We start from the raw sequence: 57,671 nt of genomic DNA, 5'->3' as shown, positions 1-57,671 counted from the left end.
CGCGAGCTGGTGCGCCGCGGCGTCAGCGATTACGTGCTCGCGCCAGTCGGCGCGATCGACGTCGTACGCTCGATCTGCAACCTGTTCTCGGCCCCCGAAGCCAAGGCAGTCGGCCGCATCATCGCCGTGGTCGGAGCCAAGGGTGGCGTCGGGGCTTCGACAATCTCGCACAACGTCGCGTGGGCGATCGCGCGAGACCTCGCGATGGACGCCGTCGTCGCCGATCTCGACCTCGCCTTCGGCACGGCCGGGCTCGACTACAACCAGGATCCGCCGCAGGGTATCGCCGACGCCGTGTTCTCGCCTGACCGCGTCGACACCGCGTTCATCGACCGCCTGCTGTCGAAATGCACCGACCATCTCAGCCTGCTGGCGGCGCCTGCGACGCTCGACCGGGTCTATGATTTCGGCACTGACGCTTTCGATGCCGTATTCGACACGCTGCGCTCCACCATGCCCTGCATCGTGCTCGACGTTCCGCATCAATGGTCGGGCTGGACCAAGCGCGCCTTGATCGGGGCGGACGACATCCTGATCGTGGCCGCCCCGGACCTCGCCAATCTGCGCAATACCAAGAACCTGTTCGATCTATTGAAGGCCGCCCGCCCCAATGACCGGCCGCCGCTCTACTGCCTGAACCAGGTCGGCGTGCCGAAACGGCCCGAGATCGCCGCCGCGGAGTTCGCCAAGGCAATCGAGAGCCAGCCGGTCGTCTCGATCCCGTTCGAACCGCAGATCTTCGGCTCGGCGGCCAACAACGGCCAGATGATCGCGGAGATCTCCGCCAACCACAAGTCGATCGAGATGTTCCTGCAGATCGCCCAGCGCCTGACCGGCCGCAGCGAGACCAAGAAGCAAAAGTCGTCCCTGCTTTCACCTCTGATTGAGAAGTTGCGGGGAAGATAAGCCGCCGCATGGAGTTGTTAAGTGTTCGGTAAGCGTAGCGGAACAGACACCGACCTTCGGGCGCCCAAGCCCGGCGCCGTGTCGCTCGAGCCTGCCCCGGCTCAGGCGCCGACGGTGTCGCGCGCTCCGCCTCCGCCGGCCGTCGCCTCGCCGCCGCTTGCGCCCGCCAAGGCTCCGCCGCCTCCGACCATGGAGAGCCGGCGTTCGGACAATTATTACGAGGTCAAGGCGACCATCTTCGGCGCGCTGATCGAGGCCATCGACCTCGCCCAGCTCGCCAAGCTCGATTCGGAGTCCGCGCGCGAGGAAATCCGCGACATCGTCAACGAGATCATCGCGATCAAGAACATCGTGATGTCGATCGCCGAGCAGGAGGAGCTGCTCGACGACATCTGCAACGACGTCCTCGGTTACGGCCCGCTCGAGCCGCTATTGTCGCGCGACGACATCGCCGACATCATGGTCAATGGCGCCAACACCGTCTACATTGAGGTCGGCGGCAAGATCCAGCGTACCGGCATCCGCTTCCGCGACAACCAGCAGCTTCTCAATATCTGCCAGCGCATCGTCAGCCAGGTCGGCCGACGCGTCGACGAATCCTCGCCGATCTGCGACGCGCGCCTCGCCGACGGCTCCCGTGTCAACGCCATCGTGCCGCCGCTGTCGATCGACGGCCCCGCGCTCACCATCCGCAAATTCAAGAAAGACAAGCTGACGCTGGATCAGCTCGTCAAGTTCGGCGCGATCACGCCGGAAGGCGCCGAGATCCTTCAGATCATCGGCCGCGTCCGCTGCAACGTGCTGATTTCCGGCGGTACCGGCTCGGGCAAGACGACCCTGCTCAACTGCCTCACCAACTACATCGAGCACGACGAGCGCGTCATCACCTGCGAGGACGCCGCCGAGCTCCAGCTGCAGCAGCCTCACGTGGTGCGGCTGGAAACCCGTCCGCCCAACATCGAGGGCGAGGGCCAGGTCACGATGCGCGAATTGGTGCGCAACTGCCTGCGTATGCGTCCCGAACGCATCATCGTCGGCGAGGTCCGCGGACCCGAAGCCTTCGACCTGCTGCAGGCCATGAACACCGGCCATGACGGCTCGATGGGCACGCTGCACGCCAACAACCCGCGCGAGGCGCTGTCGCGCTGCGAATCCATGATCACGATGGGCGGCTTTTCCCTTCCGTCGCGAACAATTCGCGAGATGATCTGCGCCTCGATCGACGTCATCATCCAGGCCGCGCGCCTGCGCGACGGCTCCCGCCGCATCACCCACATCACCGAGGTGATGGGCATGGAAGGCGACACCATCATCACCCAGGACATCTTCCTCTACGACATGGTCGGCGAGGACGCCAACGGCAAGATCATCGGCCGGCACCGCTCAACCGGCATCGGCCGTCCGAAGTTCTGGGAACGCGCCCGTTATTACGGCGAGGAGAAGCGCCTCGCCGCGGCGCTCGACGCGGCGGAAGTCGCGCCGAAGACGTGAGCAGATTGGCAGCGCCATGAACATGCAGGTCCTCGCCCTCGCCTTCCTCGCCACCGCAGCAGTTGGTGGCATCGCCTGGGTATTCCTCTATCCGGTGCTGTCTGGGGAGCGAAAGGCGGAAAGCCGCCGTGCCTCGGTCGCGCGCGCCGAAGCGCCCACGGCCCGGCAGGCCGAGAAAACCCAGCGCTCTCGCCGCGAGCAGGTCGAGTCCACGCTGAAGGACCTCGAGGCGCGGCGCGCCCAGGAGAAGAGCGCTCCGCTCAGCGTCCGCCTGTCGCAGGCCGGGCTCGACTGGACGCCCCAGAAGTTCTGGACCGTATCCGCCGTGGTGGCCGGCGTTTTTTTCGCGGCCGCTATGTTCGCGGGCGGCGGCCTGATCGGCGCCGCCGGTCTTGCCTTTGCCGGCGGCTTCGGCCTGCCGCGCTGGGCACTCGGCTTCCTCAAGAAGCGTCGCGAAACCAAGTTCCTGGCTGCACTGCCCGACGCGGTCGACGTGATCGTCCGCGGCATCAAGGCAGGCCTGCCCTTGTTCGAATCGATCAAGGTCGTAGCCGCCGATTCGCCCGAGCCGCTGCGCAGCGAGTTTCTGGCCATCATCGAGACGCAGGCGATCGGCATGCCGCTGGGCGAAGCCTGCGCGCGGCTCTACGAGCGCATGCCGCTGCCGGAAGCCAATTTCTTCGGAATCGTGGTGTCGATCCAGCAGAAATCGGGCGGCAACCTCTCCGAAGCGCTCGGTAACCTCTCCAAGGTGCTGCGCGACCGCAAGAAGATGAAGGAAAAGATCCAGGCGATGTCGATGGAAGCCAAGGCCTCGGCCGGCATCATCGGCTCGCTGCCGCCGATCGTGATGTTCCTGGTCTATCTCACGACGCCGCAATACATCTCGGTGCTTTGGACTCATCCCACCGGCCAGCTGATGCTGGTCGGCTGCGTCGTCTGGATGTCGATCGGCATCCTGGTGATGAAGAAGATGATCAACTTCGATTTCTGACGGTGTCGCATGGTCGAATTCCTCGTCTCGAAACTGCACGACGTCCGTTTCATGACCATGCTGCTCGCGGCCATCGCCGCGAGCGCCACCGTCTATACGCTGGTGATGCCGTTGTTCGCCGGCGAGGGCCTCTCCAAGCGCATGAAGGCGGTGGCGAGCGAGCGTGAACGCATCCGGCAGCGCGAGCGTGAGCGTCTCAACAAGAGCGAGAAGGTTTCGCTGCGCCAGACGCCGAAGCAACTCGTCTCCAAGGTGGTTGAGGACTTCAACCTGACCAAATGGCTCGCGCAGGAGGCTGCGCGGGACAAGCTCATCATGGCGGGTTACCGCGGCCAGGCGCCCTACATCACCTTCCTGTTTGCCCGCATGGTCGCCCCGATCGTGTTCTTGATCGGCTCGGCCCTCTACGTGTTCGTGATCGGAAACATGCAACAGGCGATGCCGATCAAGATCGGCATCTGTATCGGCGCCGCCTATCTCGGCCTCCAGGCGCCGATGCTGTTCCTCAGGAATGCGATCTCCAAGCGCCAGCTCTCGATCAAGCGTGCGTTTCCCGACGCGCTCGATTTGCTCCTGATCTGCATCGAATCGGGCATGTCGGTCGAGATGGCATTCCGGAAAGTTGCGACCGAGATCGTGGGCCAGTCGATCGCGCTGTCGGAGGAGTTCACCCTGACCACGGCCGAGCTGTCCTACCTGCAGGATCGCAAGGTCGCCTATGAGAACCTGGCACGGCGCACCGGGCTCGAGGGCGTCAAGTCGGTGTGTCTGGCGCTGCAACAGGCGGAACGATACGGCACTCCGCTCGGCCATTCCCTGCGCGTCATGGCGCAGGAAAATCGCGACATGCGCATGAACGAGGCCGAGAAGAAGGCGGCCGCGCTGCCGCCGAAGCTCACGGTGCCGATGATCCTGTTTTTCCTGCCTGTGCTGTTCGTGGTCATTCTCGGACCCACCGCCATCAAGGTCACCGAGATGCAATGAGCCGGGCTGGACCGTACGGTCCGCCACCAAGGCCAGGAAGTCAGATGATCAGCCGGGCTGGCTCAGCGAAGCGACCGGCGTCCGCTTCGGCGCGCCGCGCGGGGCCTCGCTACGGCTCAGCATCTCCTTGAGATAGGCGACATTGGCCGCAGCTTGGTCCGGCGGCAGGTCCGCCTTGACGATGGTCTCCGCCTCCGCGAAGCGGCCCTGCAGGCCGACGACCAGGCCGAGGTTCTGCCGGACCCGGGCGCTGGCCCGCGGCGAGGCATGCGCCTGCCGCAGCGCCTCTTCCGCCTTCGGCAGCTCTTTCGACAGCATGTAGGACAGGCCGAGGTTGGAGAGCACGCCGGGATCACCCGGTGCGATCTTGAGCGCGCTCGCGTAATAGGATCGCGCCTCCTCATGACGGCCCATCTGGTCGAGCGCGGTGCCCTGCACGGAGAGCAGGCGCCAGTCCGGATTGTCGGGCGAATGCGCCTTCGACAGCACGTCGAAGGCCTGCTGGAAATTGCCGTTGTCGGCGAGTGCGCGGCCGTACTGGGCAAGCAGCGCCTTGTTGCCGGGGTTGGCGATGGTCGCCTGCTCGAGCACGGCGGCGGCCTGGGCGCGCTGGCCGTTGGCGCGCAAGGCCTGTCCATAGGCGAGCGCGGCGTCGGCGTCTTTGGGATTGGCGCGGTAGCGCTCGCCATAGGCTTCGACCGCACGCGCCGGATCGGTGGGCGCGCGATCGGCGGAGGCCGCGTCCGCCCGGGGGCCGACCGAGCCCGTCACCTCCGAGAGTTTCGACATCGCCGTGCAGCCGCCGAGGCTCATCGCCACCGTCGCGACCAGCGACGTCGAAGCAAGTAGCCGGGTAAGCCTGATCCGTTGACGCATGACGCTTTGACTCTCGAGCTGCTCGATCGAGCCGAACGTGTCAGCAGTAGAATGTTAACCCTAACGGCCGGTTAACAGCGCTCAGACGCGCTTCTCTCACGCCGGCGATGGTTGCGGCGGCGCTTTGCCGCCGAGGCCGAGATCGGGGCCGAGCGCCTGCACCTGCTGATCCAGCTCCAGCAGCAGTTGCAGCCTCTGCCGCCCCCGCCGCTGAACGTCGACACCTTCAGAAGGCAGCCGAGGCACCTGACGCAGGAAGTCGTTACAATTGATCAGGCCTCTCCCGTAGAGCTCATCGAGCTGAGCGCGATCGATGCCGAGCACGTCAGCGGATTGCTCGATCAATCGGCCGAGCAACGTCTTCACCGCGGCGAGCGCGTCGCTGTCGAATCCCGGCCGGGATCTCGCGGTCTTACGCTCGAGCTCCGCCCAGGCATGGGCCGAGACCATGTAGGTGTAGAGCGCTATCGCCCAGTTCGGCTCCGCCTCATCGTAAAAGCTGCCACGCATGAACAGCCGGCGGACGATCGCCGCGACCTGGTCGCGTTTCAGTGTGCGGGACGAGGCCGCCTCGATCGCCGACTGGACGGCCGGGTCGCGGGAAAAATCCCGCCCCGCCGGCAGCCTGATGACGCCGCCCGGCAGGTTGGAATCGAGCGGCCTGAAGGCCGCATCGTTGCGGAGCCTCGTATAGCGGGTGATCGCGAAGCGGTGCTCGTTGCGGCCGGCATGGGACGCGGGGCCGAAATGGACGAGGTTGAAACCGGCATCGTCGCCGGCTTGCCCGGTCGAGGACGGACAGGAGAGCACGTAGATCGTGCGCCAGAACGCCTCACCGCTCTCGCTCGACGTCGCACGCGGATCGGGGATGGAATAGCGGGTCAGCCCCTCGACATGGCGATGACCGTGCAGAACCAGATCGACATTGAGCGAGGTGGCGGCCTCGAGGAAGGTCGCGGGTGCGGCGAGATACATCAGCGGCTCGTCCGGCATGCCTAGAAAGCGCTTTCCTTCGCCGGTGGCCTGCGGCAGTGGGTGATGGTGCAGGGCCAGCACACGCACCAGATTTTCCGCCGGCTCGGCGTAGTCGACGCGCCCGGCCGAACCGATGCTTCCCGCGACCTCGGTGCTCAGCCGGGCGGAATCGGCGACCATCGCCTTGTAAGCGCTCTCGTCGATCTTGCCGCTCGCGAGCGCCTTCAAGTTGGCGCGATTGGAATCGAGCAGCACCAGGTCGAGGCCTGCCTGACGGTAATAGACATTCTTCGCCGTCCGCGGCAGGTGCAGGTAATCGTAGGCGTCGTGACGGCCCGCACGCTGGCTCGGCCGCTTGACGTCGTGATTGCCTGCCACGGCTTGGATGTCGGTGAATAGCCCCGTCTGCCGGAAGCATGCGATGACGGCGAGCGCCTCGTCGAGCGCGCGCGGCGTTGGGTCGTCCACCAGATCGCCCGTGATCAGCAGGATGCGATCGGGAACATTCGCGGCAGCCGCCATCTTCTCGCAAATCGCGGCCCTGAGCGTCTCGATGGCCGGAAGCAGCCGGCCCGACCCGTCCAGATGCAGGTCGGAAATCTGCGCAACAACGAACGATCTATCCATTTTGCGCCGCTCATCTGCATATGCTGCGCCGCCCAAACAACGAGAAAAATGCTTCGACGAGCAGATTCAGCCGTATCGACCAACCTGGGCAGGCACCATGCCGCCGCGTGTCTGCGTTCGGGTTCATGCAGAACAAGCGACACAATCTAAAATGTTCGTCGATAATGCCACAACCGAAGCGCTAGTAAAGCCCTGCGGCCGTGGCGTTGCGAACGGCAGCTCTCGGCGTGAGATACGAGATTTGTCCGCGGACGGTTTCGTCGCGCCCGTTCGATACTCGATGGCAAGCCGCTCGCGGATCTCGTCGAGCGCATCGAACCGCATGCCCACCTTGCGGCGAGTAGCGGCTCGCTGAACGGTGACGGCAAAGCCGATTGCAGCGGCGGCCAAACTCTGCGAAGTCTCGTCCGTTCGCATGACTCGCCTGAACTGACGATCCGGACCCGCCAATGCCTTCTGTCTTCGAGACGTCATCCACCGCCACCCCGATCACCTTCGTCACCAAATCGAGCTGGGATCAGGTCGCGGAGACGCTGCCGCCGGCGCAACGTCAGTTCGCGCGTGCCAGCGCCTTCGCCGCCAAGCCGGGCAGCTATCTGGCGCTGCCCGCGACCGACGGCACCATTGCTCAGGTGCTGTTCGGGCTCGAGGAAGAGGATGCAAGATCGCGCGACCTGTTTCGGCCCGGCGCCCTGCCCGGCCTCTTGCCGCCCGGCACCTATCGGTTTGCCAATGCACCGCACGATGCGCGGCTGGCCGCGCTCGCCTTCGCACTGGGTTGCTACCGCTTTGCCCGCTACCGCAAGGCAGATCGCCCCGAGATCCGGCTGGTGCCGCCTGACAGTGTCGACGCGGCCGAGATCGAGCGGATTGCCGATGCGGCAATGCTCGCGCGCGACCTCATCAACACGCCGTCCAACGACATGGGCCCGGATGAGCTCGCCGCAGCCGCGCAAGCGCTCGCCGCCGAGTTCGGCGCGAGCTTTTCCTGCACCGTCGGCGAAGAGCTGGCAAAGAACTTTCCGCTGATCCACGCCGTCGGCATGGCCTCCAGCCGCGCGCCACGGCTGATCGACATCGTCTGGGGCGATCCTGATCATCCCAAGGTGACGCTGGTCGGCAAGGGCGTCTGTTTCGACACCGGCGGGCTCGACCTGAAGCCGTCGAGCGGCATGCTGATCATGAAGAAGGACATGGGCGGCGCCGCCAACGTGCTGGCGCTGGCGCGCATGGTGATGGATGCGAAGCTGAAGGTGCGGCTGCGCGTGCTGATCCCGGCGGTGGAGAACGCCGTCGCGGGCAATGCCTTCCGTCCGCTCGATATCTTCACCTCGCGCAAAGGGATCACCGTCGAGATCGGCAATACCGACGCCGAAGGCCGCCTCGTTCTCGCCGACGCGCTGGCGCTGGCCGACGAGGAGAAGCCCGATCTGCTGATCGACCTGGGCACGCTGACCGGCGCGGCCCGCGTCGCACTGGGGCCGGATCTGCCGCCCTTCTACACCCATGATGAGACGCTGGCTGCCGACCTCGCGCGCTGCGCGATGAGGGAGAACGATCCGTTGTGGCGCATGCCGCTGTGGCCGCCTTACGATGCCTGGCTGGACTCCAAGACCGCCACCATCACCAATGCACCCTCGGGCGGTTTCGCCGGCTCGATCACCTGCGCGCTGTTCCTGCAACGCTTCGTCGAGCACGCCAAGAGCTGGCTCCATGTTGACATCTATGGCTGGACGCCGTCGGCGAAGCCGGCGCGGCCCGAGGGCGGCGAATGCCAGGCCGCACGCGCCATCTACGCATTGCTGAGCGAGCGCTATGCCTGATCCAGGACACGACCCGAGGCTGACGCCGGCGCGGGGCGACCTTGCCGCCAAATATCTCGAAGGCAAGGTCGAGGCGCAGCGCTTCGTCGAGGGTGACGAGTTCGAGGTCGTCGAGCCGATCGCGCCCATGCGCGAGCAGCCGTCCTCCAACGCGACGTTGATGACCGAAGCGCTGCGCGGCGAACGCGTCACCATCTACGACCGCAACGGCGAGGGTTGGGCCTGGGGCCAGCTCAGTAGCGATGGCTATGTCGGCTGGCTCCCGGATGCGGCGCTCGCAAAGCCGTCGGCCGCCCCAACGCACGTGGTCGGCGCACTGCGGACGTTTGCGTTCCCCGGCCCCTCGATCAAGCTGCCGCCGGCCGACACGCTCGTGATGGGATCGAAGCTTGCCGTGGCGCGCGAGGACGGCAGCTTCGCCGTGACGCACGACGGCAGATATCTGCCGAGAACGCATCTCATCCCGCTCGATCATCGCGAGCCGGATTTGGTCGCGGTGGCCGAGCGCTTCGTCGGCACGCCCTATCTCTGGGGCGGCAAGAGCAGCTTTGGCATCGATTGCTCCGGCCTCGTCCAGGTCTCGCTGACATCAGCCGGGATCGGCTGCCCGCGCGACAGCGACATGCAGCTCGCCGGTCTCGGCCGCACGCTGGAGCCGCATGAGCGGAGCAGCTTGCAGCGCGGCGATCTGATCTTCTGGAAAGGTCATGTCGCCATCGTGCGCGACGCCACCACCATGGTTCACGCCAATGCGCATCACATGGCAACGGTGATCGAGCCGATCGAGCCGGCGATCGCGCGGATCAAGGCGGCTGGCAGCGAGGTCGTCGCGATCAAGCGGCTCTGACGGAGCGCTACGTCGCCACCGCCCCGTTCCCGGCCGTCTCCAGCCGGAACGCGGCCGCGAACAGCGCTCGGGTATAATCCGTCTTCGGATTCCTGAACAGCTCGGCCGCCTGCCCCTCCTCGACGACCTTGCCGCCGCGCATCACGATGAGGTGGCTGGCGAGCGAGGCGACGACGCGCAAATCGTGCGAAATGAACATGTAGGTGAGCTCGCGCTTGCGCTGAAGCTCGCGCAACAGATCGACCATCTGCGCCTGGAACAGCATGTCGAGCGCGCTGGTCGGCTCGTCCAGCACGACGAAATCAGGCTCCAGCACGATCGCGCGCGCGATCGAGATGCGCTGACGCTGGCCGCCGGAGAATTCGTGCGGATAGCGGAAGCGCGTCTCCGGATTGAGTCCGACATCCTCGAGTGCCTTGACCACGCGCGCCTCGCGTTCCTCGCGCGAGAGCGCCGGCTGATGCACGGACAGGCCCTCGGCGATGATGTCGGCGACCGACATGCGCGGTGAGAGCGAGCCGAACGGATCCTGAAACACGATCTGCATGTCGCGCCGGAAGGGACGCATCTCCTTGAAGCGCAGGCCCTGGATGTCGTTCCCTAAGAACACGATGCGTCCGTTCGAGGAGATCAGCCGCAGCAGCGCCAGCCCCAGCGTGGTCTTGCCCGAGCCGGATTCGCCGACGACGCCGAGCGTCTCGCCCTTGCGTACGGCGACACTGACCCCATCGACCGCCTTGATGTGACCGACCGTTTTGCGCATCAGGCCGCGCTTGATCGGGAACCAGACTTTTAGGTCATTGGCCGACATCACCACCGGCGCATTCGGCTGCGGCGGCGCCGGATCGGGCTTGGGCTCCGCCGCGAGCAGGTCGCGTGTATAGGGATGTTTCGGGGTCTTGAAGACCTGCTCGACCGGACCCTGCTCGACGATCACGCCCCCCTTCATGACACAGACGGTGTCGGCAATGCGGCGCACGATGCCGAGATCGTGGGTGATGAACAGCAGGCTCATGCCGAGCCGCGCGCGGATCTCGGCGAGCAGCGCCAGGATCTGCGCCTGCACGGTGACGTCGAGCGCCGTGGTCGGCTCGTCCGCGATCAGAAGGTCCGGCTCGTTGGCGAGCGCCATCGCGATCATCACACGCTGGCGCTGGCCGCCGGAGAGCTGGTGCGGATAGCTGTTCAGGCGCGTCTCTGGATCGGGAATGCCGACCTGGGTCAAGAGCTCCAGCGTGCGCTTGCGGGCCTGCGCATTGCTGGTCGGATTGTGCAGCTGGATGATCTCGCCGATCTGCGCCTCGATCGTGTGCAGCGGATTGAGCGAGGTCATCGGCTCCTGGAAGATGATGGAGATGTCGCTGCCCCTGATCTCCCGCATCTGCTGCTCGGACTGGTCGATCAACTCCTGGCCCTTGAAGCGGATGCTGCCGGAGGGATGGGAGGCATTCGGATACGGCAGCAGCTTCAGGATCGAGAGTGCGCTGACCGACTTGCCGGAGCCGGACTCGCCGACCAGCGCGACGCATTCGCCGCGCTTGATCTGGAACGAGACCTTGTCGACCGCAAGCGTGGTGGCGCCGCCCTGGTGAAAGGCCACCGAGAGGTCGCGAACGGCGAGCAGGGGCTGGTTGATCGCATCCATGGCCTTACCTGAACGTCTTGCGCGGGTCGAAGGCGTCGCGCACGGCTTCACCGATGAAGATCAACAGCGAGAGCATGATCGCGACCGAGAAGAAGCCGGAGAAGCCGAGCCACGGTGCCTGCACATTGGCCTTGGCCTGCGAGAGCAATTCGCCGAGCGAGGGCGATCCCGGTGGCAGGCCGAAGCCGAGGAAATCGAGCGCCGTCAGCGTCATCACCGAGCTCGAAACGATGAACGGCAGGAACGTCATGGTCGCGACCATCGCGTTAGGCAGCAGGTGGCGGAACATGATCAGAGGATTGGAGACGCCGAGCGCACGTGCCGCCTGGACGTATTCGAAATTGCGCCCGCGCAGGAATTCGGCCCGCACGAGGCCAACCAGCGAGACCCAGGAGAACAGCAGCAAGATGCCGAGTAGCACGAAGAAACCGGGCACCAGCACCGAGGACAGGATCAGGAGAAGATACAGCGATGGAATCGCGGTCCAGATCTCGATGAAACGCTGGAAGATCAGATCGACCCAACCGCCGAAATAGCCCTGCACCGCACCCGCCGCGATGCCGATGACCGACGAAACGATGGTGAGGCAAAGGCCGAACAGCACCGAGATGCGGAAGCCGTAGATCAGCCGCGCCACCACGTCGCGGCCCTGATCGTCGGTGCCGAGCCAATTGTATTCGAGATCGCGGCAGCTCTTCAGTCCCTTCTTCTCCACCACCGGCTTGCACTGCTTCTCCGTCAGCATCCAGGTCGGCGGCGACGGCGCCGGCGTCGGCAGATCGAGATTGTGGGTATCGTAGGAGTAACGGATCAGCGGCCAGACGATGCTGCCGCCCTTCTCCTTGATCAGCTTCTGCAAGTAGGGGTCACGATAGTCGGCCGCCGTCTCGAAATCGCCGCCGAACGTCGTCTCCGAATAGGTGACGAAAGCCGGCCAATAGAGACGGCCATCGAACTTGATCAGGAAGGGCCGATCGTTCGCGATCAGTTCGGCGAACAGCGAAATCACGAACAGGCCGATGAAGATCCAGAACGACCAGTAGCCGCGGTGGTTCGCCTTGAAGTTCTGCCACCGCCGCCGGTTAAGCGGCGATGGAGCGAACGGCTTGCGCGTGATCGGAACGGCATCGCCGAGCGGCGACTTCGCTGTGGTCTCAATCGGCGTCGGCGCGGTGATCGTCATCAGACCTCCCGCGCTTCGAAATCGATCCGGGGGTCGATCCACATATAGGTCAGGTCGGAGATCAGGTTGATCACGAGGCCGACCAGCGAGAAGATGTAGAGCGTGCCGAACACCACGGGATAATCGCGATTGAGCACGCTCTCGAAGCTGAGCAGTCCGAGCCCGTCCAGCGAGAAGATGGTCTCGATCAGCAGCGAGCCGGAAAAGAAGGCGTGGATGAAAGTGCCGGGGAAGCCGGCGATCACGATCAGCATCGCGTTGCGGAAGACGTGGCCATAGAGCACCCGGTTCTCGCTGCAGCCCTTGGCGCGGGCGGTCATGACGTATTGCTTGCGGATCTCATCCAGGAACGAATTCTTGGTCAGGAACGTCATGGTGGTGAAGGCACCTAGCCCCATGGCGATAAGTGGCAACGTCAGATGCCAGAAATAATCGATGATCTTCCAATACCAGGGAAACTGCGACCAGCCGTCCGAGGTCAGTCCGCGCAGCGGGAACCAGTTGAAGAAGGAGCCGCCGGCAAACAGGATGATGAGGAGAATGGCGAACAGAAAACCGGGGATGGCATAGCCGAGCACGAGCACCGTCGAGGTCCAGGTGTCGAACCGCGCCCCGTCGTTCACGGCCTTGCGAATGCCGAGCGGGATCGAGATCAGGTAGGTCAGAAGTGTTAGCCAGAGGCCAAGCGAGATCGAGACCGGCAGCTTTTCCTTGATGAGCTGCAGAACGCTGACGTCGCGAAAATAGCTCTTGCCGAAATCGAAGCGGGCGAAGTTCCACACCATCAGCAGGAAGCGTTCCGGCGCGGGCTTGTCGAAGCCGAACTGCACTTCCAGCTTCTTGATGAAATCGGGGTCGAGGCCCTGCGCGCCGCGATATTTCGAGTTGACGGAATCGCCGCCCGCACCGACCTGCCCCGGCGCGCGCTGCGCAAAATCGCTGCCGCCCGATATGCGCGAGGTGCCGCCGGTGTCGGCGCCCGAGAGCTGCGCGATCACGCGTTCAACCGGGCCGCCCGGCGCGAATTGCACCACGACGAAGGACACGAAGAGGATCCCAAGCAGGGTCGGAATCATTAGCAGGAGGCGGCGGGCGATATAGGCGCTCATGGCTATTTTGCCTGCTCGAGCTTGGCCGCCTTGGCGGGCTCATACCACCAGATGTCGGGCGCGCCGACGCCGTTGGCATAGCGCGGCAGCTTCGGCGGATGTCCGAACTGATCCCAATAAGCCAGCCGGTGCGTCCTGTTGTACCATTGCGGCACCCAATACCGGCCGGCGCGGAACAGGCGATCGAAGGCGCGGCAGGCGACGGTCAGGTCTTCGCGGCTGTCGGCCGCCATGATCTTCTCGATCATGGCGTCGATCGCCGGACTGGCGACGCCAGCCAGATTGTACGAGCCCTTGGTGTTTGCGACCTGCGAGGAGAAGAACGCGCGCATGGCATCGCCTGGCGTCGCCGACATGCTGAAGCGCTGGATGGTCATGTCGAAATCGAAATCTTCCTGCCGGGCTTTGTGCTGTACGGCATCGACGAGGCGCACGCTCGCTTCGATGCCGAGCGTCGCGAGATTCTTGATGTAAGGCGCGTGGTGCGGCTGGAACGAGGGCTCATCCAGCAGGAACTCGATCTTGAACAATTCGCCGTTCGGCAGCACCCGCTTGCCGTCCTTGATGGGCACGCCGGCCTCGGTCAGCAATTGCTGCGCCTTGCGGAGCAGGCTGCGGTCCTGTCCGGAGCCGTCGGAGGCCGGCGGCGTGAACGGCGCCGCGAACACCTCGTCAGGAACCTGGCCGCGAAACGGCTCCAGCAGCTTCAGCTCTTCCGGCGAAGGCGGCGCATTGCCGGCCATCAGGTCCGAGTTCTGGAACGGCGACACCGTACGAGCGTAAGCGCCGTACATGATTGTCTTGTTGGTCCATTCGAAATCGAAAGCGTTGATCAGGGCCTCGCGCACGCGGGGGTCTTTGAATTTGTCGCGCCGCGTATTGATGAACCAGCCTTGCGCGCCGGAGGGCGTATCGTCGGGCACGACCTCCATCTTGACTCGGCCTTCCTTCACGGCCGGGAAGTCATAGCGCGTCGCCCAGATGCGCGAAGTGAACTCCTCGCGATAAAGATAGCTCTTGCCGGTAAAGCCCTCGAAGGCGACGTCACGATCGCGGTAGAATTCATAGCGGACCACATCGAAATTGTAGCTGCCGCGGCAGGGCGGCAGATCAGCGGCCCACCAGTCCTTCACACGCTCGAACTCGATGTAGCGATTGACCTCGAACCTGCCGACCCTGTACGGGCCCGAGCCGAGCGGAATCTCCAGCGACGATTCTTCGAACGGGCGGGAGGCGTAGTACGCCTTCGAGAAGATCGGCAGGCTGGCGACATAGAGCGGCACGTCGCGTGCACGTCCCTTGGCGAAGGTGACGACGAGCGTCGCATCGTCGAGGGCTTCGGCACTGACCATGTCGCGCATCTGCACGGTGATCAGCGGATGCCCCTTGGTCTTCAGAGTCGTCAGCGAATAGGCTGCATCGTGGGCGGTGAGCCTGGTCCCGTCGTGGAATTTCGCCTCGGGTCGCATCGCGAAGCGGTAGACCAGCTTGTCCGGCGATATCTGCACGGATTTGGCCGCCAACCCGTACATTGCGTCGGGCTCGTCAGCTGCGCGGATCATCAGCGGCGAGAACGTCATACCCATACCTTGTGCGCCGTCGCCTTTCAGGATGAAGGCGTTGAGCGAGTTGAAGGTCTGGTAGGACTGATTGTAGGCCCGCACCGACGGGATTAGCGAGAACGTGCCGCCTTTCGGCGCGTCGACATTGACGTAATCGAAATGACGGAAGTCGGCGGGATATTTGAGATCGCCGAATGCCGACATGCCGTGCGCCTCGGTCGCCGCTTCCGATGCTCGCGCGCTGCGCAGCAGCGGCGCGCCGACGGACGCCCCGAGGGCGCCGCCAACACCCAGGACCAGCACATGGCGGCGTGACATCTGCGTCATGCGGGGATTGTCCTTCACGATTTCTTTGCGATCCGTGCCGCCTTGTCTGCGTCGTACCACCAGATGAACGGGAAGCCGGACAGACCATACCTGGGCAATTCCGTCGGCCGGCCGAAGCGATCCCAGCGCGCGGTGCGCACCTTGTTGTAGGTCCATTGCGGCACGACGTAGTGATTCCACAGCAGCACGCGGTCGAGGGCCTTGGTGGCCGCGACGAGATCGTCGCGATCAGTGGCGTAGATCACCCGCTCGATCAGCTTGTCGATGGCCGGATTCTTGATGCCGGCGATGTTGCGCGACCCGGCGATGTCGGCCGATTTGGAGGACCAGAACTCGCGCTGCTCGTTGCCCGGCGATTGTGACTCGCCCCAGGAGTTCGTCACGATGTCGAAGTCCCACTCGCGCGTCCTGTTCTCATACTGGGTCGGATCGACCGTCCGAACGCTCACCGCAATGCCGAGCCGCTCCAGCGACGGCTTGTAGAACAGCGTAATTCGTTCGAAGCTGGGATCCGAGTTGAGCAATTCCAGCGAGAACTGCGCACCGGTCTTGACATCGACCAGCTTGCGATCTCGCACCTCGTAGCCGGCTTCCTTGAACAGGCGCAGCGCCTCACGCAAATTGTCGCGCACCGCCTCCGGACTACCCCCGACCGGATTGGTGTAGGGCGTCGTGAAGACCTCGGGCGGTACCTGGGCGCGGACGGTCTCGAGAATTTCGAGCTCCTTACCCTGCGGCAATCCCGTTGCCATCAGCTCCTCGATGCCGTCGAAATAGCTGCTGATGCGCTTGTACTGACCGTAGAAGATCTGCTTGTTCATCTCCTCGAAGTCGAACGCGTAGTTGAGCGCACGACGCACGCGCGGATCGCTGAACTTGGCGCGGCGCAGGTTCGGCACGAAGGCCTGCATCACGCCCGAGCTGCGATTGACGAATTCCTCGAGGATCACCCGCTTTTCGGTCACGGCCGGGAAATCATAGGCGGTCGCCCAACTCTTCGCGCTGTTCTCGGTGCGCCAATCGACCTGGTCGGCCTTGAAGGCCTCGATCGCAACGGTGCCGTCGCGAAAATATTCGTAGCGCAGCTCATCGAAATTATTGCGGCCCACATTGATGGGAAGATCGCGGCCCCAATAGTCCTTGACGCGCTCCAGCGCGATCGAGCGTCCTGCGACGAATTCCTTGACCTTGTAGGGGCCCGAGCCAAGCGGCATTTCGAGCGTTGTGGTGGAGATGTCGCGCTTGCGGCCCTGCGCGTCCGTCCCCTCCCACCAATGTTTCGGAAGGACGATCAGCTGTCCCACGATCAGCGGCAGCTCGCGGTTGCCGGGTGCGTCGAACACGAACTTCACGTCACGCTCGCCGACCTTCTCGGCCTTCACCACATGGCTGTAATAGGCCGAGTACATCGGATGGTTCTTCTTGAAGGAATCGAGCGAGAAGATCACGTCCTCCGGCGTAACAGGCTTGCCGTCATGCCATTTCGCCTGCGGGCGCAGGCGATAGGTGACGAAGGAAAAATCGTCGGGATGGCTGACCGCTTCGGCCAGCGCGCCGTATTCGGTCGAGACCTCGTCGAGCGACTGCGTCAGGAGCGATTCATAGATGAACGCGACGGCACCGGCGACCTGGCCCTTCACACCGGAGACGACGATGTTGAAATTGTCGAACGTGCCGACGGCGATCTGGCGCGCGACACCGCCTTTGGGGGCGTCCGGATTGACGTAGTCGAAGCGCTTGAAGTCGGCGGGGTACTTGACCTTTCCGAACAGCGACAGCGCGTGGCGCCAAGGCAACCCGCCGGAAGGCAGCTCAGTTGCTGATTGCGCATGCGCCACGCCGACGGGAACGCCCGCGACGGAGCCAAGGGCTGGAAGCGCTGCGGCTGCAGTGCCGGTGAGCAGGAGATCGCGTCGGGTAATGGCCAAATCAACATCCCTGTCTTGAAGGAGGCTACTCCTTTAAGTTCCCAATATAGGCGAGGTTTCGACCGAATATGTTGCTTTTTCCTCATCTTGGAAGCCCGGCCGGCCTATCGGATGCGGCCAAACGCCCCGATAACGTCGCCGCGAGGCCCGGATAAGGAAACGGCCAGACTTTTCAGCCTGGCCGTATTCGAGCGCCGGTTCTTGGGACCTTATTTTGACGCCGTCGGAAGCGGCTGAGGTTTCTCCGACTGCGAATTCAGATAGGCGATGATATCGGCACGCTCGGAATCCTTGGCAACACCGGCAAAGCCCATCGCGGTGCCCGGAATGAAGCCCTTCGGATTGGCGAGGAACTTGTTGAGGTCGTCGAAGCTCCAGTTGCCACCCTTGGCCTTGATGGCGGCCGAGAAGTTGAAGCCACCACGGCCCTGGCCCTTGGGCTCGCCAACGACGCCATAGAGGTTCGGACCGACTCGGTTCGGGCCGCCCTTCTCGAAGGTGTGGCAGGCGCCACACTTCTTGGCGGCCGCGGAGCCCTTCTCGACGGAGGCGGTTTGGAGCAGCTTTTCGATCGGTTCGGACGATGCGGCGGCAGCGGCGCCCTCCTTGCCGGAGCCGGCATCTTGCTTGACCGCGATCTCGAAGCCCGGCTTTTCCGGCATCTTGGGAGAGAACAGCGCGCTCGCGGTGAAGCTCGTCACCAGCAGGAAGAGACAGGTGCCGAACACGGCGCCGAGAATCTTGTTGAGTTCGAAAGAGTCCATTTCCGGCCAGGCCCCACCGCAAGAAGGAAACAGCGGCCCGGATGGCCGCAGGACGAGCCTCGGAGAATCAAACGTTCCTTATTGTTTCCCCGAGTTTTGCCATTGAGATATCGGTTTGCCCGGGGTCTGGCAACCCGTATAAGCGACCCGGCTTCAGGCCCGTCCCCATCCCATGTCCCGGTGCGGAAAACGCTCCGTTTTCAGGCTCTTGACCTCAGACCTTTGAACCCGATGATCGATCCCCGCATCCTGGTGCTGATCCCGGCTCGCATGGCCGCCACCCGCCTGCCCGGCAAGCCGCTCGCCGATATCGCGGGATTGCCGATGATCGTGCATGTGCTGCGCCGTGCCGAGGCCGCCGCAATCGGCAGGGTCGCGGTGGCCACCGACACCGACGAGATCGCTTCGGTCGTGACCGCCCATGGCGGCGAGGCCGTGATGACCCGCGGCGACCACCCCTCCGGCTCGGACCGTATCCACGAGGCCATGCAGAAGCTCGATCCCGAGGGCAAGGCCGAGATCGTGGTCAATGTCCAGGGGGATTTCCCGACCATCACGATCGACAACATCCGCGAGGTGCTGCCGCCGCTGCAAGACCCGGCCGTGGACATCGCGACGCTGGCCTCGCGGATCCACACCGAGGAAGAGGATCTCGCCCCAAGCGTGGTGAAGGCGATCGGAACCTCGGTTGGCGGCAGGCGGATGCGCGCACTTTATTTCACCCGCGCGACCGCCCCGACCGGCGACGGACCGCGTTATCACCATATCGGCCTCTATGCCTTTCGCCGCGCCGCGCTGGAGCGCTACGTCTCTCTTCCGCCGTCTCCGCTGGAATTGCAGGAGAAGCTCGAGCAGCTCCGGGCGCTTGAGGCCGGAATGCGCATCGATTTCACCATCGTCGACACCGTGCCCCGCGGGGTCGATACGCCGGCGGACCTCGAGACCGCGCGCAGCATCCTTTCCAAATCCTGAGCCGCTGCTACAAGGCCGAGCATGAGCAAGATGAAGATCGCATTCCAGGGCGAGCCTGGCGCCAATTCCCACATCGCCATCGTCGAGGCCTATCCCGACGCCGAACCGATGCCCTGCGCCACATTCGAAGACGCGCTGTCGGCGATCTCGTCGGGCGAGGCCGATCTCGGCATGATCCCGATCGAGAATTCGGTCGCCGGCCGCGTCGCCGACATCCATCACCTCCTGCCGGCGTCCGGCCTCTTCATCGTCGGCGAATGGTTTCTGCCGGTCCGGCATCAGCTGATGGCCGTGAAGGGCACCAAGCTCGAAGACATCAAGAGCGTCGAGAGCCATGTGCATGCGCTCGGCCAGTGCCGGCGCATCATCCGCAAGCTCGGCATCAAGCCGATCGTGCATGCCGATACCGCCGGCAGCGCCCGCGACATCTCGGAGCGCAAGGACAAGACGGTGGCCGCGATCGCCTCGCGCCTTGCTGCAAAGATCTACGGTCTCGACATCCTCGCCGAGGACATCGAGGACGAGGCCCACAACACCACGCGCTTCGTGGTACTGGCGCGCGAGCCGAAATGGGCGCCCCAAGGCACCGGGCCGCTCGTCACGACCTTTGTTTTCCGGGTGCGCAATTTGCCGGCGGCGCTCTACAAGGCGCTCGGCGGCTTCGCCACCAACGGCGTCAACATGACCAAGCTCGAGAGCTACATGGTCGACGGCAATTTCTTCGCCACGCAGTTCTATGCCGACGTCGACGGCCATCCCGATGACAAGGGCCTCGCCTTCGCCATCGAGGAGCTGAAATTCTTCTCGCGCGAATTCCGCATCGTCGGCGTATATCCGGGCCATCCGTTCCGCGCCACGTTCAGCGAAGTGCAGGATTGATCCCTCACCCTCCCCTGGAGGGGTCCGGGACGAGCGCAGCTCGCCCGTGGGTCGCTACGCATGGAGCGCAGCGCAATGCGTAGCGGGGTGGGTGACGGTCTCTCCACGTCGAATACTGCCCGAGTGGAGAGATCACCCCGCTCGCGCTGCGCGCAATCGACCCGCCCCCTCCAGGGGAGGGTAAGCTACCCCGCCGCTCTGAGCCCGAATGCCTCCGCCAGCAGCGAATACGACTTCTTTCGCGCCGCGTGGTCATACACCGCCGTGATCACCATCAGCTCGTCCGGCTTGCTTGCGTAGATCAGCGGCTGCAGCTTCTTCTGCACCGTCGCGGGACTGCCGACGAACAGGCGCGAGCGGTTGCGCAGGATCGAGGTGCGCTCGGCGTCCGTATACGGATAGGCCATCGCCTCCTCGACGCTCGGCAGCGGCAGATATTGACCGCGGTCGCGGCGAAGACGGTTGAGGTCGAAGGACGAGGCGAGCCTTTCGGCCTCCTCGTCGGTATCGGCCGCAATGACGGCGACCGCGAGAATGGCATGTGGGCTCGCACGCCAGGCCGAGGGTTGAAAGCGATTGCGGTAATGCACCATCGCATCGATCGCGTCGTGGGACGCGAAATGATGGGCGAAGGCGAAGCCCATGCCGACCTGGGCGGCCAATTCCGAGGAATAATCGCTGGAGCCGAGCAGCCAGATAGGCGGCAGTCTGGTGTCGTCGGGCATTGCGACGACGTTGTTGTAGGGGTGCCCCGCGGGGAATTCGCGGGTCTCCCACAGGATCAACTCGTGCAGCCGCTCCAGGAAATCGTCGCCCTCGCGGCGGTCGAGCCGGCTCCTGAGCGCGTAAGCCGTCGCACCATCGGTGCCCGGCGCGCGGCCGAGACCGAGATCGATCCGGCCCGGAAATAGCGCCTCCAGCATCTTGAAGCGCTCAGCGACGACCAGCGGCGCATGGTTGGGCAGCATCACCCCGCCGGAACCGACGCGGAGGTGCTTCGTCACCGCCGCGATCTGGCCGATCATCAGGTCGGGCGCGGGGCTCGCGACGGAGGCGAGATTGTGATGCTCGGCGAGCCAGTAGCGGACATAGCCGAGGCCATCGACGTGACGCGCCAAATCGATGCTGTTGCGCAGCGCCGCGGCGGGCTTGGTGCCTGATGTGACGACGGAGAGGTCGAGGACGGAGAGCGGGATCATGGCGGCTTAACCTAATGGAGGCGGTCGCGGCGACAATGGGCAGGCTGCGCAGGCCTGACGTGTACGGACGGGCTGGCACGCCAGCGGCTGGAGTTGGGACAACCGCCGCTACTTTGCAGACGATTCTCATCTGCCCACCAAGAAAATCGTTCATAAAAGATGGCTTACGAAAGATAATATCTGAAAATTCAACACATTATGTCATGCAGCGCGCTTCCCACCCAAAACATGATTCGCAAGAATGACCCATCTAAATGCACCTGAATGGGCAACTTCCCATGCATGATGGGCTGTCGATCAAGGGGCCTTTGCCGTATTTTAGCTCTCCGAGGCTAGACCCCGATTGCCGGCCTGACATTGGAGTGAGTGGCGCCATGACTGACCTGACGACGCCTGCGACAGCCGACCGGCAGGACAGGCACCTGAAGCGGCCCGCGATCTCCTTCGAGTTCTTTCCGCCGAAGACGGAAGAGATGGAGCGCAATCTCTGGGAGACCATCAACCGGCTGGCCCCGCTCGAGCCGAAGTTCGTCTCGGTGACCTATGGCGCCGGCGGCTCGACCCGCGAGCGCACCCATTCGACCATCACGCGCATCCTGAAAGAGACCGCGCTGCTGCCGGCGGCGCATCTGACCTGCGTCGGCGCTTCGCGCGGCGAGATCGACGAGATCGTCGACCGCTATCACGAGGTCGGCGTCCGCCACATCGTGGCCTTGCGCGGCGATCCCGTCGGCGGCATCGGCACGCCCTATTCGAGCCATCCCGAGGGTTATCAGAGCTCGGCCGAGCTCGTCGCCGGCATCAAGAAGCGGCACGGCGACATCGAGGTCTCGGTCTCTGCCTACCCCGAGAAGCACCCCGAAGCGCGCGACTTCGATGCCGATATCGACACGCTCAAGGCGAAGGTCGATGCGGGCGCGACGCGCGCGATCACGCAGGTGTTCTTCGACAACGATCTCTACTTCCGCTATCTCGACCGCGTGCGTGCGCGCGGCATCGACATCCCCGTAGTGCCGGGCATCATGCCCATGCACAACTTCAAGCAGGCGCGCAATTTCGTAACCCGTGCCGGCACCACGGTGCCCGACTGGTTCGCGGCGAAGTTCGAAGGGCTCGATGACGATGCCGAAACGCGCAAGCTGGTGGCCGCGACCGTTGCGGCCGGCCAGGTGCAGAAGCTCGCCAAGCACGGCGTCGACACCTTCCATTTCTACACCATGAACCGCGCCGATCTCGTGTTCGCGATCAGCCATTTGCTCGGCATTCGCGCCAAGAGCGCGCAGAAGGCGGCGTAAGAGAACATGACCGTGACCGTCTCTCCGAAGCGAACTGCCCTTCTGAACGCCGCGCGCGAGCGCATCCTGGTGCTCGACGGCGCCATGGGCACGATGATTCAGAACCTGCAGCTCGACGAGAAAGCCTTCCGCGGCGAGCGCTTCAAGAACTTCCATCGCGACCTGCGCGGCAACAACGATTTGTTGATCCTGACCCAGCCGCAGGCGATCGAGGACATCCACGCCGCCTATTTGCGCGCCGGCGCCGACATCGTCGCGACCAATACGTTCTCGACGACCTCGATCGCGCAGGCCGATTACGACCTCACCGACATCGTCTACGAGATGGCGCGTGAAGGCGCCCGCCTCGCCGGCAATGCCGCACGGCGCGTCGAAGCCGAGGACGGCAAGCCGCGCTTCGTCGCCGGCGCCATCGGCCCCACCAACCGCACGGCCTCGATCTCGCCCGATGTTTCCAATCCGGGCTACCGCGCCGTCACGTTCGACGATCTGCGCAAGTCCTATGGCGAGCAGATCCGCGGCCTGATCGACGGCGGCGTCGATCTCCTGCTGGTCGAGACCATCTTCGACACGCTCAACGCCAAGGCGGCGCTCTATGCGATCGCCGAGATCACCGAAGAGCGCGGCATCGACGTTCCCGTGATGGTGTCGGGCACCATCACCGACAAGTCCGGCCGCCTGCTGTCGGGCCAGATGCCGGAAGCTTTCTGGAATTCGGTGCGGCACGCCAAGCCCGTTACCATCGGCTTCAACTGCGCGCTCGGCGCCGAAGACCTGCGCGCGCATATCGCCGATATCGGCCGCGTCGCCGACACGCTGGTTTGCGCCTATCCCAATGCCGGCTTGCCGAACGAGTTTGGCCAGTATGACGAAACGCCCGAATACATGGCGCGGCTGATCGGCGAGTTCGCGCGCGACGGGCTCGTCAACATCGTCGGCGGCTGCTGCGGTACGACCCCGGACCATATCGCGGCGATTGCTGCGGCAGTGGCCCCGCACAAGCCGCGCATCGTGCCGGAGATCACCCCGCGCCTGCGGCTTTCCGGACTCGAGCCGTTCGTGCTGACCGACGCGATCCCCTTCGTCAACGTCGGCGAACGCACCAACGTCACCGGCTCGGCCCGCTTCCGCAAGCTGATCACCGCTGGCGACTACACCGCCGCGCTCCAGGTCGCGCGCGATCAGGTCGAGAACGGCGCCCAGATCATCGACGTCAACATGGACGAGGGCCTGCTCGATTCCGAAGCGGCGATGGTGACGTTCCTCAATCTCCTCGCCGCCGAGCCCGACATCGCGCGCGTGCCTGTGATGGTCGATTCCTCGAAATTCTCGGTGATCGAGGCCGGCCTGAAATGCGTGCAGGGCAAGCCGGTCGTCAACTCGATCTCGATGAAGGAAGGCGAGGAGAAGTTCATCCTTGAGGCCAAGATCGCCCGCCGCCACGGCGCGGCTGTGGTGGTCATGGCGTTCGACGAGGTCGGCCAGGCCGACACGTTCGCGCGCAAGACCGAGATCTGCAAGCGCGCCTACGACATCCTGGTGAACAAGGTCGACTTCCCGCCGGAAGACATCATCTTCGATCCGAACATCTTCGCGATCGCGACCGGCCTCGAGGAGCACAACAATTACGGCGTCGACTTCATCGAGGCGACGCGCTGGATCCGGCAGAACCTGCCGGGCGCGCATGTCTCGGGCGGCGTCTCCAATTTGTCGTTCTCGTTCCGCGGCAACGAGCCGGTGCGCGAGGCGATGCACTCGGTGTTCCTGTATCACGCCATCAAGGCCGGCATGGATATGGGCATCGTCAATGCCGGTCAGATGATCGTCTATGACGACATCGATCCCGAGCTGCGGCAAGTGTGCGAGGACGTCGTCCTCAACCGCGATCCGGGCGCCTCCGAGCGGCTGCTCGCGCTCGCCGAGAAATTCCGCGGCAAGAAGACGGAAAGCAAGGAAGCCGATCTCGCCTGGCGCGAATGGCCGGTGGAGAAGCGGCTGTCGCATTCGCTGGTGCACGGCATCACCGAGTTCATCGAGCAGGACACTGAAGAAGCCCGCAAGAAATCCTCGCGCCCGCTCGACGTCATCGAGGGCCCGCTGATGGCCGGCATGAACGTCGTCGGCGATCTCTTCGGCGACGGCAAGATGTTTTTGCCGCAGGTGGTGAAGTCCGCGCGCGTGATGAAGCAGGCCGTCGCTTACCTCATGCCGTTCATGGAGGAGGAGAAGGCGCGCAACCTTGCGAGCGGCATCGGCACCGAGGGCTCCTCGTCCGCCGGCAAGATCGTGCTCGCGACGGTCAAGGGCGACGTCCACGACATCGGCAAGAACATCGTCGGCATCGTGCTCCAGTGCAACAATTTCGAGGTCATCGATCTCGGCGTGATGGTGCCGGCCGCCAAGATCGTCGAGACGGTGAAGGCGGAGAAGGCCGACATCGTCGGGCTGTCAGGCCTGATCACGCCCTCGCTCGACGAGATGGCGTTCTTCGCCGGCGAATTGCAACGCGAAGGCTTGAGGCTGCCGCTCCTGATCGGCGGCGCCACCACCAGCCGCGTGCATACGGCCGTCAAGATCGACCCGAGCTATCGCGCCGGTCCCGTCGTGCATGTGAACGACGCCAGCCGCGCGGTCGGCGTCGCCTCCGCGCTGCTGTCGCCGGAGAAGCGCGAGGCCTATGCGGCCGAGGTGCGGGCCGAATACGCCAAGATCTCGGAGGCGCATCTGCGCGCGCAGGCCGACAAGAAGCGGCTGAAGCTGGCTGACGCGCGCGCCAACCGCGTGCCAGTCGATTTTGCCAAGAGCAAGCCGGTGAAGCCGACTTTCCTCGGTATTAGGAGCTTTGACGACTACGACCTCGCCGAGCTCGTGCCCTATATCGACTGGACGCCGTTCTTCCAGACCTGGGAGCTCGCCGGACGCTTCCCCGCCATCCTCGACGATTCCAAGGTCGGCGAGGTCGCGCGCTCGCTCTATGACGATGCGCGCAAGATGCTCGACACGATCGTCAAGGAGAAGTGGTTCCGGGCGCGGGCGACGATCGGCTTCTGGCCGGCGAACGCGCAAGGCGACGACATCGTGCTCTATGCCGACGATAACAGGACCAAGAGCATCGCGACGCTGCACACGCTGCGCCAGCAGCTGGAGAAGCGCGAGGGCCGCTTCAATGCCGCACTGTCCGACTTCATCGCGCCTGCCGGCGTGCCCGATTACATCGGCGGCTTCGTCGTCACCGCAGGCATCGGCGAGGATGCGGTCGCCGACCGCTTCAAGATGGCCAACGACGACTACTCCTCGATCCTGTGCAAGGCGCTGGCCGATCGCCTCGCCGAGGCCTTTGCCGAGCGCATGCACGCCCGCGTCCGCCGCGAGTTCTGGGCCTATGCACCGGATGAGGCGCTCTCCAACGAGGAGCTGATCCTGGAGAAATATCAGGGCATCCGCCCCGCGCCCGGCTATCCCGCGCAGCCTGATCACACCGAGAAGGCGACGCTGTTCGAGTTGCTCGATGCTGAAGCCACCGCCGGCGTGAAGCTGACCGAGAGCTTTGCGATGTGGCCGGGCTCGTCGGTCTCCGGGCTCTATTTTGCCAGCCCCGAAAGCTATTATTTCGGCGTCGGCAAGATCGAGCGCGACCAGGTCGAGGACTACGCCGCGCGCAAGGGCATGAGCGTGGCCGAAGCCGAGCGCTGGCTCGCGCCGGTGCTGAACTACATCCCGTCGCAGGACAAGCCCTTCGCCGCCACGCCGGCGAACGACGAAATGCCGAAAGACCTCGCCTCGCATCCGCCGGGCTGCACCTGCGCGGTGCACTTGGTCTGGCAGAAGAAGCGCGCCGGCGCGGGGTAGACGCCGCCGAAACACAAACGTGAAAAACAACCCCATGCACAGTAGCGATGGGGTTGAAAAGGCTTGACGTTTTCGGACTTGCCGAAAACACGGTTGCGGCGTCGGGCAAAACAGGGGTATTGTGGCATCATCGGGCTGCGGTGGCCGTCCGATACTCTCGCCAGGCCCCGCGCTGTCATTCCGGGGCGCGCCTCTTGGCGCGAGCCCGGAATCCATTGCTCCACATCATCCGCTGCACGGATTCCGGGCTCGCGCTTCGCGCGCCCCGGAATGACAGAGCGCTTCACCCCTTTGGCGGGGCCAGCGGCTGCACGATCTCCTTGAACGGCGCCAGTGCCTCGCAACGCTCGCTATGGGCCGCGAGCGCCGGATAGCGCGCGGCATCGAACAGCTGCGGATGCGCTTCGCGGGTGAAGCGGACGACGCAGGCGACGGCAACGTCTGCGTGGCCGATGCGGTCACCCAGCCAGTACGGCGTCGTCACCCTGGCGCGCTCGGCCTCGAGCACTTTCAGCACGTCCGCGATCTGCGCCTGGCAACGCTTGACCCACAGCGCGAGCTGCTCCTTCCGCAGCACGCGCTCGTAGAGCAGGCTCACCGCCTTGTCGCCGAGACCGGAGGCGAGCGCGCAGATGCGCAAATGCCTGCGCCGCTCGATGCCGCCGCGCGGCAGCATGGCCTTGTCCGCGCCGACGAGGTCATCGAGATAATCGAGGATGATCATGCTCTCGATCAGGGCCTCGCCGTCGTCGAGCACCAGCGTCGGCACGCGGCGGAGCGGATTGTACGGCGCGATCTTGTCGGCATCGCCGAAGGTCGACCATGGCCTGTGCTCGAAGGCGAGCCCGTAGAGCCGCAGCGCAATCGCGACGCGGCGGACGAAGGGGGAATCATATTGGCCGATCAGGAACATGGTTCTCGCTCTTCTCGATCATTGAACACGACAGGGCCGATCAGTCTCCACGACCAGCTCGGCGCGGCGCAACAAATATCTCGGAAACGGAGCATTGCGCCGGCTGCAACGACCCGCGACCGCCTTGCGCTCAAAGGCCGTCCTGGATCGAGCGCTTGATCGCGGCAATGGCGGTCTCGTTGCGCTTGTACATCGTCCACTGCTTGATCCGCTTGGCACGCACCAGCTTGGCCGCCGTCAGCACCCGCATGTGCTCGCTCAATGTCGGCGCGCTGACCCCGAGCTTTTCGGCGATCAGCAATCCGCAGACGCCGTCCTCGACCAGGTCGCCGTCTTCCTGCTCGCGAAAATGCTTCCGCGGATCCCGCAGCCATTCCAGGATCTGCAGGCGGCGTTCGTTGGCGAGCGCGCGCAAGGCGACGGCAAATTTCATTTAGCCATTTTGCTAATTACCTAATTGATGTCAACTCTCACTTGGGCTATCCTGGACGGCATCATGACAGCGACAATGGACATCACACGGGAGCGGATCGCGGCGACCGAGCCGGTCATCCGTCCGCATATCAGGCGCACGCCGCTGCTTCAGGCCGACCTCGCCGATTTCGGCCTACCGGCAGCGCCCGTTACCTTCAAGCTCGAGATGCTGCAGCATTCCGGATCGTTCAAGGCGCGCGGCGCCTTCGCCAATCTGTTGCTGCGGCAGGTGCCGCAGGCCGGTGTCGTCGCCGCGTCCGGCGGCAATCACGGCGCCGCCGTTGCCTATGCCGCGCATCGGCTCGGCATTCCCGCCACGATCTTCGTGCCCGACATCACCTCGCCGGCCAAGGCCGAGCGGATCAGGACCTATGGCGCAAAGCTCGTGATCGCCGGCAGCCGCTATGCCGATGCGCTCGCCGCGAGCGAGGCGCATGTCGCGCAGACCGGCGCGCTGGCCGTCCATGCCTACGATCAAGCCGAAACCCTGCTCGGCCAGGGCAGCGTCGGATTGGAATTGGAGCAGGATGCTCCCGGCATCGACACGCTGCTGGTGGCCGTCGGCGGCGGCGGGCTGATCGGCGGCATTGCGGCTTGGTACGCCGGCAGGACACGCATCGTCGCGGTCGAGCCGGAGCAATCGCCCACCCTGCACGCCGCGTTCGAGGCGGGTGCACCGGTCGATGCGCCGGCCGGCGGCATCGCCGCCGACAGCCTTGCGCCGCGGCGTGTCGGCGAGCTGATGTTTCCGGTCGCGCGGGCAAATGTCGAGCGCGTCGTCCTGGTCAGCGACGATGCGATCCGGCAGGCGCAGGCTGCGCTGTGGTCGCACTTGCGCCTCGTGGCCGAGCCCGGCGGCGCCGCCGCCTTTGCCGCGGTGCTCTCCGGCCGCTATCGTCCCTCGGCCGGCGAGCGCATCGCAGTCCTGGTCTGCGGCGCCAACACGACGGCGGTGAATTTCGACAGCTGAACGGGACTAACATGACGGCACCGCGCGGACTGACCTTGATGGCGCTCCTGCTGCCGATGATCGGTGCCGCCCAATCCCAGGAGCGCCCGATCGGCTTCCTGACACCGTCGAAGAACATCGCCTGCCAGTTCTTCACCGACAACGGACAGGGCGTGCTCCGCTGCGACATCATGAACATGGACGTGCGCCCGCGCCGGCCCGCCGATTGCGAGCTCGACTGGGGCCACGCCTTCGAGATGAGCGCGAAGGGCGCAGCAAGCCGCATCTGCGCCGGCGACACCGTGATGGACCCCTCGCTGCCGGTGCTGGCCTATGGCGAGGTGTGGCAGCGCGGGGGATTCACCTGCCGGTCGGAGCAGACGGGATTGACGTGCTTCAATGCGATGCAGCGGGGGTTTTCGCTGGCAAGGGGGAGGCAGGAGGTGTTTTGAGGAAGCTCGACCAGAACGACAAGAATGCCGACCAGAAGCCATCGCTCAGTATCTTGGGCGTCTACTCGTTCAGCGCGGACAAGGCCGCCTATGCCCGCTTCATCCGGGAGCTGATCGATTCCCACGATCCGCCTAATTTCAGCGAAGAAGTTAAGGATATCCTCCGTAACGGCGGCAGGGGTGACGAGATCGTGCCGTTGACTCCTGAAGAGCGGCAGGATTGGGAAGGCGAGCTGCGTTTCTATATGGACGACGCCGCGGTTCTCGAGGTGCTGGTGAAGAATCCGGACCCACGATTTAATCCCCATGACTTTGCTCAGATCGACCCGTCCAACCCCAAGGACCACTCGGAGATGGCGTGGAACGAGATGTTCCTGACGGCAGACGGCGAGACGGAGATTGAGACCGACTACAAGCAAAGGCTGCCTGCGGCGAAGCAATATCGCGTGGTATTCGTCATCCATCGCTGGGTGCCTAGCCTCCCACTGCTTTCCAGCTACGGAGAGCTTCAGGCTCCTCCCGTGCAGCCGCTTCCGGAGCGATTATGGTGTCTTGTTTCCTATGACCTTCCGGAGCCGAGTGCTGGTGCAATCCAGTAGTCCGTAGCGCACAATCCGAATGGGCCGGCCCGTTACCCCATCCACGGCCGCCAATTGGAAGATTGACAGCAGCGCAGCACTCCGTCCTTAGCGCAGCGGAGCGATCCAGAATCTCTCCGTACAGACATTCTGGATTGCTTCGTCGCAAGGGCTCCTCGCAATGACGGTGAGGAGGCAGCCGCGCACTATTCGATGATCGGCACATGCGGCGCTGCATCGCGCGGTGCCGTACCGTCGAGGCGCGGATCGTCGGCGATTTCGATCTGGCGGCGGAAGGGGCGGAAGCCGGAGCGCTGGTAGAAGGCGACGGCGGCGGGATGGTCGAGGGTGCAGGTGTGGACCCAGACGCGGCGGACGTCGCGCGACCAGGCGCGCTCCAGCGCGCGGTTCATCAGGAAGCGGGCGGCGCCGGTGCCGATGAGGCCAGCGGTGACGCCGAAATAGGTCAGCTCGCACTGGCCGCGCTCGCGGAAGTCGAGCTCGAGCAGGCCTTCGTCTCGGCCGTCGAGGAGGAGGGCATAGACCTCGATTCCAGGCGCATGGATGATCGCGGCGAGCTCGGCGTCGGTCATGCGCGCGCGCGAGAACCACAGCCAGCCCTCGCCGACGCGGCGGAAGAGATCGCGGTACCAGGAAAGCGCGGGAGCATCGACCTTGCGCAAGGTCCAGGCGCCGGGCGGATCTTCGCGGCTCGCGGGCGGTGCAGTCATCTCCAGATGGGTGACGATTGCGGCGATCTTGCCGTTCGGGACGTCGGAATAGCCGTCGGGGACGATCATGTTTCGTTTCTTCTTTTGTTAGCGGTTAGCGGGCGGCGCCGTTTGAGGCACCACAGCAGCGCCACACTCCGTCATTGCGAGCGCAGCGAAGCAATCCAGGATCTTTCCGCAGAGGCAGTCTGGATTGCTTCGTCGCAAGAGCTCCTCGCAATGACGGTGTAGAGGCGGTGGTGTAGCCCGGATGGAGCGCAGCGCAATCCGGGATTTGTGCCACCATCGACAGCGGACCCGGATTACGCTGCGCTCCATCCGGGCTACGACATTTGCCGCTACCCCTCCCCCTCGTCGCTCGCCAGCACGCCCTTTACCGCGCGCGCCCAGCCGGCGAGCTTCCGCTCGCGCGTGGCCTGGCTCATGTTGGGCTTGAAGCGGTGCTCGAGGCGCCAATTGTCGGCGAACTTGGTCGGTTCGGGATAGACGCCCGCATTGAGGCCGGCGAGGTAGGCGGCGCCCAGCGCCGTGGTCTCCTGGATCACGGGACGATCGACCGGGGCATCCAGGAGATCGGCGAGGCGCTGCATGGTCCAGTCGGAGGCGGTCATGCCGCCGTCGACGCGGAGCACGACGCTGGCGGTTTCCGAGCTCGGCCAGTCCGCGCGCATTGCGGCCCAGAGGTCGAAGGTCTGGTAGCAGACGCTTTCCAGCGCGGCATGGGCGAGCTCGGCGGGGCCGGTGTTGCGGGTGAGGCCGAACAGCGCGCCGCGGACGCGCGGATTCCAGTAGGGCGCGCCCATGCCGACGAAGGCGGGGACCAGGTAGACGCTCTGCATGGAGTCTGACTGGTCGGCCAAAGGTCCGGTCTCGGCGGCGTGCTTGATGATGCCGAGGCCGTCGCGCAGCCATTGCACCGCGCTGCCGGCGACGAAGATCGAGCCTTCGAGCGCGTAGGTGCGCTTGCCATCGAGTTGGTAGGCGACGGTTGTGAGCAGCTTGTTCTTGGAGACGACGGGCGTGGTCCCGGTGTTGAGCAGCGCGAAACAGCCGGTGCCGTAGGTGGACTTCATCATGCCCGGGCGGAAGCAGGCCTGGCCGATGGTGGCGGCCTGCTGGTCGCCGGCGATGCCGGCGATGACGATGGGGCCGCCGAACAGGTCCGGCGTGCTCTCGCCGAAGCGGGCGGAGGAATCCTTCACCTCGGGCAGCATCGAGCGAGGCACGCCGATGATCTCCAGCAGCTCGTCGTCCCACGCGCCGGTGTGGATGTTGAACAGCAGCGTGCGCGAGGCGTTGGTGGCGTCGGTGGCGTGCACCTTGCCGCCGGTGAGGCGCCAGAGCAGATAGCAATCGATGGTGCCGAACATCAATTCGCCGCGCGCGGCGCGCGCGCGGGCGCCGGGGACGTGGTCGAGGATCCAGGCGACTTTGGTTCCGGAGAAATAGGGATCGATGATCAGGCCGGTCTTCTCAGAGATCACGGGCTCGCGGCCTTCTGCCTTGAGCTTGGCGCAGATGTCGGCGGTGCGGCGGTCCTGCCAGACAATGGCGCGGTGCACGGCCTGGCCGGTGGCGCGGTCCCACACCACGGTGGTCTCGCGCTGGTTGGTGATGCCGATCGCGGCGATGTCCTTTGCGGTGATCCCGGCATGCTCGATCGCTTCGCGGCAGACCATCACGGTCGAGGTCCAGATGTCCTCCGGCTCGTGCTCGACCCAGCCGGAGGCCGGAAAATGCTGCGGAAACTCGGCCTGCGCCTTCGCCGCGATGGAAATATCGCCGCGAAACACGATCGCGCGCGAAGAGGTGGTGCCCTGGTCGATGGCGAGGACGAAAGACATGGCGGCTTACCTTGGCGTTTTCTTTGGGCGTCTTCCCTGGAGGGGTCATTGTGTCGCGCCAAAGGGAGCGGATTAGGGCGGCAAGGTCAAGGTTTGGATCAGTGGGGGCCGCTGCTCTTCCTTCTCCCCTCGTGGGAGAAGGTGGCATAGGCGGCCGTCGGCCGCCGTTCTCAAGAACGCCGAAGCAAGGCTTCGGCTACGGCGCCGGATGAGGGGTATGCTTTAGCGAATACAGCCGCAAAAGAGTCACACGCGGAGGGATACCCCTCACCCGTCTCGCCGCTTCGCCATAGCCGATGCGAAGCATCGGCGTTCTTGAGAACGGCGGCCGAAGGCCGCCTATGCCACCCTCTCCCGCAATGGGAGAGGGGAAAGAACCCTACACCGCCGCCGTTGTCACGCCGCCGTCGATGACGATGGTTTGGCCGGTCATGAAGCTCGAGGCGTCGGAGGCGAGGTAGGCGACGGCGCCGGCGATCTCGTCGGGTTCGCCGATGCGGCGGAGCGGCGTGGTGGCGGTGCGGCGCTTCAGATTGGCTTCGTCTTCCCAGAGCGCGCGGGCGAAGTCGGTCTTGACCAGGCCGGGCGCGATGCAGTTGACGCGGACGCCTTTCGGACCCCATTCGCCGGCGAGCGAACGGCACAGCGCGAAGTCGGCGGCCTTGGAGATGCCGTAGGCGCCAATCACGGTGGAGCCGCGCAGGCCCCCGATCGAGGAGATGATGATCACCGAGCCCTTGCCGCGCTCGGCCATTTGCGGGATCGCGAGCGCGGAGAGCCAGATGTTGCTCTTGACGTTCGAGCCCATGATCTTGTCGAAGGCTTCGTCGGTGATTTCGAGCAGCGGGCCGTAATAGGGATTCACGGCGGCGTTGCAGACGAGAATGTCGATGTTGCCGTAATGCTTCGTCGCGCCCGCGATCAGCGCCTCGACCTCGTTCTTGCGCGCGATGTTGCAGGGAATGACGATGGCATCGCCGCCAGCGGCATTGATGCCGTCGGCGACTTCCTTGCAAGCGTCGGCCTTGCGCGAGGAGACAACCACCTTGGCCCCGAGCTTGGCGAGGAGTTCGGCGGAGGAGCGGCCGATGCCGCGGCTGGAGCCGGTGACCACGGCGACCCTGCCGGTGAGATCGAACGGGGTGCTTTGCATTGGTGTTGCCTCAGATGCTTCGTCATTCCGGGGCGCGCCTCTTGGCGCGAGCCCGGAATCCATACTCCCGATCGTGGCTATGGATCCCGGGCTCGCGCTTCGCGCGCCCCGGGATGACAGGTCAGATCAACCCGCCCGCATCCGCGACGCGGCGCTGGTGGTAGTCGGTGTCGCCAAAGGTGTTCTCGATCATGGTGAGGCGCTTGAAGTAGTGGCCGATCTTGGCCTCCATGGTCATGCCGATGCCGCCGTGGAGCTGGATCGACTGCTGGCCGACGAATTTCAGCGACTTGCCGATCTGCACCTTGGCCGCGGCGATCGCGTTGCTGCGCTCCTTGGCGTCCTCGAAGTCGTTCGCCATGGTCGCGAACATCGACATCGAGCGCGCCTGCTCGGTGGCGACGAACATGTCGGAGGCGCGGTGCTGCAGCGACTGGAACGAGCCGATCGCGACGCCGAATTGCTTGCGGGTCTTGATGTACTCGACCGTGGTCTTGAGCGATTCGTCCATCAGGCCGACCGCCTCGGCGCAGAGCGCGACGCGGGCTTCGTCCACCACGCGCTCGATCAGCGCGAGCGAATCCTCGGGGTTGCCGAGCACGGCGTCGGGACCGACCTCGACACCGGTGAAGGTGATGTCGGCGGCGTGCAGGCCGTCCTGGGTCGGATAGGACTTCTTGGCGACGCCCTTGGCATTGGCCGGAACCAGAAACACGCCGATGCCTGACTTGTCGCGGCGGTCGCCCTTGGTGCGCGCGGTGACGATCAGGGTATCCGCGTTCTCGCCGTTGAGCACGACGAACTTCTCGCCGTCGATCACGTAAGAATCGCCCCTCTTCTTCGCGGTCGTGGTGACGTCGAACAGATCGTAGCGCGAGTTCTTCTCGAGCTGGGCGAAGGCCAGCGTCTTGCTGCCGTCGATGATGCCGGGCACGTGCGCGGCCTTCTGCGCATCGGTGCCGGCATGACGCAGGAAGCCGCCGCCGATCACCACCGTCGCCAGATAGGGCTCGAGCACCAGCGCCTTGCCGAGCGCCTCCATCACGATCATGGTCTCGACACCGCCGCCGCCGAAGCCGCCGTCAGCCTCGCTGAAGGGCAGGCCCAAAAGTCCCTGCTCGGCGAGCTTGAGCCAGACCGTTTTGCTCCAGCCGCCCTTCTCCGCCATGTACTTCTTGCGCTGCTCGAAATCGTAGGAATCGGTCAGCAGGCCGTCGATGCTTTCCTTGAGAAGCCGCTGCTCCTCGGACAGATCAAAATCCATTTCTTTGGTTCCTCGTACCCGGACTTATTTGGCTTCGTCATCCCGGGGCGCGCGTAGCGCGAGCCCGGGATCCATACTCCCGATCGGGGTTATGGATTCCGGGTTCGCGACTTCGTCGCGCCCCGGAATGACGGTTGAATATTGCCCTCCCCGCGGTCGCGGAGAGGTGGCAGATCACAGCCCCAGCACCGCCTTGGCGATGATGTTGCGCTGGATCTCGTTGGAGCCGCCGTAGATCGAGACCTTGCGGTTGTTGAAGTAGCTCGGCGCGATCTGGGCGGTCCAGTCCATGGCTTCGTTCGAGCCATCGTCGCCGTGCACGTCGTAGGGCGCGGCGAACGGGCCGATCACTTCCATCAGAAGCTCGGTGGTGGTCTGCTGGATCTCCGAGCCCTTGATCTTCAGCACCGAGGAGGCCGGATTGGGCTTGCCCTTGCCGTGCTTGCCTTCGTCGGCGACGACGCGCAGCTGGGTGAGCTCGAGCGCCTTCAGCTCGATCTCGCAGGCCGCCAGCTTCTCGCGGAAGGCGGGATCCTGGATGATCGGCTTGCCGGCGGATTCGACCTTCGAAGCCAGATCCTTGATGCGGCGGATGCGCTCCTTGGAGACGCCGACGCGGGCGATGCCGGTGCGCTCATTGCCGAGCAGGAATTTGGCGTAGTCCCAACCCTTGTTCTCCTCGCCGATCAGGTTCTCGTAGGGAACCTCGACGTCGTCGAAGAAGACTTCGTTGACCTCACGGCCGCCGTCGATGGTCTGGATCGGGCGAACGGTGACGCCCTTCGACTTCATCGAGAACACGATGAAGGAGATGCCCATCTGCTTCTTGGCGTTGTTGTCGGTGCGGCAGAGGCAGAAGATCATGTCGGCGTGCTGGGCGAGCGTGGTCCAGGTCTTCTGGCCGTTGATGATCCATTTGTCGCCACGGCGCTCGGCCTTGGTCTTGAGCGAGGCGAGGTCGGAGCCGGAGCCGGGCTCCGAAAAGCCCTGGCACCACCAATCGTCGACATTGGCGATGCGCGGCAGGTACTTCTTCTTCTGCTCCTCGTTGCCGAAGGTGTAGATGACGGGGCCGACCATGCTGACGCCGAAGGCGAGCGGCTGCGGCGCCGGATAGGACTGCAGCTCCTCGTTGAAGATGTAGTGCTGCACGCTGGTCCAGCCGGTGCCGCCATATTCCTTCGGCCAATGGCTGACGCCCCAGCCCTTCTTGTTGAGGATGCGCCACCACGTCACCATCTCGTCCTTGGAGAGGTGACGGCCCTCGACCAGCTTGCGCCGCGTATCCGGCGGCACGTTGTCGCGGAAGAACTGCCGCACTTCGTCGCGAAACGCCTGCTCTTCTCTAGTGAATGCGAGATCCATCGGATCCTCCTGTGAAACGTTACTTCATCTTCGTCATTGCGGGGGCATCAGCAGCGCGAATCCCGGAAGACGATTTCTGCTGCTGGCGCAATTCGTGGCGCGACAATTTCCCGACCGGCGTCCGCGGCAGGTCGTCGACGAACTCGACCGCGGCCGGCAATTCGTGCCTGCCGAGCTTGCCGGCAAGCTGCGCGCGCAGCTCGTCGAGCGTGAACGGCTTTGCCTCGGGCCTCAACTTGATGAAGGCCTTGGCGGCTTCGCCGCGATAGGGGTCGGGAATGCCGAGCACGATCACCTCGTGCACGCCCGGAATGGTGTAGATCGCCTGCTCGATCATCTGCGGGTAGACGTTGAAGCCGCCGGAGATGATCATGTCCTTCTTGCGGTCGACCAGGAAGAAGTAGCCGTCGGCATCGACATAGCCGATGTCGCCGGTGAGAAAGCGGCCATCGACGAAGGCCTCGGTCGATCCCTCCGGCTTGTTCCAGTAGCCCTTGGTGACGTTCGGGCCCTTAATGCGGATCTCGCCGATCTCACCCGGTGGCAGCACGCGCCTGGGATCGTCGAGCGCGACGACGTCGAGCTCGATGCCGGGCAGCGTCAGGCCGATCGAGCCCGGTTTCTCGGGGCCCTCGGGCGGATGGCCGGTGCCGGGCGAGCAGGTCTCGGTCATGCCCCAGCCGCTCTTCAGCTTCTTGCCGACCTTGCGCTCGAAGAAGCCGGCGATCTCCACCGGCAGCGGCGCGCCGCCGGAGCCGATGGTGACCAGCGAGGAGAAGTCGCGTTTGTCGAGATCGGGCAGCGCGGCGATCGCGATCCACATCGTCGGCACGCCTGGGAAATACGTCGCACGCTTGACCTCGATGTCGCGCATCACGGCTTCGACGTCGAAGCGCTGATGCAGCGAGATCAGATTGCCGCGGCGGAGCGAGGACAGCAGCACCACCGTGAGCGCGTAGATGTGGAACAGCGGCAGCACGCAGATCACGCGCTCGATTGTCTCGCCGCGCGCGGCACGGGCCGGCTTGCCCCAGACGTCGTAGATCGACACCGCCGAGGTGAGATTGCCGTGCGTGAGCATCGCGCCCTTCGGCAGGCCGGTGGTGCCGCCGGTATATTGCAGCAGCGCGACGTCGTCGGCCGCGACGACAGGCCATTGCGCCGGCGCGATGGCGCCCTCGACGAAAGCCGCGAACGTGACGATGCGGGGATCGTCGGGGATCGCCGCCTGCGGCGTGCCGACCTTGCCCCAATGATCGTCCTCGCAGACGACGAGCTTGTCGATCAGGCCCTTCTCCAGGAATTTCAGCGCGGTCGGCAGCAGGGCCTGGAGGTTGGAGGTGACAAGCAGGCGCGAGCCGGAATCGGTGATCTTGTGCGTCAGCGCGATCTCGCCGTCGAGCGGCGACAGATGCGCGACGCGGCCCCCGGCCTTCAGCGCGCCGAAGAAGCTGACGGGATGATCCGGCGTGTTGCCGAGGAACAGCGCGACCGAGCTGTTCCTGCCGATGCCTTCGCGCAGGAACGCTGCGGCGGCGCGATCGGCCAAGCTTGCGAGCTCGGTGTAGCTGATGGGCCGGTCGCGGAATTCCAGCGCGGTGCGCGGGCCGAAATCGGCGGCGGCCTTTGCGAGAAGGTCCGGCAGCGTGCCCTGGACGATGGGGTCGTCCCACCGCACGCCCTCGGGATAAAACTGTTCGCCGGGATGGGTCATTTTCCTGATTGCTCGAGCGAACAACTAACACAGACCGTCATTCCGGGGCGCGACGAAGTCGCGAGCCCGGAATCCATAACCACCAGCTGGGGTTATGGATTCCGGGCCTGCGCCTTGCGGCGCATCCCGGAATGACGAAGGTTGGGACGAAGCCCCGATCACGCTGCTTTAGACTCCGCAGCCAGCGAGGCGAACGTCTTGCCCTCCGCGGCGAGCTTCTTCAGCAGCGGGGCGGGCTCGAGGCTGGGGTCGTTGGTCTCCTTGGCGTAGAAGGCCAGACGATCGGCGATGTGCTTGAGGCCGACGCTGTCGGCCCAGAACATCGGCCCGCCGCGATAGATCGGCCAGCCATAGCCGTAGAGCCAGACCACGTCGATGTCGCTGGGACGCGCGGCGATGCCCTCCTCCAGGATCTTCGCGCCCTCGTTGATCATCGGATACATCATGCGCTCGAGGATCTCCTCGTCGCTGACGACGCGCTTCTTGCGGCCGAGACGCAGCAAGGTCTCGTCAATCAGCTTCTCGACATCGGGGTCGGGCAGCGGCGCACGAGAACCCTGCTCGTACTTGTAATAGCCCTTGCCGGTCTTCTGGCCGAAGCGGCCGGCTTCGCACAGCGCGTCCGCGATCTCCGACTTGATGCCGCGATCTTTCCGCGAGCGCCAGCCGATATCAAGGCCGGCGAGATCGCTCATCGCGAACGGGCCCATCGGCATGCCGAACTTGGTGACGACGGCATCGACCTGTTGCGGCAGCGCGCCCTCGAACAGCAGCTTCTCGGACTGCTTGCCGCGCTGGGCCAGCATGCGGTTGCCGACGAAGCCATCGCAGACGCCGACCACGGCCGGCACCTTCGCGATTTTTCGCGCGATGGTCACCGCAGTCACCAGCGCATCCGGCGCGGTCTTGTCGGCGCGCACGATCTCGCACAGCTTCATGACGTTCGCCGGCGAGAAGAAGTGCATGCCGAGCACGTCCTGCGGACGCTTGGTCGACTTCGCGATCTCGTCGATGTTGAGATACGAGGTGTTGGAGGCGAGCACGGCGCCCGGCTTGGCGTACTGGTCGAGCTTGCCGAACACCTCCTTCTTGACCGCCATGGTCTCGAACACGGCCTCGATGACGAGATCGGCATCGCCGACATTCTCGATGCCGACGACGCCGTTGATCAGCGCCATGCGCTTGGCGGGCGCATCGGCCGGGATGCCGCCGCGCGCGGCGGTCGCCTCCCAGTTCTTCTGCATGATGCCCATGCCGCGCTTGAGCTGCTCCTCGCCGGTCTCGATCAGGGTGACGGGAATGCCGGCATTGGCGAAGGACATCGCGATGCCGCCGCCCATGGTGCCGGCACCGAGAATGGCGACGCGGTTCACGGGCCGCGGCTTGGTGCCTTCAGGAACGCCGGCGATCTTGTTGGCCTCGCGCTCGGCGAAGAAGGCGTAGCGCTGCGCCTTGGACTGGTCGCTGGCGACGAGCTTGAGGAAGCCCTCGCGCTCCTTCTTCAGGCCTTCGTCGAACGGCAGGTCGATGGCGTAGCCGACGGCATCGGCGGCGGCGAACGGCGCCTCGAGGCCGCGCGACTTCTTGGTCATGGCGGCGACCGCATTGGTAAAGATCGAGCGGTCGGCCTTGGCGGCTGCGAGCTTGGAATCGTCGTCGCGCAGGCGGCGCAGCGGGCGCTTCTCCGCGAGCAGCTTGCGCACGAAAGCCTCGCCGCCGGAGGCCGGGCCCTCGACGATCTCCTCGATCAGGCCGTTCTTCAGCGCCTCCGCCGCCCCGATCGGGTCGCCGCCGACGATCATCTTGACCGCAAGCTCCGGGCCCACCGCACGGGGCAGGCGCTGGGTGCCACCGGCGCCGGGCAGAAGTCCAAGCTTCACCTCGGGCAGGCCGAGCTTGGCCTCTTTCACCGCGACGCGGAAATGGCAGGCCAGCGCGACCTCGAGGCCGCCGCCGAGCGCGGTGCCGTGGATCGCGGCAACGACCGGCTTGGGCGAGTTTTCGATCTCGGACAGCACGTCGTTGAGCGCGGGCGGCTTCGGCGGCTTGCCGAACTCGGTGATGTCGGCACCGGCAATGAACGTGCGACCGGCGCAGGTCAGCACGATGCCCTTGATGGCGGGATCGGCAATCGCGGCCTTGATGCACTCGAGGATCCCGCCTCGGACTGCGGCACTCAGCGCATTGACCGGCGGGCTGTTGACCGTGACGATCCCGACTTCATCATGACGCTCAAGCTTGACCACTTCGCTCACGGTGTCCCTCCTTGGTGGGGATTTACTTTTATTCGATTTCGCATTGCGGAATTTAATTCCGCATCTTGACGGCAGGGTTATTTTGAAGCACGGACGTTGTCAACGACTCCGCGCAAGAAGCAGATCAGGGATGAAGCGTACAGGAAAGAAGACCGCGACCGATCGGAATTTCGTCGTCGCGCTTTCCCGCGGACTGGAAGTATTGCGCGCGTTCCAACCCAATGACGGCCTGCTGGGCAATCAGGAGATTGCGTCCCGCACCAATCTGCCCAAGCCCACCGTGTCGCGGCTGACCTACACGCTGACCAAGCTTGGCTATCTGACGCCGGTTCCCCGCTTCGAGAAGTACCAGCTCGCCCCGGCAGCGATGTCGCTCGGCTACGCGGCGCTGGCCAATCTGGGCGTTCGGCATTTGTCCGAGCCGTTCCGCGAAGAGGTGATGCGCGCGACCGGCGGCGCCGTCGCCGTCGGCGGCCGTGACCGCCACAGCATGATCTATTTCGGGCAGAGCCGCGGCAGCGAGACCGTCGGCGTTCAACTTGACGTCGGCTCGCGCGTGCCGATTGCAACCAGCGCGATGGGCCGCGCCTATTTCTGGGCACTCGATGACGAAGGTCGCGCCGAAGTGTCGCGCATCCTGCGCGAACATTACGGCAGCCGCTGGCCGAAGATGCGCGAGGGCTTGGAACGTTCCGGCGAGACGGTCGCGAAATACGGCTTTGCGATTTCGGTCGGCGATTGGCACGACGACATCGGCGCCGCCGGCGTCGCGCTCAAGCTCAACGACGGAACCGGGCCTTACGCATTCAATTGCGGCGCGCCCGCATTCCGTTTCACGGAAGAGCGTTTGATCAACGACATTGGACCGCGTCTCTTAGCGATGGTAAGGAACATCGAGGCGGCGCTCGGGGGTCTGATGCCGCATTCAAAAAAAGACATCAGCAAAAAGCTGAAATCAGGAGGAAAAGTTGCGCGTGTGGCCGAGGGATTCAGATAGCCTTTGTCATCATCGGGAGCGGCTCGCATCGCCCCATCGCTCACTGTACGTCGTGAGCGAGACGAGATGACGCAGGCACAGCTCGCGCAGGGTACATCGCCCCTGCTCGCGGTTCGCGACGTCAGCGTCGTGTTCGGCGGCATCGTCGCGCTCAACGGCGTGTCCTTCGACATGCACAAGGGAGCCATCCTCGGATTGATCGGCCCGAACGGCGCCGGCAAGACCACGCTCTTCAACTGCCTGTCGCGGCTGTACCAGCCGTCGTCCGGCGACATCTTGATGGACGGCGTGAGCATCCTGACGCGGCCGCCGCACCGGATCGCCGAGATCGGCATCGGCCGCACCTTCCAGAACGTGGCGCTGTTTCCCAACCTTTCGGTGATGGACAACGTCCGCGTCGGCGCCCATTCGAAGACCTCGAGCGACATTATCAGCGACTCCCTGAAGCTTGCCTGGGTCCGGCGCAGCGAGACCAGCATCAACAAGAAGGTGCACGAGATCCTTGCTTACCTCGACCTCGAGGACGTCGCCCATACCGTCGTGTCCGGCCTACCGTTCGGTACGCAGAAGCGGGTCGAGCTGGCGCGTGCGCTGGCGGCCGATCCGAAGATCCTGCTGCTCGACGAACCCGCCGGCGGCCTCAACCACGAGGAAGTTCATGTACTCGGCGACCTCATCCGCAAAATCCGCGACGAGCGCCATATGACCGTGCTCCTGGTCGAGCATCACATGGGCCTCGTGATGTCGATCGCCGACCACGTTGTCGCGCTGAACTTCGGCAAGAAGCTCGCGGAAGGCACGCCCGCCCAGGTGCAGGCGGACCCGGACGTCATCAAGGCCTATCTCGGGAGCAAGGATCAATGACGCCACTGCTCAACGTCAAGGACCTGCGCGCTTATTACGGCCAGGTCCAGGCGCTCCATGGCCTGTCCTTCTCGCTCAACGAGGGTTCGCTCGTGACGCTGCTGGGCGCCAACGGCGCCGGCAAGACCACCACACTGCGCGCGATCTGCAACATGGTGCGCTCCACCGGCGGCGTCGAGTTCGAAGGCAAGCCGCTGAACAACCGTTCGACCGAGAGCATCGTGCGGTTCGGCATCGCCCACGTGCCGCAGGGCCGCGGCACCTTTACCAACATGACGGTGGAGGAGAATCTCCAGCTCGGGGCCATCACCCGCAAGGACCGCGCCGGCATCGTCTCCGACATCGAGCGCATGTACGCGCATTTCCCAGTGTTGAAGCAGCGCCATACCCAGCAGGCCGGCACGCTCTCCGGCGGCGAGCAGCAGATGCTCGCGGTCGCCCGCGCGCTGATGCTGCGACCGCGGCTGATGCTGCTCGACGAGCCCTCCTTCGGCCTCGCGCCGCTGGTGGTGCGCGACCTGTTCGGCATCCTCGGCAAGATCAACCGCGAGGACAAGGTCTCGATCCTGGTGGTCGAGCAGAACGCCCAGCTCGCACTCGAGCTCGCCGATCAGGCCTATGTGATCGAGACCGGGCGCATCGTGATGTCGGGCAAGGCCAAGGACATCGCGAACAACGAAGAAATCCGCAAATCCTATCTGGGTTACTGAGGGAGCCGGCACAATGGAGCTGTTCACCAACCAGGTCCTGGCCGGCATCGCCACGGGGGCGATCTATGCCTGCATGGCGCTCGCCGTGGTCATGATCTACCAGGCCATCGACCATCTCAACTTCGCGCAAGGCGAGATGGCGATGTTCTCGACCTTCATCTCATGGCAGCTGATGCAGTGGGGCGTGTCTTATTGGGCTGCCTTCCTGATCACGCTGGCATTTTCTTTCGTTGCCGGCATCGCGATCGAGCGCATCCTGTTCAAGCCGCTCGTCAAGGCGCCGGTGCTCACCAACGTCGCCGGCTTCATCGCGCTGTTTGCGATCATCAACTCCTCGGCGGGCCTGATCTGGGACTTCACGATCAAGCAATATCCGACCCCGTTCGGCTCCGCACCGTTCCTCGGCAGCCAGCTGATCTCGACGCACCAGGCCGGCATGATCGGCGTCACCGTGGCGCTGCTGCTCGCGCTCTATTTCTTCTTCCAGTACACGCGCATCGGCCTTGCGATGCGAGCCGCAGCGTCGGTGCCCGAATCGGCCCGCCTCGTCGGCATCAACACGAGTTGGATGATCGCGCTCGGCTGGGGCATGGCGACCGCGATCGGCTCGATCGCCGGCATGCTGATCGCGCCTGTCGTGTTCCTCGAGCCGAACATGATGGGCGGCGTGCTGATCTACGGCTTCGCCGCGGCGGTGCTCGGCGGGCTGTCGAGCCCGTTCGGCGCCGTGGTCGGCGGCTTCCTGGTCGGCGTGTTCGAGAATCTCGCCGGTACCTACATTCCCGGCGTCGGCAATGAGCTGAAACTCCCGATCGCGCTCGCGCTGATCATCTCCGTCCTGGTCGTCAAACCCGCTGGTCTGTTCGGCCGGCATATCGTCAAGCGAGTTTGATCATGAGCGCAGCAGAAGAAGTCGTCGCTGAGGGCCACGAGGCGGTCGAGGCGGTTCCGAAGCGGGCCATGACGCTGGGCACCGGCACCTCGCTGGTGGTGCTGGCCGCGCTGTTGATCGTGCCGATGTTCGTCAAGAACTTCATCATCTTCCAGATGACGATGCTCCTGATCTACGGGCTCGCGGTGCTGGCGCTGAACATCCTGACCGGCGGAAGCGGCCAGTTCTCGCTCGGCCAGAGCGCGTTCTACGCCGTCGGCGCCTATGTGTCTGCGGTGCTGATGGAACATGCCAACGTCAACTACGCGCTGACCATTCCGATCTCCGCCGTGATTTGCTTCGGATTCGGTTACCTGTTCGGCAAGCCGGCGCTGCGGCTGTCCGGCATCTATCTCGCACTCGCGACCTTCGCGCTTGCGACTGCGATGCCGCAGCTGCTCAAGCTGAACTTCCTCGAGCACTGGACCGGCGGCGTGCAGGGCCTCGTCGTCACCAAGCCGGACGCGCCGTTCGGCCTGCCGATGTCGCAGGACATGTGGCTGTACTACTTCACGCTCGCCGTGACGGTCGCGATCTACATCTTCTCGGTGAACCTGTTGCGTTCCCGCTCGGGCCGCGCCTTCATGGCGATCCGCGACAACGAGATCGCGGCCTCCTCGATGGGAGTCAACGTCGCGCTGTACAAGACGCTGGCTTTCGGCGTGTCCGCCGGCATCACCGGCGTTGCCGGCTCGCTCGGCGCCATCGCGGTGCAATTCGTCGCGCCCGACAGCTACACCATCACGCTCGCGATCTCGCTGTTCCTCGGCATGGTGGTCGGCGGCGTCGGCTGGCTGCCCGGCTCGTTCGTCGGTGCGGCCTTCATCATCTTCGTGCCGAACATGGCGGAGAGCATCTCCAAGGGCCTCTCCGGCGCGGTATTCGGCGTGCTGCTGTTCCTCGTCATCTACCTCGTGCCGCATGGCGCAAGGCAGGTCGCGATCCTGGGCCAGCAACTCGTCGGCAAGCTCAGGAAGAACTGAAGACCCGTTGAATTAACCAAGGAGACCGAATTGTATTTTGGAAGAACACTGCGAGCCGCCGCGCTGATCACGGCAACGGCGGCCATCACTCTCACCTCCGGCGCTGCACTCGCCCAAAAGAAATACGACACCGGCGCGTCCGATACCGAGATCAAGATCGGCAACATCATGCCGTACAGCGGTCCGGCGTCGGCCTATGGCATCATCGGCAAGACCGAAGAAGCCTATTTCAAGATGATCAACGACAAGGGCGGCATCAACGGCCGCAAGATCAACTTCGTCACCTATGACGACGGCTATTCGCCACCGAAGGCTGTCGAGCAGGTTCGCAAGCTGGTCGAGAGCGACGAGGTGCTGGTCGTTTTTAACCCGCTCGGCACGCCCTCGAACAGTGCGATCCAGAAGTATCTCAACTCCAAGAAGATCCCGCAGCTCTTCGTCGCGACCGGCGCCACCAAGTGGAACGACCCGAAGAACTTCCCCTGGACCATGGGCTGGCAGCCCTCCTACCAGAGCGAAGCGCAGATCTACGCGAAATGGCTGATGAAGGAGAAGCCGGACGCCAAGATCGCAATCCTCTACCAGAACGACGATTTCGGCAAAGACTACCTCAAGGGCACCAAGGACGGCCTCGGCGCCAAGGCCTCGTCCATGATCGTCATGGAGGAGAGCTACGAGGTCTCCGAGCCGTCGATCGACGGCCATATCGTCAAGATCAAGGCCGCCAATCCCGACGTGCTCCTGATCTACACCACGCCGAAGTTCGCGGCCCAGACCATCAAGAAGACCGCCGAGCTCAGCTGGAAGCCGCTCCAGATCCTCACCAACGTGTCGATCTCGGTCGGTAGCGTGATGAAGCCGGCCGGCTTCGAGAACGCGCAGGGCGTGCTGTCGGCCGCCTACGCCAAGGACTCCACGGATCCGCAATGGGCCAACGACCCCGGCATGAAGAAGTGGAACGAGTTCGTCGACAAGTACATGCCGGGTGCCGACAAGTCGGACACCAGCATGGTTTATGGCTATGGCGCCGCCTCGACGCTGGCCAAGGTGCTGGAGATGTGCGGTGACGATCTCACCCGCGCCAACATCATGAAGCAGGCCGCCTCGTTGAAGGACTTTGCTCCGGATACGCTGCTGCCCGGTGTCAGGATCAACACCAGCGCCACCGACTTCGCTCCGATCGCGCAGCTGCAGATGATGCGCTTCAAGGGCGAGAAGTGGGAACTGTTCGGCGAGATCATCAGCGGTGACGTCGCCTCCGAGTGACGCGTGACGCGATGATCGAGGACGAGGAGCCCCCGCGGACAGTCGCGGGGGCTTTTTGTTGACGACAGGCGCCAATCTTGTTCAATGCGATCGATCCATCCCGGGGTAGGAGAGCAATGGCCGCCGTTCGTTCCCAGGTTGCGACGCTCTGGGCCGCGCTTGCCTTGTGCACTGCAATGAGCGGCGAGGCGCTGGCGCAGAAGAAATACGACAGCGGCGCCTCCGATACCGAGATCAAGATCGGTAACATCATGCCCTACAGCGGTCCGGCCTCCGGCTATGCTGCGATCGGCAGGACCGAGGAAGCCTACTTCAACAAGATCAATGCCGAGGGCGGCATCAACGGCCGCAAGATCAGATTCATCTCCTATGACGACGGCTATTCGCCGCCGAAGACGGTGGAACAGGCGCGAAAACTGGTCGAGAGCGACAACGTGCTGCTGATCTTCGGCTCGCTCGGCACCTCCACCAACAGCGCCATCCGCAAGTACATGAACGAGAAGAAGGTGCCGCAATTGTTCGTGGCGAGCGGCGCCTCGAAATGGAACGACCCCAAGCAATATCCCTGGACCATGGGCTGGCAGCCGAGCTACGTCAGCGAGGCTCGGATCTATGCCAAATACATCATGAAGGAGAAGCCAAACGGAAAGATCGGCGTGCTCTACCAGAACGACGATTTCGGCAAGGACTATCTAAACGGGTTGAAGGAGGGCCTCGGCGCCAAGGCTTCGATGATCGTGCGGGAGGAGGCCTACGACACGTCCGAGCCCGCAATCGACGAGCGAGTCGTGAAGCTGAAGGCGGCCGGCGCCGATATCTTCATCAGCCTCACCAACCAGAAATTCGCCGCGCAGGGAATCAAGAAAGCCGCGGAGATCAACTGGCATCCGATGCACATCATCTCCAACGTCTCGGCTTCGGTCAGCGGCGTATTGGAGCCGGCGGGCATTGAAGTCTCGCAAGGCATCCTGTCGGCGACCTACACCAAGGACGGCTCCGACCCGCAGTGGAATGCCGACGACGGCATGAAGAAGTTCTACAGTTTCCTCGCGCAATACGAGCCCAGGGCCAACAAGCTCGATGCCGGCGTCGTGTACGGCTATGCCGCCGCACAGACCATCGTGAAGGTGCTGCAGATGTGCGGCGACGATCTCACCCGCGAGAACGTCATGAAGCAGGCCGCCAGCCTGAAGGACTTCGCACCCGACACGCTGCTGCCAGGCATCAAGATCAACACCGCGCCCGACGATTTCGCCCCGATCGAGCAGCTGCAGATGATGCGCTTCAAGGGCAGGAAATGGGAGCTGTTCGGCGACATCATCTCGAGCGAGATGAGCCACTGAACGACGCAATTCAAAATAGCCGCTTTCTCGTAAAGCAACTCAAGCGGTGAGTTTGCCCCGCAAAAAGAATCTCACGCGCCGGAATATTCAGCACCGCCTTCGACGAGATCGCCGCCTGCGCGAGGCCCGTGCAGGCGTTCTTCTTGCTGACGGCCGTGGATAGGTATTGAATGCGTGACGGAGCGACGCGCAACGATCGCTCCCAATAAGAACAAACGACACATTCAATCCTGTCCAGGGAGATCAAAATGCCTGCAATGCATGTGCGATTGGGGGCCTTCTCGGCTGCCCTCGTGCTAGCCGCCACGCTGTCCACGACAGCGCTCGCGCAGAAGAAATACGACACCGGCGCATCCGACACGGAGATCAAGATCGGCAACATCATGCCCTATAGCGGTCCCGCGTCCGCCTACGGCGTGATCGGCAAGACCGAAGAGGCCTATTTCCGCAAGATCAACGCAGAAGGCGGCATTAACGGCCGCAAGATCAACTTCATCACCTATGACGACGCCTATTCCCCGCCGAAGACCGTGGAGCAGGCGCGCAAGCTGGTCGAGAGCGACGAGGTGCTGCTGATCTTCAACTCGCTCGGCACCCCGCCGAACTCGGCGATCCAGAAGTACATGAACCAGAAGAAGGTTCCGCAGCTGTTCGTCGCCACCGGCGCCACGAAGTGGAACGACCCGCAGACCTTCCCGTGGACGATGGGCTGGCAACCCAACTACCAGATCGAGTCGATCATCTACGCCAAGTACATCCTGAAGAACCATCCGAACGCCAAGATCGCCGTGCTCTACCAGAACGACGATTACGGCAAGGACTATCTGAAGGGGTTCAAGGACGGGCTCGGAGCCAAGGCCGCCTCGATGATCGTCATCGAGGACAGCTACGAAGTCTCCGAGCCGACCATCGACTCCCACATCGTCAAGATGAAGTCGACCAACGCCGACGTGTTCTTCAACATCACGACGCCGAAATTCGCGGCACAGGCGATCAAGAAGAACGCCGAGATCGGCTGGAAGCCGCTGCACTTCCTCAACAACGTCTCGGCCTCGATCGGCAGCGTAATCAAGCCGGCCGGCTTCGAGAACGCGCAGGACATCATCTCGTCGCAGTACTTCAAGGATCCCACCGACGCGCAGTGGAAAAACGACAAGGCGATGATCGCCTGGAACGAATTTCTGGATAAGTACTATCCGGAAGCGAACCGCGCCGATGCCTCGGTAATGTACGGCTACATCGTCGCCCAGGGCCTCGTTCACGTGCTCAAGGCCTGCGGCGACAATCTGACCCGCGAAAACATCATGAAGCAGGCCGCCAACATCAAGGACTTCGAGCCGGCGGGCCTGTTGCCGGGCATCAAGGTCAACACCTCGGCCACCGACTTCGCGCCGCTGTCGCAGCTGCAACTGATCCGGTTCAAGGGCGAGCATTGGGTGCCATTTGGCGAGGTGCTGAGCGGCGACGTCGGCGGCTGACCATTAACCACTTGCTCAAGATGTAGCCAAATCGAGTAAAGACGCAGCCCCTGCGGCCATGCCGCAGGGGCTTTTCCTTGAAGCGTTCAGGCAAATCGTATTGAATTGCGGCCGCGTCGCGAAGAAAAACGAGACAAGAAAAGGGACGCACACACAAAGAAAAACAGGGAGATTGGAATGCCTGCTGTCACCGGCAAGCTTGCGGCCGCATCATTGGCGCTCGCGCTCATCGCGGCCTCGGCCTCAACCGCAACGGCCCAGAAGAAATACGATACCGGTGCGACTGACACCGAGATCAAGATCGGCAACATCATGCCCTACAGCGGACCGGCCTCCGCCTACGGCATCATCGGTCGCACCGAAGCCGCCTATTTCAAGAAGATCAACGAAGAGGGCGGCATCAACGGCCGCAAGATCAATTTCGTCTCCTACGACGACGCCTACTCGCCGCCGAAGACGGTGGAGCAGGCGCGCAAGCTGGTCGAGAGCGACGAGGTGCTGCTCGTCTTCAACTCGCTCGGCACGCCGCCGAACTCCGCGATCCAGAAATACATGAACTCGAAGAAGGTGCCGCAGCTGTTCGTCGCCACCGGCGCCACCAAGTGGAACGATCCGCAGAACTTCCCGTGGACCATGGGCTGGCAACCCAACTACCAGAGCGAGACGCAGATCTACGCGAAATACATCCTCAAGGCCATGCCGAACGCCAAGATCGGCGTGCTCTACCAGAACGACGATTACGGCAAGGATTACCTGAAGGGCCTGAAGGACGGCTTGGGGGCCAAGGCCGCGAGCATGATCGTGCTGGAGGAAAGCTACGAGACTTCGGAGCCGACCATCGACAACCACATCGTCAAGCTGAAAGCCACCGGCGCCGACGTCTTCATCAACATCACCACGCCGAAGTTCGCGGCGCAGGCGATCAAGAAGATCTCCGAGATCGGCTGGAAGCCGACCCACTTCCTCAACAACGTCTCGGCCTCGGTCGGCAGCGTAATCAAGCCCGCCGGCTTCGAGAATTCGCAGGACATCATCTCGGCCGCCTATCTGAAGGACGTCTCCGATCCGCAGTGGAAGGACGACGCCGGCATGAAGGCGTTCCTGGAGTTCATGACGAAGTACTTCCCCGAGGGCGACAAGCTCGACGGCGGCACCATCGTCGGCTACGGCGTCGCGCAGACGCTGGTCGAGGTGCTGAAGAAGTGCGGCGACAATCTCACGCGCGAGAACGTCATGAAGCAGGCGGCGAGCCTGAAGGACTTCCGCACCGAAGTGCTGCTGCCCGGCATCAAGATCAGTACCGGGCCGAACGACTTCGCACCGATCAGCTCGCTGCAGCTGATGAAGTTCAAGGGCGACAAGTGGGACCTGTTCGGCGAGGTGATCAGCGCCGACGCCGGCGGCTAGAAGCTTCAAAAGCCCGGACAACGAGCCCCCTGCGCTGATCGCGCAGGGGGCTTCTGCTTGTGTGGCAATTATGATCACGCGATTGCACAATCGAATGACGGCGAAGGCGCTTACGCTTCGGCACACGATGCGGTAGGCAGATGGCGGCGACCTCCTCGCCGCCAGTCCAGTCTGCGCAAGGCCATTGTCCATGACCGACCGACGTCCCCTGCTCCGCGCGCTCTACGACGCCGCCGTCGCCGCCGCCCATCCCAACATGGTGCTGGCCTCTCACCTGCGGCCTGCCCCCAGGGGGCGCGTGATCTGTCTTGCCGCCGGCAAGGGCGCCGGCGCAATGGCCGCGGCCGCGGAGCGGCATTATCTCGACGCGCTGGGACTGGCGCCGGAGCGCCTCGTCGGCATCGCCACCACGCGCCACGGCTATGGCGTTCCGACGCGACGCATCCGCGTGGTCGAGGCCGGTCATCCCGTGCCGGACGAAGCGGGCCTGAAGGGCGCGGCCGACACGCTGGCGCTCGCGGGCGAGGCCGGGCCGGACGATCTGCTGCTGGTGCTGCTCACCGGCGGCGGCTCGGCCAATTGGATCGCGCCGGTGGACGGCATCAGCTTCGCGCAGAAGCAGGCGGTCAACAAGGCACTGCTGCGCTCGGGCGCGCCGATCGGCGAGATGAACGTCGTGCGCAAGCACCTGTCGCGGATCAAGGGCGGCCGTCTTGCCCGCGCCGGCAGCAACGCCGCGGAGATCGTGACGCTCGCGATCTCCGACGTGCCGCATGACGATCTGTCCGCGATCGCCTCCGGTCCCACCGTGCCCGATCCGACCACGCTGGCCGATGCGCGCGCGATCGTCGCGAAATACAAGCTCGACATCGACGATGCGGTACGGCGCGCGCTCGACCATCCCGGCAACGAGAGCTGCAAGCCGGGCGATGCCGCCTTTGCGCGCGCGCATTTCGAGCTGATCGCGCGGCCCAAGCAGTCGCTCGACGCCGCGGTCAAGCTCGCGCGCGAGGCCGGTTACGAGGCCATCGACCTCGGTGCCGATCTCGAGGGCGAGGCGCGCGAGGTCGCCGCCGATCACGCCAGGCTGGCGCTTCAGGCACGTAAGCAGGGCAAGCGCGTCGCGATCCTCTCCGGCGGCGAGCTCACGGTCACCGTGCGCGGCAACGGGCGGGGCGGGCCGAACCAGGAATACGCGCTGGCGCTGGCCTCGCTCTTGAAGGACACTTCCGGCATCGCGGCGCTGGCCGGCGACACCGACGGCGCCGATGGCGGCGCCGGCCACCCGACCGACCCCGCCGGCGCGCTGATCGATGCGGCGACGTTCGCGAAGATGAAGGCGCTGGGGCTCGAGCCGCATGCCTATCTCGCCAACAACGACGCGACCACGTTTTTCGAGGCCACGGGCGATCTGCTGCAGCCGGGCCCGACGCTGACCAACGTGAACGACATCCGGGTGATTTTGGTCGATTGAGGTTCGCCGGCTCCTGCAACGTCATTGCGAGCGCAGCGAAGCAATCCAGAATCTTTCCGCGGAGGGACTCTGGATTGCTTCGCTACGCTCGCAATGACGGGAGGTGACAGCGGGGACCATCAAAACTCGTTAGCGATCTTCGCGAGCATCTCGATCAGGGCTTCGCGGTTGGCCTGGCCGAGCAGATCGTTCAGCCGGGCCTCGTGCTTGGTGGCGACGAGCTTCTTGGCGCGCGCCAGCACGGCCTTGCCCTTGTCGGTCAAGACCAGGATGTGCGAGCGGCGGTCGTTGGTGGAGCGGATCCGCGCACAGAGGTCGCGGCTCTCCAGATTGTCGAGCATGGCTACGAAGTTCGGCCTGAGGATGCCGAGCGTGGAGGCGATCTCGGTCTGGTTACGGCCGGGGTTTTTCTCGACCAGGAGCAGCACCGAGAACTGCGCCGGCGTCAGCTGGAGCGAGGCCATGCAGCGCAGGAAATTCTCGAACACCTTGAGCTGCGCACGTTTCAGGACATAGCCGAGCTGCTCGGAAAGCTCGCCGAGCTGGAGGGCCTCCGCCTGCGGCTCGCCTGCCTCCTTGCGGCCCTTGGCCGCGTCGGCCGGCTTGTCGGAGGACTTTTCAGCGGTTTTGGAAACGGTCATCGCCTCGTGCTCGTAATCCCGCTAAATTCCGGGGCGGGTCGTTCCCACCCTTGAAGTTATATTTGATAATTGTTATGGACCATACCAAATATCGCCTGCGTTTTTCAATGGCTGTGAGCGGACCGTCCACCGCAATCGAGGGGACCGGTCCGGATTAGGGGGAGCGTCCGGTCTTGAATACCACCATCATGCTGTTCCTGGTGCAGGACGGCATCACCAATGGCGCGATCTATGCGCTGCTCGGCCTGGCGCTGGTGCTGGTGTTCGCCGTCACCCGGGTCATCCTCATTCCCCAGGGCGAATTCGTCACCTACGGCGCGCTGACCTATGCCTCGCTGGCCGCCGGCCAGATGCCGGGCACGGCAAAGCTGGCGCTGGCGCTCGGCATCGGCGCCTTCGTCTTCGACCTGTTCGTCGCGCGCAAGGCGCTGCACGGGCGGCTGGTCGTCCGCAGCTTCATCGCCAACGTCGTGCTGCCCGCGATCGTGTTGGCGCTGACCCTGTCGCTCGCCGCGCAGAAGCCGCCGGTCGCAGTCTGCATCGCGCTGTCGCTGGTGATCGTGGCGATGATCGGCCTCTATCTCTATCGCATCGCCTTCCAGCCGCTGGCGCACACCTCGGTGCTGGTGCTGCTGATCGCCTCGGTCGGCGTCCATCTCGCGCTGCAGGGACTTGGCCTGTTGTTCTTCGGCGCCGAAGGCCAGCGCGGGCCTGCCGTGCTGTCCGGCGCCTTCACCGCCGGCGCATTGCGCTTCACCGGCCAGAGCATCACCGTCTATGCCATCACCATCGCCTTCATCGTCGCGCTCTGGCTGTTCTTCGGCCTGACGCTCTACGGCAAGGCGCTGCGCGCGACCGCGGTCAACCGGCTCGGGGCGCGGCTTGCCGGCATCCGCACCACGCTGTCGGGCCAGATCGCCTTCCTGCTGGCTTCCGTGATCGGCGCACTCTCCGGCATCCTGATCGTGCCGATCACGACACTGTATTACGACTCCGGCTTCCTGATCGGGCTGAAGGGCTTCGTTGCCGCGATCATCGGCGGCCTCGTCAGCTATCCCCTCACCGCCGTCGCGGCGCTGGTGGTCGGCATCGTCGAGGCGTTCTCGTCCTTCTATGCCTCCAACTACAAGGAGGTGATCGTCTTCATGCTGCTGATCCCCGTGCTGCTGCTGCGCTCGCTCGCCGCGCCCGCGGTCGAGGAAGAGAAGGACTGAGCCCGATGCAGAGCCGGCTTCCCATCCTCGTCTTTGCGATCCTCATGGCGGCGATCCCGCTCATCCCGGGCGTGCCCCCGTTCTGGATCGTGCTGCTCGACAATATCGGCCTTGCCGCGCTGGTCGCGATGGGCCTCGTGCTGCTGACCGGCGTCGGCGGCCTCACCTCGTTCGGGCAGGCCGCCTTCGTCGGTTTCGGTGCCTACACCACCGCCGTGCTGACGACGGCCTATGGCCTGTCGCCCTGGCTGACGCTGCCGCTGTCGCTCGTGGTCAGCGGCTCGCTCGCGGTGCTGCTGGGGCTAATCACCGTGCGCCTCTCGGGGCATTATCTGCCGCTCGGCACGCTCGCCTGGGGGCTCGGGCTGTTCTACCTGTTCAGCAAGCTGGAGTTTCTCGGACGCAACGACGGCATCTCGGCGATCCCGCCGCTGTCGATCGGTGCCTTCAAGATGCTCTCGCCCGGCTCGATCTATTACGCGATCTGGGTCGCCGTGATCCTCTCGGCCCTGCTGACGATGAACCTCTTGGACTCCCGCACCGGCCGTGCCATCCGCGCGCTGCGCCGCGGCCATGTCGCCGCCGAAGCGTTCGGCGTCCACACGCCGCGGGCAAAGCTGCTGGTGTTCATCCACGCCGCGGTGCTCGCCGGCCTGTCCGGGTGGCTCTACGCCCATCTCCAGCGCGCCGTGAACCCGACGCCGTTCGGCGCGCATATGGGCATCGAATATCTCTTCATCGCAGTGGTCGGCGGCGCCGGCTATGTCTGGGGCGGCGTGCTGGGCGCGGCGATCGTCGTGATCCTGAAAGAGGTGCTGCAGAGCTATCTGCCGCTGATCCTGCCGGGCTCCGGCCAGGTCGAGACCATCGTGTTCGGCATCATGCTGGTGGCGCTGCTGCAGCTTGCGCCCGGCGGCCTCTGGCCCTGGCTGATGTCGTTCTTGCCCGAGCGCACCGACGGCAGGAAGCCGGACACCTCGCTGAAGCTGGAGCATCGCACCCGCGCGCCTGCCGAGACCGGCGTCCTGCTTCAGGTCGAGAAGGCGCGAAAGCAATTTGGCGGCGTGGTCGCCGTGAATAACGTCTCGTTCGACGTCCAAGCCCGCGAGATCGTCGCACTGATCGGCCCGAACGGCGCCGGCAAGAGCACGACCTTCAACCTGATCACCGGCGTGCTGTCCGCAACCGCCGGCTCGATCTCGGTGCTCGGCAGGAAGGTCGACAACGCGCCGCCGCAGGAGATCGTCAAGCTCGGTATCAGCAGGACCTTCCAGCACGTCAAGCTCGTCCCCGACATGACCGTGCTGGAGAACGTCGCGATTGGCGCACATTTGCGCGGCCATTCCGGACCCGTTTCCTCGATGCTGCGGCTCGACCGCGCAGATGAAGCCAAGCTGCTCGCCGAGGCTGCCCGCCAGATCGAGCGCGTCGGCCTCACCGAGCAGATGCACCAGCTGGCAGGCTCGCTCTCGCTCGGCCAGCAGCGCATCGTCGAGATCGCCCGCGCGCTCTGCGTCGATCCGATGCTGTTGCTGCTCGACGAGCCCGCCGCCGGCCTGCGCCACATGGAAAAGCAGCGGCTCGCCGCGCTGCTCCGCGAGCTGCGCGACGGCGGGATGTCCGTCCTTTTGGTCGAGCACGACATGGGCTTCGTGATGAACCTCGCCGACCGCATCGTGGTGCTCGATTTCGGCACCAAGATCGCGGAAGGCACGCCGGCGACGATCAAGACCAATCCCGAAGTGATCAAGGCCTATCTCGGAGTGGCGGCATGAGCACGCTGTTGTCCGTCACCGACGCGCATGTCGCCTATGGCAAGGTCGAGGCGGTGCGTTCGGTCTCGCTCGAGGTCGGCAGCAACGAGATCGTCACCATCGTCGGCGCCAACGGCGCCGGCAAGACCACGCTGCTCTCGGCCGTCATGGGCATCCTGCCGCTGAAGGGCCGGGTCGCCTTTGCCGGGCAGGATCTCGCCCGGCTCGACATCGAGGACCGTGTCGCCATGGGGCTCGGTCTCGTTCCCGAGCATCGCGAATTGTTCGTGACCATGAATGTCGAGGACAATCTCGAGCTCGGCGCGTTCCGGATCGAGCGCAGCAAGGCCAAAACCTCGATGGAACGGGTCTATGCGCTGTTTCCGCGGCTGAAGGAGCGGCGCAAGCAGCTCGCCGGCACGCTCTCCGGCGGCGAGCAGCAGATGCTCGCGATGGGCCGCGCGCTGATGGGCGAGCCGAAGCTCCTGATGCTGGACGAGCCGAGCCTCGGCCTTGCCCCGATCATCGTCGCCGACATCTTCCGCATCGTCACCGAGCTCCGCGCCGCCGGGGTCTCGGTGTTGCTGGTCGAGCAGAACGCGCAGGCCGCGCTGAAGATCGCGGACCATGCCTATGTGATGGAGCTCGGCGAGTTCGTGCTCAGCGGCAAGGCCAGCGACATCGCCGCCAACGAGCGCGTCGCGGCGAGCTATCTCGGCTTCCAGCACGAAGGCGCGAGTGCGATTTGATTTCTCTTACCCTCCCCTGGAGGGGGAGGGTCGGCTCACATAGAGCGCAGCGATATGTGAGACGGGGTGGGGTGACGGTCTCTCCACGTCGTAAACTGCCCGCGTTGAGAGATCACCCCACCCCGCTCGCGCTGCGCGCGATCGACCCTCCCCCTCCAGGGGAGGGTAAGCAAGAGGCGGCTCAAGGGGCCGCCTTCTCCCCCTTCAGCGCCGCAACCTGCGCCTCCAGCTCTGCGATCCTCGCATCCCGCGCCGCGAGCGCTGCTGCGACATCGGCGGCGTCGAATTTCTGCGGGATGTGCTGCGGGCAGTTGGTGTCCCAAGCTGCGATCTTGAACAGGATCACCTGCTCGGGCCGGGCGCGGTAGCCTTTCGGCATCAGTGACGTGGTCAGCGCTTCGTCGTCCTCGACCACGCGCGCCTCACCCCAGATCTTCACACGGCGACGATGGGCGTAGTCCATCACGAAGATGTAGGCCTTGGGGTTCTCCGAGAGATTCCCTTGCGTGATGAACTGCTGGTTGCCGGCGTAGTCGGCGAAGGCGAGCGTCTGCTTGTCCAGCACCTTGAGAAAGCCCTTGGGCCCGCCGCGGTGCTGGATATAGGGCTGGCCGTCGGCTGAGGCCGTGGCGAAATAGAAGCTGTTGGCGTCGGCAAGGAAGGCCGCGAGATTGTCGTCGACCTCGGTGCGCCAGCCGCGCTGCTCGCTGCGCGCGTAGGCCTCGCGCGAGCCCTTGCGCACCTGGATCGTCTTCACCGCCGGCGAGAAGGCCACGTCGCTGGCATAGGTGTGAACTGCCGTCATCGGAACATCTCCTGAAATTCCGGCGCATTGCTGCGTCTTCAGCGCCCAATGTGGGCCTTTCGACGCTTAAAACAATTGAGCAGCTTGACACTTCATCATTGCTAGATATGCAATAATGTCCATGGACCGCCTGGAAGCCATGCACGTCTTCGTCACGGTCGCTGATCTCAGCGGCTTTGCGCCGGCCGCGCGCAAACTGCGGCTGTCACCGTCGGCGGTGACGCGGATGATCGCGGCGCTGGAGGAGCATCTCGGCGCGCGGCTGCTGCAGCGGACCACGCGGCAGGTGACGCTGACCGACGTCGGCACCCGCTACCTGGAGCGCGCGCGGCGCATCCTCGCCGATGTCGAGGAGGCCGACGGCTCGGCGCGGGAGGAGCGCAACCGGCCGAGCGGGCGTCTTGTCGTGTCGGCGCCGGTCGGCTTCGGCCGGCTGCATGTGGGGCCGGTCATGACCGCCTATCTCAAGCGTTATCCGGAGGTCGCCGCCGAGCTCCGGCTGTCCGATCATCTCGTCAACCTCGTCGAGGACGCCGTCGATGCCGCAGTGCGGATCGGCCATCTCGCCGATTCCTCGCTTGTCGCACGCCAAGTCGGCGAGATGCGGCGGATCGTGGTGGCCGCGCCCGGCTATTTGAAGCGTCATGGCGAGCCGAAGACGCCGGAGGCGCTTGCTACGCACCAGACCATCCAGTTCGGCCCCTGGTCCGAATGGCGTTTCCTGCGCGACGGCCGCGATATCGGGCTGCCGCTGTCGCCTCGCTTCATCAGCAACAGCGCCGACGCCGCCCTGCAATATGCCGAGGCCGGCGGCGGCGTGACGCGGGTGCTGGCCTATCAGGCCGCCGAGGGCCTGAAGCGCGGACGCCTGAACATCATGCTGGCGCAGTACGAGCAGCCGGCGCTGCCGATCCACATCGTCTACCCGACCTCGCGCCTGCTCTCGGCCAAGGTGCGCGCGTTCGTCGATCTCGTGGTGGAAACGGCGGAGTGGAGGTTTGGGTGAGTGCGTGTCCCGCCCCGTTAGCTCCATATCGTCATTGCGAGCGAAGCGAAGCAATCCAGAATCTTTCCGCAGTGGCAGTCTGGATTGCTTCGCTACGCGCGCAATGACGGGGCAAGGGGCGA

Annotated in this window: 49 protein-coding genes (1 of these 49 cut by a window edge); 27 read left to right on the top strand and 22 right to left on the bottom strand. The window is 64.5% G+C overall.

Translation table 11 applies throughout. The features are described from left to right. The 4 genes in view from I6F21_RS10115 to I6F21_RS10100 are tightly spaced (at most 21 nt apart) and all read left to right on the top strand, a layout consistent with a single transcriptional unit that may run on beyond the window. Positions 1-906: the 3' portion of an AAA family ATPase gene (locus tag I6F21_RS10115; RefSeq protein ID WP_035998070.1), read on the top strand. 363 nt of this gene lie to the left of the window's left edge; the window shows 906 of its 1,269 coding nt (coding positions 364-1,269); its start codon lies beyond the left edge, outside the window; the stop codon is at positions 904-906. 21 nt (positions 907-927) lie between these two features. Then, on the top strand, positions 928-2,397 hold the full coding sequence (locus I6F21_RS10110) for a CpaF family protein (RefSeq protein WP_036036829.1): 1,470 nt from the start codon (positions 928-930) through the stop codon (positions 2,395-2,397). A gap of 16 nt (positions 2,398-2,413) precedes the next feature. Further along, positions 2,414-3,391: a type II secretion system F family protein gene (locus I6F21_RS10105; protein ID WP_057028159.1), complete on the top strand. Its 978-nt coding sequence runs from the start codon at positions 2,414-2,416 to the stop codon at positions 3,389-3,391. 9 nt (positions 3,392-3,400) lie between these two features. Then, positions 3,401-4,375, top strand: coding sequence for a type II secretion system F family protein (locus tag I6F21_RS10100; protein ID WP_036021591.1), 975 nt, complete (start codon positions 3,401-3,403; stop codon positions 4,373-4,375). Positions 4,376-4,423: 48 nt separating this feature from the next. Here I6F21_RS10100 and I6F21_RS10095 read toward each other — a convergent pair whose 3' ends face one another. The 3 genes from I6F21_RS10095 to I6F21_RS10085 form a co-directional block, all read right to left on the bottom strand. Then, entirely contained in the window at positions 4,424-5,251 is an 828-nt protein-coding gene (locus I6F21_RS10095) for a tetratricopeptide repeat protein (RefSeq protein ID WP_036021589.1), read from the bottom strand. Positions 5,252-5,347: 96 nt separating this feature from the next. Continuing rightward, positions 5,348-6,853 carry a metallophosphoesterase gene (locus I6F21_RS10090; RefSeq protein WP_225183116.1) on the bottom strand — a complete coding sequence of 502 codons (1,506 nt, stop codon included), beginning with the start codon at positions 6,851-6,853 and terminating at the stop codon, positions 5,348-5,350. 123 nt (positions 6,854-6,976) lie between these two features. Further along, positions 6,977-7,270, bottom strand: a complete 294-nt coding sequence (locus tag I6F21_RS10085) for a hypothetical protein (RefSeq protein ID WP_225183115.1) — start codon at positions 7,268-7,270, stop codon at positions 6,977-6,979. A 32-nt stretch (positions 7,271-7,302) separates the two neighbouring features. Here I6F21_RS10085 and I6F21_RS10080 point away from each other — a divergent pair, with 32 nt between their 5' ends. Both I6F21_RS10080 and I6F21_RS10075 read left to right on the top strand, forming a co-directional pair. Continuing rightward, positions 7,303-8,676, top strand: a complete 1,374-nt coding sequence (locus I6F21_RS10080) for a leucyl aminopeptidase family protein (RefSeq protein ID WP_225126425.1) — start codon at positions 7,303-7,305, stop codon at positions 8,674-8,676. Beyond that, positions 8,669-9,523 (top strand): C40 family peptidase, encoded by an 855-nt coding sequence (locus I6F21_RS10075; RefSeq protein ID WP_225141059.1) that lies wholly within the window; start codon positions 8,669-8,671, stop codon positions 9,521-9,523. The genes I6F21_RS10080 and I6F21_RS10075 overlap by 8 nt, the downstream gene beginning before the upstream one ends. Positions 9,524-9,530: 7 nt before the next feature. Here the strand turns inward: I6F21_RS10075 and I6F21_RS10070 are convergent, their stop codons facing one another. The 6 genes from I6F21_RS10070 to I6F21_RS10045 form a co-directional block, all read right to left on the bottom strand. Further along, positions 9,531-11,168: an ABC transporter ATP-binding protein gene (locus I6F21_RS10070; RefSeq protein WP_036021581.1), complete on the bottom strand. Its 1,638-nt coding sequence runs from the start codon at positions 11,166-11,168 to the stop codon at positions 9,531-9,533. 4 nt (positions 11,169-11,172) lie between these two features. Further along, on the bottom strand, positions 11,173-12,351 hold the full coding sequence (locus tag I6F21_RS10065; RefSeq protein WP_036021579.1) for an ABC transporter permease: 1,179 nt from the start codon (positions 12,349-12,351) through the stop codon (positions 11,173-11,175). Beyond that, a complete protein-coding gene (locus tag I6F21_RS10060; RefSeq protein WP_035998032.1) occupies positions 12,351-13,460 on the bottom strand; it encodes a microcin C ABC transporter permease YejB in 1,110 nt (369 codons plus the stop codon). The genes I6F21_RS10065 and I6F21_RS10060 overlap by 1 nt, the downstream gene beginning before the upstream one ends. A gap of 2 nt (positions 13,461-13,462) precedes the next feature. Continuing rightward, positions 13,463-15,349, bottom strand: coding sequence for an extracellular solute-binding protein (locus tag I6F21_RS10055; RefSeq protein WP_225183114.1), 1,887 nt, complete (start codon positions 15,347-15,349; stop codon positions 13,463-13,465). A gap of 14 nt (positions 15,350-15,363) precedes the next feature. Beyond that, positions 15,364-17,277 carry an extracellular solute-binding protein gene (locus tag I6F21_RS10050; protein WP_225139322.1) on the bottom strand — a complete coding sequence of 638 codons (1,914 nt, stop codon included), beginning with the start codon at positions 17,275-17,277 and terminating at the stop codon, positions 15,364-15,366. Between the two features lie 209 nt (positions 17,278-17,486). Next, positions 17,487-18,041 (bottom strand): cytochrome c family protein, encoded by a 555-nt coding sequence (locus tag I6F21_RS10045; RefSeq protein WP_057028167.1) that lies wholly within the window; start codon positions 18,039-18,041, stop codon positions 17,487-17,489. A 231-nt stretch (positions 18,042-18,272) separates the two neighbouring features. On the opposite strand from I6F21_RS10045, the gene I6F21_RS10040 reads away from it, so the two are divergent. Continuing rightward, positions 18,273-19,013: a 3-deoxy-manno-octulosonate cytidylyltransferase gene (locus I6F21_RS10040; RefSeq protein ID WP_035998024.1), complete on the top strand. Its 741-nt coding sequence runs from the start codon at positions 18,273-18,275 to the stop codon at positions 19,011-19,013. Positions 19,014-19,034: 21 nt separating this feature from the next. Beyond that, positions 19,035-19,892 (top strand): prephenate dehydratase, encoded by an 858-nt coding sequence (locus I6F21_RS10035; RefSeq protein ID WP_035998021.1) that lies wholly within the window; start codon positions 19,035-19,037, stop codon positions 19,890-19,892. 185 nt (positions 19,893-20,077) lie between these two features. On the opposite strand, the gene I6F21_RS10030 is transcribed toward I6F21_RS10035, so the two are convergent. Then, on the bottom strand, positions 20,078-21,091 hold the full coding sequence (locus tag I6F21_RS10030) for an LLM class flavin-dependent oxidoreductase (protein ID WP_036021573.1): 1,014 nt from the start codon (positions 21,089-21,091) through the stop codon (positions 20,078-20,080). A 374-nt stretch (positions 21,092-21,465) separates the two neighbouring features. Here I6F21_RS10030 and metF point away from each other — a divergent pair, with 374 nt between their 5' ends. Both metF and metH read left to right on the top strand, forming a co-directional pair. Beyond that, positions 21,466-22,386 (top strand): methylenetetrahydrofolate reductase [NAD(P)H], encoded by a 921-nt coding sequence (gene metF / locus I6F21_RS10025; protein ID WP_225139323.1) that lies wholly within the window; start codon positions 21,466-21,468, stop codon positions 22,384-22,386. 6 nt (positions 22,387-22,392) lie between these two features. Continuing rightward, positions 22,393-26,235 (top strand): methionine synthase, encoded by a 3,843-nt coding sequence (gene metH / locus I6F21_RS10020; RefSeq protein ID WP_225183113.1) that lies wholly within the window; start codon positions 22,393-22,395, stop codon positions 26,233-26,235. A 283-nt stretch (positions 26,236-26,518) separates the two neighbouring features. Here metH and I6F21_RS10015 read toward each other — a convergent pair whose 3' ends face one another. Then, positions 26,519-27,148, bottom strand: coding sequence for a glutathione S-transferase family protein (locus I6F21_RS10015; protein ID WP_225183112.1), 630 nt, complete (start codon positions 27,146-27,148; stop codon positions 26,519-26,521). Between the two features lie 130 nt (positions 27,149-27,278). After that, positions 27,279-27,581 (bottom strand): helix-turn-helix domain-containing protein, encoded by a 303-nt coding sequence (locus I6F21_RS10010; protein WP_036021541.1) that lies wholly within the window; start codon positions 27,579-27,581, stop codon positions 27,279-27,281. 27 nt (positions 27,582-27,608) lie between these two features. Here I6F21_RS10010 and I6F21_RS10005 point away from each other — a divergent pair, with 27 nt between their 5' ends. The 3 genes from I6F21_RS10005 to I6F21_RS09995 are packed head-to-tail and all read left to right on the top strand — an operon-like array spanning position 27,609 to position 29,622. Next, positions 27,609-28,592 carry a threonine/serine dehydratase gene (locus tag I6F21_RS10005; protein ID WP_225183111.1) on the top strand — a complete coding sequence of 328 codons (984 nt, stop codon included), beginning with the start codon at positions 27,609-27,611 and terminating at the stop codon, positions 28,590-28,592. 11 nt (positions 28,593-28,603) lie between these two features. Next, positions 28,604-29,023, top strand: coding sequence for a DUF6636 domain-containing protein (locus I6F21_RS10000; protein WP_225183110.1), 420 nt, complete (start codon positions 28,604-28,606; stop codon positions 29,021-29,023). Continuing rightward, positions 29,020-29,622, top strand: coding sequence for a hypothetical protein (locus I6F21_RS09995; RefSeq protein WP_225139328.1), 603 nt, complete (start codon positions 29,020-29,022; stop codon positions 29,620-29,622). The genes I6F21_RS10000 and I6F21_RS09995 overlap by 4 nt, the downstream gene beginning before the upstream one ends. Positions 29,623-29,807: 185 nt before the next feature. Here I6F21_RS09995 and I6F21_RS09990 read toward each other — a convergent pair whose 3' ends face one another. From I6F21_RS09990 to I6F21_RS09960, 7 genes are all read right to left on the bottom strand, one after another. After that, positions 29,808-30,401 carry a GNAT family N-acetyltransferase gene (locus I6F21_RS09990; protein ID WP_225183109.1) on the bottom strand — a complete coding sequence of 198 codons (594 nt, stop codon included), beginning with the start codon at positions 30,399-30,401 and terminating at the stop codon, positions 29,808-29,810. 269 nt (positions 30,402-30,670) lie between these two features. Next, entirely contained in the window at positions 30,671-32,176 is a 1,506-nt protein-coding gene (glpK, locus tag I6F21_RS09985; protein ID WP_225183108.1) for a glycerol kinase GlpK, read from the bottom strand. A gap of 379 nt (positions 32,177-32,555) precedes the next feature. Continuing rightward, on the bottom strand, positions 32,556-33,329 hold the full coding sequence (locus tag I6F21_RS09980; RefSeq protein ID WP_225183107.1) for an SDR family oxidoreductase: 774 nt from the start codon (positions 33,327-33,329) through the stop codon (positions 32,556-32,558). Positions 33,330-33,450: 121 nt separating this feature from the next. Further along, the gene (pimD, locus tag I6F21_RS09975; RefSeq protein ID WP_225149290.1) at positions 33,451-34,593 is read right to left on the bottom strand and encodes a pimeloyl-CoA dehydrogenase small subunit; all 1,143 of its coding nucleotides are present in this window, start codon (positions 34,591-34,593) and stop codon (positions 33,451-33,453) included. 174 nt (positions 34,594-34,767) lie between these two features. Next, complete coding sequence (pimC, locus tag I6F21_RS09970) at positions 34,768-35,958, bottom strand: pimeloyl-CoA dehydrogenase large subunit (protein ID WP_035997966.1); 1,191 nt, start codon at positions 35,956-35,958, stop codon at positions 34,768-34,770. Positions 35,959-35,977: 19 nt separating this feature from the next. Continuing rightward, a complete protein-coding gene (gene pimA / locus I6F21_RS09965; RefSeq protein WP_225183106.1) occupies positions 35,978-37,672 on the bottom strand; it encodes a dicarboxylate--CoA ligase PimA in 1,695 nt (564 codons plus the stop codon). A gap of 158 nt (positions 37,673-37,830) precedes the next feature. Continuing rightward, the gene (locus I6F21_RS09960; RefSeq protein ID WP_225183105.1) at positions 37,831-39,927 is read right to left on the bottom strand and encodes a 3-hydroxyacyl-CoA dehydrogenase NAD-binding domain-containing protein; all 2,097 of its coding nucleotides are present in this window, start codon (positions 39,925-39,927) and stop codon (positions 37,831-37,833) included. A gap of 130 nt (positions 39,928-40,057) precedes the next feature. On the opposite strand from I6F21_RS09960, the gene I6F21_RS09955 reads away from it, so the two are divergent. The 7 genes from I6F21_RS09955 to I6F21_RS09925 all read left to right on the top strand — a co-directional run bounded on the left by I6F21_RS09955 (position 40,058) and on the right by I6F21_RS09925 (position 47,021). Beyond that, on the top strand, positions 40,058-40,924 hold the full coding sequence (locus tag I6F21_RS09955; RefSeq protein ID WP_035997958.1) for an IclR family transcriptional regulator: 867 nt from the start codon (positions 40,058-40,060) through the stop codon (positions 40,922-40,924). Positions 40,925-40,990: 66 nt separating this feature from the next. Continuing rightward, a complete protein-coding gene (locus I6F21_RS09950) occupies positions 40,991-41,788 on the top strand; it encodes an ABC transporter ATP-binding protein (protein WP_035997955.1) in 798 nt (265 codons plus the stop codon). Beyond that, entirely contained in the window at positions 41,785-42,498 is a 714-nt protein-coding gene (locus I6F21_RS09945; RefSeq protein WP_035997952.1) for an ABC transporter ATP-binding protein, read from the top strand. Before I6F21_RS09950 ends, I6F21_RS09945 begins: the two co-directional genes overlap by 4 nt. 13 nt (positions 42,499-42,511) lie before the next feature. Beyond that, entirely contained in the window at positions 42,512-43,390 is an 879-nt protein-coding gene (locus I6F21_RS09940) for a branched-chain amino acid ABC transporter permease (protein WP_035997949.1), read from the top strand. Between the two features lie 2 nt (positions 43,391-43,392). Beyond that, the gene (locus tag I6F21_RS09935) at positions 43,393-44,412 is read left to right on the top strand and encodes a branched-chain amino acid ABC transporter permease (protein WP_036021517.1); all 1,020 of its coding nucleotides are present in this window, start codon (positions 43,393-43,395) and stop codon (positions 44,410-44,412) included. A gap of 30 nt (positions 44,413-44,442) precedes the next feature. After that, the gene (locus tag I6F21_RS09930) at positions 44,443-45,678 is read left to right on the top strand and encodes an ABC transporter substrate-binding protein (protein ID WP_109142408.1); all 1,236 of its coding nucleotides are present in this window, start codon (positions 44,443-44,445) and stop codon (positions 45,676-45,678) included. Positions 45,679-45,794: 116 nt separating this feature from the next. Beyond that, positions 45,795-47,021, top strand: coding sequence for an ABC transporter substrate-binding protein (locus I6F21_RS09925; RefSeq protein ID WP_109142407.1), 1,227 nt, complete (start codon positions 45,795-45,797; stop codon positions 47,019-47,021). Positions 47,022-47,031: 10 nt separating this feature from the next. On the opposite strand, the gene I6F21_RS09920 is transcribed toward I6F21_RS09925, so the two are convergent. Beyond that, positions 47,032-47,214, bottom strand: a complete 183-nt coding sequence (locus I6F21_RS09920; protein ID WP_156447016.1) for a hypothetical protein — start codon at positions 47,212-47,214, stop codon at positions 47,032-47,034. 55 nt (positions 47,215-47,269) lie between these two features. Here I6F21_RS09920 and I6F21_RS09915 point away from each other — a divergent pair, with 55 nt between their 5' ends. From I6F21_RS09915 to I6F21_RS09905, 3 genes are all read left to right on the top strand, one after another. Beyond that, positions 47,270-48,499, top strand: a complete 1,230-nt coding sequence (locus I6F21_RS09915) for an ABC transporter substrate-binding protein (RefSeq protein WP_035997935.1) — start codon at positions 47,270-47,272, stop codon at positions 48,497-48,499. A 177-nt stretch (positions 48,500-48,676) separates the two neighbouring features. Then, on the top strand, positions 48,677-49,906 hold the full coding sequence (locus I6F21_RS09910) for an ABC transporter substrate-binding protein (protein ID WP_035997932.1): 1,230 nt from the start codon (positions 48,677-48,679) through the stop codon (positions 49,904-49,906). Between the two features lie 190 nt (positions 49,907-50,096). Further along, positions 50,097-51,380 carry a glycerate kinase gene (locus tag I6F21_RS09905; RefSeq protein WP_225183104.1) on the top strand — a complete coding sequence of 428 codons (1,284 nt, stop codon included), beginning with the start codon at positions 50,097-50,099 and terminating at the stop codon, positions 51,378-51,380. A 119-nt stretch (positions 51,381-51,499) separates the two neighbouring features. Here I6F21_RS09905 and I6F21_RS09900 read toward each other — a convergent pair whose 3' ends face one another. Further along, positions 51,500-52,021 (bottom strand): MarR family transcriptional regulator, encoded by a 522-nt coding sequence (locus I6F21_RS09900; RefSeq protein WP_035997926.1) that lies wholly within the window; start codon positions 52,019-52,021, stop codon positions 51,500-51,502. 173 nt (positions 52,022-52,194) lie between these two features. Between I6F21_RS09900 and I6F21_RS09895 the strand changes: the two genes are divergently transcribed. Genes I6F21_RS09895 through I6F21_RS09885 form a run of 3 tightly spaced genes read left to right on the top strand, consistent with a single transcriptional unit; the run spans position 52,195 to position 55,738 of the window. Then, positions 52,195-53,235 (top strand): branched-chain amino acid ABC transporter permease, encoded by a 1,041-nt coding sequence (locus I6F21_RS09895; RefSeq protein ID WP_035997923.1) that lies wholly within the window; start codon positions 52,195-52,197, stop codon positions 53,233-53,235. Positions 53,236-53,240: 5 nt separating this feature from the next. After that, on the top strand, positions 53,241-55,010 hold the full coding sequence (locus I6F21_RS09890) for a branched-chain amino acid ABC transporter ATP-binding protein/permease (RefSeq protein WP_225183103.1): 1,770 nt from the start codon (positions 53,241-53,243) through the stop codon (positions 55,008-55,010). Continuing rightward, a complete protein-coding gene (locus I6F21_RS09885) occupies positions 55,007-55,738 on the top strand; it encodes an ABC transporter ATP-binding protein (RefSeq protein WP_225183102.1) in 732 nt (243 codons plus the stop codon). The genes I6F21_RS09890 and I6F21_RS09885 overlap by 4 nt, the downstream gene beginning before the upstream one ends. Before the next feature lie 181 nt (positions 55,739-55,919). Here I6F21_RS09885 and I6F21_RS09880 read toward each other — a convergent pair whose 3' ends face one another. Further along, complete coding sequence (locus I6F21_RS09880) at positions 55,920-56,543, bottom strand: pyridoxamine 5'-phosphate oxidase family protein (RefSeq protein WP_225183101.1); 624 nt, start codon at positions 56,541-56,543, stop codon at positions 55,920-55,922. 121 nt (positions 56,544-56,664) lie between these two features. On the opposite strand from I6F21_RS09880, the gene I6F21_RS09875 reads away from it, so the two are divergent. Continuing rightward, a complete protein-coding gene (locus I6F21_RS09875; RefSeq protein ID WP_225183138.1) occupies positions 56,665-57,549 on the top strand; it encodes a LysR family transcriptional regulator in 885 nt (294 codons plus the stop codon). The last annotated feature ends 122 nt before the right edge of the window (positions 57,550-57,671 follow it).

It is taken from the genome of Bradyrhizobium sp. NBAIM03 (assembly GCF_020194055.1).
In the GTDB taxonomy this organism is placed as follows: domain Bacteria; phylum Pseudomonadota; class Alphaproteobacteria; order Rhizobiales; family Xanthobacteraceae; genus Bradyrhizobium; species Bradyrhizobium yuanmingense.
This window is presented reverse-complemented; position numbering and strand designations above follow the sequence as displayed.

Excerpts from the sequence above, each read along its gene's own strand:
- I6F21_RS10005 (WP_225183111.1), top strand. The coding sequence starts at position 27,609 with ATGTCAACTCTCACTTGGGCTATCCTGGACGGCATCATGACAGCGACA.
- I6F21_RS10095 (WP_036021589.1), bottom strand. The coding sequence starts at position 5,251 with ATGCGTCAACGGATCAGGCTTACCCGGCTACTTGCTTCGACGTCGCTG.
- I6F21_RS10010 (WP_036021541.1), bottom strand. The coding sequence starts at position 27,581 with ATGAAATTTGCCGTCGCCTTGCGCGCGCTCGCCAACGAACGCCGCCTG.
- I6F21_RS09905 (WP_225183104.1), top strand. The coding sequence starts at position 50,097 with ATGACCGACCGACGTCCCCTGCTCCGCGCGCTCTACGACGCCGCCGTC.
- I6F21_RS10085 (WP_225183115.1), bottom strand. The coding sequence starts at position 7,270 with ATGCGAACGGACGAGACTTCGCAGAGTTTGGCCGCCGCTGCAATCGGC.
- I6F21_RS09915 (WP_035997935.1), top strand. The coding sequence starts at position 47,270 with ATGCCTGCAATGCATGTGCGATTGGGGGCCTTCTCGGCTGCCCTCGTG.
- I6F21_RS10015 (WP_225183112.1), bottom strand. The coding sequence starts at position 27,148 with ATGTTCCTGATCGGCCAATATGATTCCCCCTTCGTCCGCCGCGTCGCG.
- I6F21_RS09900 (WP_035997926.1), bottom strand. The coding sequence starts at position 52,021 with ATGACCGTTTCCAAAACCGCTGAAAAGTCCTCCGACAAGCCGGCCGAC.
- I6F21_RS10060 (WP_035998032.1), bottom strand. The coding sequence starts at position 13,460 with ATGAGCGCCTATATCGCCCGCCGCCTCCTGCTAATGATTCCGACCCTG.
- I6F21_RS09935 (WP_036021517.1), top strand. The coding sequence starts at position 43,393 with ATGAGCGCAGCAGAAGAAGTCGTCGCTGAGGGCCACGAGGCGGTCGAG.
- I6F21_RS10000 (WP_225183110.1), top strand. The coding sequence starts at position 28,604 with ATGACGGCACCGCGCGGACTGACCTTGATGGCGCTCCTGCTGCCGATG.
- I6F21_RS09945 (WP_035997952.1), top strand. The coding sequence starts at position 41,785 with ATGACGCCACTGCTCAACGTCAAGGACCTGCGCGCTTATTACGGCCAG.
- pimC (WP_035997966.1), bottom strand. The coding sequence starts at position 35,958 with ATGGATCTCGCATTCACTAGAGAAGAGCAGGCGTTTCGCGACGAAGTG.
- I6F21_RS10105 (WP_057028159.1), top strand. The coding sequence starts at position 2,414 with ATGAACATGCAGGTCCTCGCCCTCGCCTTCCTCGCCACCGCAGCAGTT.
- I6F21_RS09980 (WP_225183107.1), bottom strand. The coding sequence starts at position 33,329 with ATGCAAAGCACCCCGTTCGATCTCACCGGCAGGGTCGCCGTGGTCACC.
- metF (WP_225139323.1), top strand. The coding sequence starts at position 21,466 with ATGACTGACCTGACGACGCCTGCGACAGCCGACCGGCAGGACAGGCAC.
- I6F21_RS10100 (WP_036021591.1), top strand. The coding sequence starts at position 3,401 with ATGGTCGAATTCCTCGTCTCGAAACTGCACGACGTCCGTTTCATGACC.
- I6F21_RS09890 (WP_225183103.1), top strand. The coding sequence starts at position 53,241 with ATGCAGAGCCGGCTTCCCATCCTCGTCTTTGCGATCCTCATGGCGGCG.
- I6F21_RS09940 (WP_035997949.1), top strand. The coding sequence starts at position 42,512 with ATGGAGCTGTTCACCAACCAGGTCCTGGCCGGCATCGCCACGGGGGCG.
- I6F21_RS09950 (WP_035997955.1), top strand. The coding sequence starts at position 40,991 with ATGACGCAGGCACAGCTCGCGCAGGGTACATCGCCCCTGCTCGCGGTT.
- pimA (WP_225183106.1), bottom strand. The coding sequence starts at position 37,672 with ATGACCCATCCCGGCGAACAGTTTTATCCCGAGGGCGTGCGGTGGGAC.
- I6F21_RS09925 (WP_109142407.1), top strand. The coding sequence starts at position 45,795 with ATGGCCGCCGTTCGTTCCCAGGTTGCGACGCTCTGGGCCGCGCTTGCC.
- I6F21_RS10055 (WP_225183114.1), bottom strand. The coding sequence starts at position 15,349 with ATGACGCAGATGTCACGCCGCCATGTGCTGGTCCTGGGTGTTGGCGGC.
- I6F21_RS10075 (WP_225141059.1), top strand. The coding sequence starts at position 8,669 with ATGCCTGATCCAGGACACGACCCGAGGCTGACGCCGGCGCGGGGCGAC.
- I6F21_RS10070 (WP_036021581.1), bottom strand. The coding sequence starts at position 11,168 with ATGGATGCGATCAACCAGCCCCTGCTCGCCGTTCGCGACCTCTCGGTG.
- I6F21_RS10090 (WP_225183116.1), bottom strand. The coding sequence starts at position 6,853 with ATGGATAGATCGTTCGTTGTTGCGCAGATTTCCGACCTGCATCTGGAC.
- I6F21_RS09910 (WP_035997932.1), top strand. The coding sequence starts at position 48,677 with ATGCCTGCTGTCACCGGCAAGCTTGCGGCCGCATCATTGGCGCTCGCG.
- I6F21_RS09875 (WP_225183138.1), top strand. The coding sequence starts at position 56,665 with ATGGACCGCCTGGAAGCCATGCACGTCTTCGTCACGGTCGCTGATCTC.
- glpK (WP_225183108.1), bottom strand. The coding sequence starts at position 32,176 with ATGTCTTTCGTCCTCGCCATCGACCAGGGCACCACCTCTTCGCGCGCG.
- I6F21_RS09955 (WP_035997958.1), top strand. The coding sequence starts at position 40,058 with ATGAAGCGTACAGGAAAGAAGACCGCGACCGATCGGAATTTCGTCGTC.
- I6F21_RS10035 (WP_035998021.1), top strand. The coding sequence starts at position 19,035 with ATGAGCAAGATGAAGATCGCATTCCAGGGCGAGCCTGGCGCCAATTCC.
- I6F21_RS10040 (WP_035998024.1), top strand. The coding sequence starts at position 18,273 with ATGATCGATCCCCGCATCCTGGTGCTGATCCCGGCTCGCATGGCCGCC.
- metH (WP_225183113.1), top strand. The coding sequence starts at position 22,393 with ATGACCGTGACCGTCTCTCCGAAGCGAACTGCCCTTCTGAACGCCGCG.
- I6F21_RS10030 (WP_036021573.1), bottom strand. The coding sequence starts at position 21,091 with ATGATCCCGCTCTCCGTCCTCGACCTCTCCGTCGTCACATCAGGCACC.
- I6F21_RS09990 (WP_225183109.1), bottom strand. The coding sequence starts at position 30,401 with ATGATCGTCCCCGACGGCTATTCCGACGTCCCGAACGGCAAGATCGCC.
- I6F21_RS09885 (WP_225183102.1), top strand. The coding sequence starts at position 55,007 with ATGAGCACGCTGTTGTCCGTCACCGACGCGCATGTCGCCTATGGCAAG.
- I6F21_RS10045 (WP_057028167.1), bottom strand. The coding sequence starts at position 18,041 with ATGGACTCTTTCGAACTCAACAAGATTCTCGGCGCCGTGTTCGGCACC.
- pimD (WP_225149290.1), bottom strand. The coding sequence starts at position 34,593 with ATGGATTTTGATCTGTCCGAGGAGCAGCGGCTTCTCAAGGAAAGCATC.
- I6F21_RS09880 (WP_225183101.1), bottom strand. The coding sequence starts at position 56,543 with ATGACGGCAGTTCACACCTATGCCAGCGACGTGGCCTTCTCGCCGGCG.
- I6F21_RS10065 (WP_036021579.1), bottom strand. The coding sequence starts at position 12,351 with ATGACGATCACCGCGCCGACGCCGATTGAGACCACAGCGAAGTCGCCG.
- I6F21_RS10080 (WP_225126425.1), top strand. The coding sequence starts at position 7,303 with ATGCCTTCTGTCTTCGAGACGTCATCCACCGCCACCCCGATCACCTTC.